46 protein-coding genes and 4 pseudogenes (1 of these 50 running past the window's edge) are annotated in these 57,671 nt (G+C 70.7%); 30 read left to right on the forward strand and 20 right to left on the reverse strand.

Annotation, left to right across the window (positions count from 1 at the left end):
- Positions 1-221 precede the first annotated feature (221 nt).
- Positions 222-716 carry a very short patch repair endonuclease gene (locus tag IE273_RS37560; protein ID WP_189819611.1) on the forward strand — a complete coding sequence of 165 codons (495 nt, stop codon included), beginning with the start codon at positions 222-224 and terminating at the stop codon, positions 714-716.
- Here IE273_RS37560 and dcm read toward each other — a convergent pair.
- Positions 631-2,613: a DNA (cytosine-5-)-methyltransferase gene (gene dcm, locus IE273_RS37565; RefSeq protein WP_189819612.1), complete on the reverse strand. Its 1,983-nt coding sequence runs from the start codon at positions 2,611-2,613 to the stop codon at positions 631-633. The two genes, IE273_RS37560 and dcm, sit on opposite strands and share 86 nt — an antisense overlap.
- Before the next feature lie 347 nt (positions 2,614-2,960).
- On the opposite strand from dcm, the gene IE273_RS37570 reads away from it, so the two are divergent.
- The 4 genes from IE273_RS37570 to IE273_RS37585 all read left to right on the forward strand — a co-directional run bounded on the left by IE273_RS37570 (position 2,961) and on the right by IE273_RS37585 (position 7,216).
- Complete coding sequence (locus tag IE273_RS37570) at positions 2,961-3,920, forward strand: transporter (protein ID WP_308437080.1); 960 nt, start codon at positions 2,961-2,963, stop codon at positions 3,918-3,920.
- 133 nt (positions 3,921-4,053) lie between these two features.
- The gene (locus tag IE273_RS37575; RefSeq protein ID WP_189819613.1) at positions 4,054-4,191 is read left to right on the forward strand and encodes a nucleotidyl transferase family protein; all 138 of its coding nucleotides are present in this window, start codon (positions 4,054-4,056) and stop codon (positions 4,189-4,191) included.
- Between the two features lie 161 nt (positions 4,192-4,352).
- Entirely contained in the window at positions 4,353-4,838 is a 486-nt protein-coding gene (locus IE273_RS37580; RefSeq protein ID WP_189819614.1) for a chromosome partitioning protein, read from the forward strand.
- A 50-nt stretch (positions 4,839-4,888) separates the two neighbouring features.
- The gene (locus IE273_RS37585) at positions 4,889-7,216 is read left to right on the forward strand and encodes an NB-ARC domain-containing protein (protein WP_189819615.1); all 2,328 of its coding nucleotides are present in this window, start codon (positions 4,889-4,891) and stop codon (positions 7,214-7,216) included.
- A 79-nt stretch (positions 7,217-7,295) separates the two neighbouring features.
- Here the strand turns inward: IE273_RS37585 and IE273_RS37590 are convergent, their stop codons facing one another.
- The 3 genes from IE273_RS37590 to IE273_RS37600 all read right to left on the reverse strand — a co-directional run bounded on the left by IE273_RS37590 (position 7,296) and on the right by IE273_RS37600 (position 9,145).
- A complete protein-coding gene (locus tag IE273_RS37590; RefSeq protein WP_189819616.1) occupies positions 7,296-7,934 on the reverse strand; it encodes a histidine phosphatase family protein in 639 nt (212 codons plus the stop codon).
- A gap of 62 nt (positions 7,935-7,996) precedes the next feature.
- A complete protein-coding gene (locus IE273_RS45360) occupies positions 7,997-8,233 on the reverse strand; it encodes a transposase (RefSeq protein ID WP_373309460.1) in 237 nt (78 codons plus the stop codon).
- A 162-nt stretch (positions 8,234-8,395) separates the two neighbouring features.
- The gene (locus tag IE273_RS37600) at positions 8,396-9,145 is read right to left on the reverse strand and encodes a DNA-methyltransferase (protein ID WP_189819618.1); all 750 of its coding nucleotides are present in this window, start codon (positions 9,143-9,145) and stop codon (positions 8,396-8,398) included.
- Between the two features lie 628 nt (positions 9,146-9,773).
- Between IE273_RS37600 and IE273_RS37605 the strand changes: the two genes are divergently transcribed.
- The 5 genes and pseudogenes from IE273_RS37605 to IE273_RS37625 all read left to right on the forward strand — a co-directional run bounded on the left by IE273_RS37605 (position 9,774) and on the right by IE273_RS37625 (position 14,121).
- Positions 9,774-10,901: a C40 family peptidase gene (locus IE273_RS37605; protein ID WP_189819619.1), complete on the forward strand. Its 1,128-nt coding sequence runs from the start codon at positions 9,774-9,776 to the stop codon at positions 10,899-10,901.
- Positions 10,902-10,973: 72 nt separating this feature from the next.
- Positions 10,974-11,282 carry a DUF6112 family protein gene (locus IE273_RS37610; protein WP_189819620.1) on the forward strand — a complete coding sequence of 103 codons (309 nt, stop codon included), beginning with the start codon at positions 10,974-10,976 and terminating at the stop codon, positions 11,280-11,282.
- Positions 11,282-11,968: a hypothetical protein gene (locus tag IE273_RS37615; RefSeq protein ID WP_189819621.1), complete on the forward strand. Its 687-nt coding sequence runs from the start codon at positions 11,282-11,284 to the stop codon at positions 11,966-11,968. The genes IE273_RS37610 and IE273_RS37615 overlap by 1 nt, the downstream gene beginning before the upstream one ends.
- Before the next feature lie 31 nt (positions 11,969-11,999).
- Positions 12,000-12,962, forward strand: a pseudogene (locus tag IE273_RS37620) (SCO6881 family protein); the annotation flags it as partial.
- Positions 12,963-13,299: 337 nt separating this feature from the next.
- Positions 13,300-14,121 carry a DUF6907 domain-containing protein gene (locus IE273_RS37625; protein ID WP_373309463.1) on the forward strand — a complete coding sequence of 274 codons (822 nt, stop codon included), beginning with the start codon at positions 13,300-13,302 and terminating at the stop codon, positions 14,119-14,121.
- A 114-nt stretch (positions 14,122-14,235) separates the two neighbouring features.
- Here the strand turns inward: IE273_RS37625 and IE273_RS37630 are convergent, their stop codons facing one another.
- Positions 14,236-15,018: an AbiTii domain-containing protein gene (locus IE273_RS37630; protein ID WP_189819623.1), complete on the reverse strand. Its 783-nt coding sequence runs from the start codon at positions 15,016-15,018 to the stop codon at positions 14,236-14,238.
- 97 nt (positions 15,019-15,115) lie between these two features.
- Entirely contained in the window at positions 15,116-15,853 is a 738-nt protein-coding gene (locus IE273_RS37635) for an AbiTii domain-containing protein (RefSeq protein ID WP_189819624.1), read from the reverse strand.
- A gap of 409 nt (positions 15,854-16,262) precedes the next feature.
- Here IE273_RS37635 and IE273_RS37640 point away from each other — a divergent pair, with 409 nt between their 5' ends.
- Both IE273_RS37640 and IE273_RS37645 read left to right on the forward strand, forming a co-directional pair.
- Positions 16,263-16,529 carry a helix-turn-helix transcriptional regulator gene (locus tag IE273_RS37640; protein ID WP_229887937.1) on the forward strand — a complete coding sequence of 89 codons (267 nt, stop codon included), beginning with the start codon at positions 16,263-16,265 and terminating at the stop codon, positions 16,527-16,529.
- Positions 16,530-16,643: 114 nt separating this feature from the next.
- Complete coding sequence (locus tag IE273_RS37645; RefSeq protein WP_189819625.1) at positions 16,644-18,080, forward strand: tyrosine-type recombinase/integrase; 1,437 nt, start codon at positions 16,644-16,646, stop codon at positions 18,078-18,080.
- A gap of 118 nt (positions 18,081-18,198) precedes the next feature.
- Here the strand turns inward: IE273_RS37645 and IE273_RS37650 are convergent.
- A pseudogene (locus tag IE273_RS37650) lies at positions 18,199-19,236 on the reverse strand (M28 family metallopeptidase); the annotation flags it as partial.
- Positions 19,237-19,403: 167 nt separating this feature from the next.
- On the opposite strand from IE273_RS37650, the gene IE273_RS37655 reads away from it, so the two are divergent.
- Together IE273_RS37655 and IE273_RS37660 are read left to right on the forward strand one after the other, a co-directional pair.
- Positions 19,404-20,426 (forward strand): phosphatidylinositol-specific phospholipase C domain-containing protein, encoded by a 1,023-nt coding sequence (locus IE273_RS37655; protein ID WP_229887938.1) that lies wholly within the window; start codon positions 19,404-19,406, stop codon positions 20,424-20,426.
- 36 nt (positions 20,427-20,462) lie between these two features.
- Positions 20,463-21,020 carry a glycoside hydrolase family 25 protein gene (locus IE273_RS37660; RefSeq protein ID WP_189819627.1) on the forward strand — a complete coding sequence of 186 codons (558 nt, stop codon included), beginning with the start codon at positions 20,463-20,465 and terminating at the stop codon, positions 21,018-21,020.
- A 31-nt stretch (positions 21,021-21,051) separates the two neighbouring features.
- On the opposite strand, the gene IE273_RS37665 is transcribed toward IE273_RS37660, so the two are convergent.
- Entirely contained in the window at positions 21,052-21,747 is a 696-nt protein-coding gene (locus IE273_RS37665; protein WP_189819628.1) for an NADPH-dependent F420 reductase, read from the reverse strand.
- A gap of 122 nt (positions 21,748-21,869) precedes the next feature.
- A complete protein-coding gene (locus tag IE273_RS37670; RefSeq protein WP_189819629.1) occupies positions 21,870-22,562 on the reverse strand; it encodes a FadR/GntR family transcriptional regulator in 693 nt (230 codons plus the stop codon).
- A gap of 206 nt (positions 22,563-22,768) precedes the next feature.
- On the opposite strand from IE273_RS37670, the gene IE273_RS37675 reads away from it, so the two are divergent.
- Positions 22,769-24,454, forward strand: coding sequence for a 2-isopropylmalate synthase (locus IE273_RS37675; protein WP_189819630.1), 1,686 nt, complete (start codon positions 22,769-22,771; stop codon positions 24,452-24,454).
- Positions 24,451-25,260 carry an ABC transporter ATP-binding protein gene (locus IE273_RS37680; protein WP_189819631.1) on the forward strand — a complete coding sequence of 270 codons (810 nt, stop codon included), beginning with the start codon at positions 24,451-24,453 and terminating at the stop codon, positions 25,258-25,260. The genes IE273_RS37675 and IE273_RS37680 overlap by 4 nt, the downstream gene beginning before the upstream one ends.
- Before the next feature lie 67 nt (positions 25,261-25,327).
- Here the strand turns inward: IE273_RS37680 and IE273_RS37685 are convergent, their stop codons facing one another.
- Together IE273_RS37685 and IE273_RS37690 are read right to left on the reverse strand one after the other, a co-directional pair.
- Positions 25,328-25,540: an EF-hand domain-containing protein gene (locus IE273_RS37685; RefSeq protein WP_189819657.1), complete on the reverse strand. Its 213-nt coding sequence runs from the start codon at positions 25,538-25,540 to the stop codon at positions 25,328-25,330.
- A 59-nt stretch (positions 25,541-25,599) separates the two neighbouring features.
- Complete coding sequence (locus IE273_RS37690; RefSeq protein WP_189819632.1) at positions 25,600-26,511, reverse strand: helix-turn-helix domain-containing protein; 912 nt, start codon at positions 26,509-26,511, stop codon at positions 25,600-25,602.
- Between the two features lie 48 nt (positions 26,512-26,559).
- Between IE273_RS37690 and IE273_RS37695 the strand changes: the two genes are divergently transcribed.
- Positions 26,560-27,213 carry a GNAT family N-acetyltransferase gene (locus IE273_RS37695; protein WP_189819633.1) on the forward strand — a complete coding sequence of 218 codons (654 nt, stop codon included), beginning with the start codon at positions 26,560-26,562 and terminating at the stop codon, positions 27,211-27,213.
- Here IE273_RS37695 and IE273_RS37700 read toward each other — a convergent pair.
- From IE273_RS37700 to IE273_RS37725, 6 genes are all read right to left on the reverse strand, one after another.
- The gene (locus tag IE273_RS37700; protein WP_189819634.1) at positions 27,180-28,367 is read right to left on the reverse strand and encodes a YncE family protein; all 1,188 of its coding nucleotides are present in this window, start codon (positions 28,365-28,367) and stop codon (positions 27,180-27,182) included. The genes IE273_RS37695 and IE273_RS37700 overlap by 34 nt on opposite strands.
- The gene (locus IE273_RS37705; protein ID WP_189819635.1) at positions 28,367-29,143 is read right to left on the reverse strand and encodes a polysaccharide deacetylase family protein; all 777 of its coding nucleotides are present in this window, start codon (positions 29,141-29,143) and stop codon (positions 28,367-28,369) included. The genes IE273_RS37700 and IE273_RS37705 overlap by 1 nt, the downstream gene beginning before the upstream one ends.
- 99 nt (positions 29,144-29,242) lie before the next feature.
- Positions 29,243-29,851 (reverse strand): ATP-binding protein, encoded by a 609-nt coding sequence (locus IE273_RS37710; RefSeq protein ID WP_189819658.1) that lies wholly within the window; start codon positions 29,849-29,851, stop codon positions 29,243-29,245.
- Between the two features lie 194 nt (positions 29,852-30,045).
- Positions 30,046-30,813, reverse strand: a complete 768-nt coding sequence (locus tag IE273_RS37715; protein WP_189819636.1) for an enoyl-CoA hydratase/isomerase family protein — start codon at positions 30,811-30,813, stop codon at positions 30,046-30,048.
- Between the two features lie 80 nt (positions 30,814-30,893).
- Positions 30,894-32,129 (reverse strand): L,D-transpeptidase, encoded by a 1,236-nt coding sequence (locus tag IE273_RS37720; protein WP_229887940.1) that lies wholly within the window; start codon positions 32,127-32,129, stop codon positions 30,894-30,896.
- Positions 32,130-32,286: 157 nt separating this feature from the next.
- Positions 32,287-33,510 carry a L,D-transpeptidase gene (locus tag IE273_RS37725; RefSeq protein ID WP_189819637.1) on the reverse strand — a complete coding sequence of 408 codons (1,224 nt, stop codon included), beginning with the start codon at positions 33,508-33,510 and terminating at the stop codon, positions 32,287-32,289.
- 228 nt (positions 33,511-33,738) lie between these two features.
- Between IE273_RS37725 and glgX the strand changes: the two genes are divergently transcribed.
- The 5 genes and pseudogenes from glgX (at position 33,739) to IE273_RS37750 (ending at position 39,339) form a co-directional block, all read left to right on the forward strand.
- Positions 33,739-35,991 carry a glycogen debranching protein GlgX gene (gene glgX, locus IE273_RS37730; RefSeq protein ID WP_189819638.1) on the forward strand — a complete coding sequence of 751 codons (2,253 nt, stop codon included), beginning with the start codon at positions 33,739-33,741 and terminating at the stop codon, positions 35,989-35,991.
- Between the two features lie 112 nt (positions 35,992-36,103).
- Positions 36,104-36,610 carry a SigE family RNA polymerase sigma factor gene (locus IE273_RS37735; RefSeq protein WP_189819639.1) on the forward strand — a complete coding sequence of 169 codons (507 nt, stop codon included), beginning with the start codon at positions 36,104-36,106 and terminating at the stop codon, positions 36,608-36,610.
- A gap of 10 nt (positions 36,611-36,620) precedes the next feature.
- Positions 36,621-37,208 (forward strand): hypothetical protein, encoded by a 588-nt coding sequence (locus IE273_RS37740; RefSeq protein WP_189819640.1) that lies wholly within the window; start codon positions 36,621-36,623, stop codon positions 37,206-37,208.
- A gap of 146 nt (positions 37,209-37,354) precedes the next feature.
- A pseudogene (locus tag IE273_RS37745) lies at positions 37,355-38,077 on the forward strand (dolichyl-phosphate beta-glucosyltransferase); the annotation flags it as partial.
- Between the two features lie 23 nt (positions 38,078-38,100).
- Positions 38,101-39,339, forward strand: a complete 1,239-nt coding sequence (locus IE273_RS37750; protein ID WP_189819642.1) for a putative hexosyltransferase — start codon at positions 38,101-38,103, stop codon at positions 39,337-39,339.
- A 51-nt stretch (positions 39,340-39,390) separates the two neighbouring features.
- Here IE273_RS37750 and IE273_RS37755 read toward each other — a convergent pair.
- The 3 genes and pseudogenes from IE273_RS37755 to IE273_RS37765 all read right to left on the reverse strand — a co-directional run.
- Positions 39,391-40,204 (reverse strand): annotated as a pseudogene (locus tag IE273_RS37755) (alpha/beta fold hydrolase); the annotation flags it as partial.
- 67 nt (positions 40,205-40,271) lie between these two features.
- Entirely contained in the window at positions 40,272-42,155 is a 1,884-nt protein-coding gene (locus IE273_RS37760) for an ABC transporter ATP-binding protein (protein ID WP_189819643.1), read from the reverse strand.
- Positions 42,152-43,957, reverse strand: coding sequence for an ABC transporter ATP-binding protein (locus IE273_RS37765; protein ID WP_189819644.1), 1,806 nt, complete (start codon positions 43,955-43,957; stop codon positions 42,152-42,154). The genes IE273_RS37760 and IE273_RS37765 overlap by 4 nt, the downstream gene beginning before the upstream one ends.
- A gap of 152 nt (positions 43,958-44,109) precedes the next feature.
- Between IE273_RS37765 and IE273_RS37770 the strand changes: the two genes are divergently transcribed.
- The 8 genes from IE273_RS37770 to IE273_RS37805 all read left to right on the forward strand — a co-directional run.
- On the forward strand, positions 44,110-45,894 hold the full coding sequence (locus tag IE273_RS37770; RefSeq protein ID WP_189819645.1) for an ABC transporter transmembrane domain-containing protein: 1,785 nt from the start codon (positions 44,110-44,112) through the stop codon (positions 45,892-45,894).
- Positions 45,881-47,644, forward strand: a complete 1,764-nt coding sequence (locus IE273_RS37775; RefSeq protein ID WP_189819646.1) for an ABC transporter ATP-binding protein — start codon at positions 45,881-45,883, stop codon at positions 47,642-47,644. Before IE273_RS37770 ends, IE273_RS37775 begins: the two co-directional genes overlap by 14 nt.
- Positions 47,645-47,980: 336 nt before the next feature.
- Positions 47,981-50,026, forward strand: coding sequence for a M4 family metallopeptidase (locus IE273_RS37780; protein WP_189819647.1), 2,046 nt, complete (start codon positions 47,981-47,983; stop codon positions 50,024-50,026).
- Between the two features lie 251 nt (positions 50,027-50,277).
- On the forward strand, positions 50,278-51,918 hold the full coding sequence (locus tag IE273_RS37785) for a M4 family metallopeptidase (protein WP_189819648.1): 1,641 nt from the start codon (positions 50,278-50,280) through the stop codon (positions 51,916-51,918).
- A gap of 71 nt (positions 51,919-51,989) precedes the next feature.
- The gene (locus IE273_RS37790; RefSeq protein ID WP_189819649.1) at positions 51,990-52,511 is read left to right on the forward strand and encodes a DUF1990 domain-containing protein; all 522 of its coding nucleotides are present in this window, start codon (positions 51,990-51,992) and stop codon (positions 52,509-52,511) included.
- A gap of 129 nt (positions 52,512-52,640) precedes the next feature.
- Positions 52,641-53,150, forward strand: coding sequence for a hypothetical protein (locus IE273_RS37795; protein WP_373309464.1), 510 nt, complete (start codon positions 52,641-52,643; stop codon positions 53,148-53,150).
- A complete protein-coding gene (locus IE273_RS37800) occupies positions 53,147-53,809 on the forward strand; it encodes a hypothetical protein (protein WP_189819650.1) in 663 nt (220 codons plus the stop codon). The genes IE273_RS37795 and IE273_RS37800 overlap by 4 nt, the downstream gene beginning before the upstream one ends.
- Positions 53,809-57,671: the 5' portion of a putative T7SS-secreted protein gene (locus tag IE273_RS37805; RefSeq protein WP_189819651.1), read on the forward strand. 829 nt of this gene lie beyond the right edge of the window; only the first 3,863 of its 4,692 coding nucleotides appear in the window; it begins with the start codon at positions 53,809-53,811; its stop codon lies beyond the right edge, outside the window. Before IE273_RS37800 ends, IE273_RS37805 begins: the two co-directional genes overlap by 1 nt.

A 57,671-nucleotide genomic window follows, 5' to 3' on the forward strand; every position in this document is an offset into this window, starting at 1 on the left:
AGCATCGCCTGCACCCTCATCTGCTACCGCAGACTCACCAAATGAGATGACCTCTTAAGGCCAGGAGGTCCGCTCCGGGTGCAATGCCCGCCTCCGCGAGCAGGCCGATGGGGAGCTCGACCCGGCCATGGTCGTCGACACGGAGTTCTGCAGGTTCACGAAGCATGGGACGAGTGTGGCACCCTCGCACTCGTAGGCCGACGACGGGCTGGGGCTGAGGTATGGCAGCACGTGAGGACACCACGAGCGCGGAGTGGGTCAGCACCGAGCTGAGCGGCCATCTGCGCGGTCGGCGCGCCCGCGACACGAAACCGGAGGTGGCCCTCCGCCGTGCCGTTCACCGGCTCGGCCTCCGGTTCCGTCTACAGCGCAAGGTGGCTGCCCGTTGCACGGCGGACTTCGTCCTGCCCAGGTACGACGTGGCGGTGTTCGTCGACGGGTGTTTCTGGCACGGTTGTCCTGTGCACGGCCCGAAGGCGTTCCGCGGCCCGAACGCTCCCCTGTGGGAAGCGAAGATCGAGACCAACAAGGAGCGCGACCGCCGGAACACTGCAGCGGCCGAGGCCGCCGGCTGGACCGTCGTCCGTGTCTGGGAGTGCGAGATCCGGGCGGACGTCGAGCGCGCTGCGCTCAGCGTCGCCCAGCGGTGCGACCAGGCTCGCGAGCCTGGGTCGGCACCGTCTCCCGTCCGTGGGTACCGGTCAACGCGTCCGTGAACAGGTCGCCCGAGACGTTCTCCCTGGCGACGCAGTACTTGCTCAGGGGGCACAACTCGCAGAGCGGCTCCTTGGCCCGGCAGAAGCTGCTTCCAATGAGCCGAAGCGCCGCCATACGCAGAGGCGCGTCCTCGCCGGCTCCGACGAGCTTCACCAAGTCCACTCGACCGTCGCTGAGCCTGTTCGTGCGATCCGAATCGCTGCCGTGCAGACGCGCTGCGACGCGCAGCGCCCCCTGCCCGACCCACAGGAGATCCTCGCCGACCAGCAGCCGGTAGACCGTCGCCTCAGCCGGCTTCAGCTTCAGCTGCTCGCGTACCTTCTCCTCGTCGCCCCAGACGCCCGACTGATCGATCACCGCAGTGAGCCGGGCGACCCGGGCCTTCACTGCCTCGGAGGGTGCCGCCGCAGTAAGTGTCTCGAGCGCGGCTTTGCTCAGGGACGTCTGCCCCCGCACGACCTCGACCATCTCCGCAAGCTGCGCGGGCTGGATCCGGGTCCCGGACAGTATGGCCACGACTGCGGCCTGCAACCCGGACATCTGATCGCCCGGAAGCTGGTACCAGTCCTCCGACTCACGCCGCTCTTCGGCCCAGGCGGTCAGATCCCTTCGCACCGTGCGCCAGTGCGGCTGGAGTCCACCCTCGCTCGGCTGCTCGTCACCCACGGGCAGCAGGGCCTCCGCCGCAGCCTCACCTAGGAGGGGCGGCACCGCGTTACCGATCTGACGGAAGGCGTCACTGCGCGTGCCGGCGAAGCGGAACCTGTCCGGAAAGGTCTGCACCCGCGCGGCCTCCCGCACGGTGAGGGTGCGCGGCTGGTTCTGGTCCGGGTGGATGTACCAGTAGCCGTCCTTAGCGATGTGGGCGGTGATCGACCTGCTGAGGTCCGCCCAGTCGAGCTTCTTGTACTTGTCCGTGAAGTGGTCGGCCTTGTAGCGCTGCAGTTCCGGGGAGATCTGCGAGTACAGGGTCCTGGAGTCCATGCTGGAGAAGATCTCCGCGTCGTCCTTCCGGACCCGTCGGGTCATGTGATCCCACACCCGGTCCTTGCGCGCCCACTTACGCATGTCCTGAGCGAACTTGGAAAGCTCGGACGGCTCGTCGTACGGCAGTTCGCGCTGCCCGACACGCTCGGTGGGCACGACGGGCAACACCGGCAGGTCACCGATGGCATCACGCAGCGTGGTCCGCTGATCGTGCTCCAGCTCCTGACGCCACGCGAAGCGCTCCACGTCGTTCCTCGCCAGCAGGATCAGTCGTTTCCTGTGCTGCGGAACGCCGTACTTCCACGCATCGACGAGACGGACCTGCGTCGCGTAGCCGAGGTCCTCCAACTGCTCCTCGATGGTGCGTACCACGAAGAAGTCGTCACCGAGACCCATGTCCGGAACGTTCTCCATGAGGACCGCACGCGGCCGGAGGCGCTTCACGACATCGAGGTAGGCGCTCCACAGTTCCTTGCGGCGATCATGGGGATCGCGGCCGTGATGCTCCACGAGGCTGCGGATCTTGCTCCGACCGGCCCTGCTGAACGGCTGGCAAGGAGGGCCGCCGGCCACCAGATCGATCTTGGCCGGAGCCAGCATCTCGACGAGCCTGTCACGCTCGTCAGGATTGCCCAGGTCCATGTGGAGGCTCATGCCCGGGAAGTTCGCGGCGTGCGTCTGGAGCGCCCGCTCGTCGAAGTCGACCGCGGCTGCGACCGTCCACCCGGCTCGCTCCAGTCCGAGGCTCAGTCCACCCGCTCCAGAGAAGAGGTCGACGGCTAGACGCTTGTCAGCACCGAAGCCACCGAGCCACTTGCCGAAGTTCTCGGGCTTGCAGCTGTTCCTGTGACGCCTGAGCTCCAGGCAGTCACTCCGCTCCAGAGGCACCCCATAGTGCTGCCTGCGCACTGCGCCAACCTCCATCGGACGAGAAGAACGAGCACCAGGAGATCACACAACCTCTGGCAAGATCAAGAATCCGGCATCTACCTCGGATGACTGGATCGATCGGGGCGCCCCAGGCGCCCCGAGAATACTACGCGGCACCCAGCACTGTGACCGAAAGCAGCCACTGGCGACTCCAGAGAACGCCAATCATACGGACAAGCACTGACAAGATCTCCAGCCTTCTATGATTCCCGCACACCCGCCTGCCGGATGAGCTACCGCCCCACCCCTGGCGGAGTGGGTGCTTCCTGCACCGACCTGCAATGCAGCGCCCGGCCGACTCCCGAGGCCTGCGGAATAAGTACTCCTTGGCCTCGATTGCTGCCCATGTCAGTCGAGGGGGCAGGAAGTTCATGAGCAACCTGAAGGTCTTCATGGTGAAAGCCGGGCAGGCGACGGAGGTGCCGGGGGCGGCTGTGGGGATGGAGGTCGAGCTGCAGCGGCTGATCGAAGCCAACATGGAGGCGATGCTTGGCATCCGCTTCCTGGCGACCGAGTACCGCACCGGCCATCACGGCGGCCGGATCGACTCGCTCGGGCTGGATGAGAACGGCACGCCGGTCATCGTCGAGTACAAGCGCAGCCGCGACCAGAACGTCATCAACCAGGGGCTCTCGTACCTGTGGTGGCTGCACGACCACCACCACGAGTTCGAGAGCCTGACCCTGGAGAAGCTCGGAGACCGGGCTGCCGGCGAGATCGACTGGAGCTCGCCTCGGATCGTCTGCGTCGCTGGTGCCTTCACGCGCCACGACACGGTGGCGGTTGGGATGATCGGTCACCGGATCGACCTCGTGACGTACAGGGCCTTCGAGGACGTGCTCACGCTGCAGCTCATCGCGTCCGCTGGCGGCACCCGCAACTCGCCGCGGGGCGGAGCGGCGGGATCGGTCCGCACCGGATCTGCCGCGCCGAAGTCGGTCCAGCAGTACCTCGACGAGTCACCCGGGGAGCTGAGGGAGCTGTACGCGGACCTCGACGAGCTGCTGCTGTCACACCGGGACGTACGCAAGGAGCCGCAGCTCCACTACATCGCGTACCGGCGGATCAACAACGTCGCGACCGTGCGCCTGCAGCCGCGCAACCGGCTGCTCGTGGTCAACCTGAAGTTGGACCCGGACACCGTGGAGCTGCGCGACGGCTTCTCCCGGGACCTGCGCGGAGTGGGAGTCCTCGGAATCCGCGGCGGCGTCGAGGTGCGGATCGGCTCGCGTGGGGACCTCGTACGTGCTACCGATCTCATTCAGCGGAGCATCGACACCGGGTGAGTCCCCAAGAGCTCGTAAGAGGATCTCTAGTGAGCCTTCCCTCGCCGCTTCGGCGTCGACCGGCGGACGGTTGACGGAGCCGGGCGGTTAGCCCAGTCTTGGTCGGCTTGGCACCAGCGAGAGAGCAACAGGCATGGCTGAGCAGGGGAACGTCTACGTCGACATGGTCGAGGACCTGTTCCACCCGGGACACGTCGCGCTGCTCAGGGCCGCGCGAGCTTTCGGGGAGCGGCTCCGCTGCTCCCACCCTGGCCGGAACGGTCCACGCTGACATCCGTAGCTTGGACAGGAATCACTCGGGCCTGAACCCGGACCCCAGAAACGAGAGTTGTCTCACTGCACTGCGCCCGGTGAATACGGCGGAGCGGCTGGCTCGGGGCTATGGTGGGCGGAGTTGCCTGATGCGAGGTCAGCGGTGAGGTGGGGTGGGCGATGACGGGGGCCGAGATTGCGGTCGGGTATGTGTTCGCGTGGTTGGTCCGCAAGGCCAAGCGGGTCGGCGAGCGTGCGGACACGGAGGTTGACCGCTCACTGGACGCTGGTATGAGTCGCCTGCACGATCTGGTCAGCAGCAGACTCGGTGACGACCCTGCACTGACGCGCGCATCCGAAGAAGCCGAGCAGGAGCTGCTCGAACCCACTGAGAGGACCCGGCGGCGGCTTACCGATTCCCTGGAGGACGCCGCAGAACGCGACCCCGGCTTCGCTCAGGAACTGGAGAAGCTGGTGGAGGAGCTGCAGGCCGCCACGGCCGCAGCTCCTGGTGTCGGCGGGGTGGTGGCAGCCGTTGGCGGCACCGCAGTCGGCGGGAATGTCGGCATCCGGGCAGAGGGTGGCTCGGCGGCAGCAGTGACCATGGGAGACGTGACGATCGGGTCTTCGCCTCGCCCTCGTCAGCCGGGTCCGGCGCAGGGCTGACCGCACCCGGCAGCACCGCGAGCCCACCCGTCGGCACGTCAGCCGCCAGCGTGGTCGCCACCGCAGCAGACCACAGCGTCGCCGCCGGGCGCATCGACCATGTCCACCAGCACTATCACGCCGCACCGCGCACGCCTGTTACTTGGCCGCATCAGGTCGGGGTGATCCCGGCGCGGGCGGCGTGGTTCCAGGACAGGGCCGAGACCAGCCGGCTGGCCCGGGTGCCGGTCGGTGCCGGAACTGCGGTCGTCGAATCTGCGGACCACGCTCCGGCGAGCAGTGTGCTGACGGGGATGGGCGGGGTCGGTAAGACCCAGCTGGCCGCCCACTATGCGCGCACTGCCTGGCAGGCCGGTGCGCTGGATGTGCTGGTGTGGATCACTGCGAGCAGCCGCAGCGCTGTCGTGACCGGCTATGCCCAGGCTGCGGTGGAGATCTTGGGCGCCGACCCAGGTGGCCCTGAGGCGGCGAGGGCGTTTCTGGCCTGGCTGGAGCCCAAGTCGCAGCCGAGCCCGTGCCGCTGGCTCGTGGTTTTGGACGACATCGCAGACCCCGTCGACTTGAGTGGGTGGTGGCCGCCGGTCAGCCCACACGGCCACACTCTGGCCACCACCCGCTGCAGGCATGCCGCCTTGATCGGGGGCGGTAGACGCCTGATTGAGATCGGCCTGTTCACTGAAGCCCAGGCCCTGGCCTACCTCACGAGTGCTCTGGCCGCCCGCGGTCGCTTCGAGCCCGAAGATCAGCTCACAGCTCTCGCCGACGACCTGGGTGAGCTGCCGCTTGCGCTGTCTCAGGCTGCCGCCTACCTCATAGACGCTGGCGTCAGCTGCCAGGCCTACCGGGGCCTGTTGGCCGACCGCGCGCGTTCCCTGGCCGATGCTGCCCCCGATGTCCTACCCGACGACCAGACCCACGCTGTGGCCGCTGCATGGAGCCTGTCCCTCGACCGCGCCGATACCTTGCGCCCTGCTGGTCTGGCCCGGCCTGTGCTCCAGCTTGCCTCAGCCATGGACCCGAGCGGTTTCCCTGAACAGGTTCTCACCAGCCACCACGCCCTGACCTACCTCACCGCATGCAGAGCCTCCTCGGAGGGCGATCAGGCGGAGCGCAGCGTCTCTGGTGACGAAGCACGTGCAGCCCTGCGAGTCCTGCACCGTCTCAGTTTGATCGAGCATTCTCCGGACGAGCCGCACCCACGCGTTCGAGTCCATCAACTGATCCAGCGCGCCACACGCGAGTCGCTCTCACCCACCGATCGCGCTGATGTGACCCGTTCAGCCGCTGACTCGCTTTTGGCTACCGTCGGCGAGTACTGGGAGGGCAGGGTCGAAAGGGGGGACTTTCTCGCCAATGCGCAAGCGGTGATTCAGAACGCGCAAAGCGATCTGTGGGAGCCTGAGCCGCATCCGTTGCTTCCTCGGTTTGGCGCCGTTCTTGCGGCCGATTGCCAGTTCGATGCCGCTCTGGACCATTTTCGCCAACTGGTAGAGGGGGCCAACCACCGACTAGGTACGGACAGCCGGCACACCCTCGCGATGCGACACAACCTCGCCTTTTGGCAGTATCGCGTGGGAGACCTGGCCAGTGCTTCCAGCGCGCTCGAAGATCTGTTGGGCGACGCGCAACGCGTGGTCGGGCCGACCGACCACCTCACGTTGGCCACTCGTCGAGTCCTGGCCAACGTCAGGGGAGAAGCCGGAGAGGTAAGCACTGCCATAAGAGAACTCGCGGAAGTGCTTAGGGATGTCGTGAAGGACCGTGGGGCAACCGACCCCTTTGCCCTGGACGTTCGCCATAATCTTTCCTACTGGCAAGGCCTTGATGGCGACTTCGCGCTGGCTGCGGACGGCATCAAGGAAGTGCTCTCCATCCGCAACCAGGAAATCGATCCCGAACGCATGACGGAGGCGGAGTTTGACGCCATTCTGAACGGGCTCACTAGCCTCATCGAACAGCGCGGGAGAGCTGGAGATGCAGCGGGAGCAGTCGATCAATACGTCGAACTTGTTGAGGGTCTCAGCCAGTACCTAGGCGTGAACCACGGAACCGTCCGTTCCCTGCGTACAAGCCTTGCCTGGTGGAAGGGGTGCTCGGGCGACATCTCCGGAGCAATCACGGACTACACCGCTCTCCTGGATGAGGAGGAGCCAGGCCTTGATCCGCATCATCCGAAAATCCGAGCGCTCCTTCATAATCTTGCTTACTGGAAGGGCAAGTCCGGTGACGTCGCGGGGGGTATAGCGATCCTCTCGAACCTCCTTGAGGAAGGGCTCAAGGAATTGGGCCCAAATCATCTGGATGTGCGGCTCACCCGCCTGCTTCTCACTCGGTTCCACTGGGCCGCTGGAACCATTCTGAAACTGCCACCTCGTTAACCTGCAGCAGCCCGTGACCTACGAGCTCGTAACAGGATCTTGCTGAACGGTCCCGGTCGGACGTGGCCGATGTGCGGATTCAGCGTTGCGTGGCGTCGAGATGGCGAGTGTCACCAAGGCTGACGACTTGGCGGTTATGGAAGAAGTCGTCCTCGCGCAACGTGGTGATGCTGCCGGAGGGACCCCGGAAGCTGGCGTAGTCGGCCGACTCGATCGGCATCTTGATCCAGGACGCCAGGACGAAGGTCAGCGAGCCGCCGTGCGTCACGATGATCTGGTGTTCGCAGGGACGCTGCAGGATCTCGTCCATGGCCGCATAGATGCGATGTACCCACTGCGCTTTCGTCTCGGCGCCCTCCACGCCCTCGTCATGGTCCATCCGCTCCCCGACAGCCGGCGGTGGGATGAAGCGCCGGTCCAGCCACTCCTGCGGCCTCCCGCCTGCTTCACCGTAGGACTTCTCCCGCAGCCGGTGATCGAGGGTCGGCTTCACGTCGAATAGTGCGCCTACCGCCTCGGCGGTCTGACGTGTGCGCTGCAGGTCCGAGGAGAACAGCTCCACCTCGGCGCCGTCCGGGATCTGAGCCCGAAGCGCCTGGGCGATGGAGGCCGCCGCACGAACCCCGGAAGGCGTCAGGTGCGAGTCGTGCCATCCGCCGACGACTCCCTCGACGTGGTGCGTTGCCTCTGGGTGGGTGACGACGTAGAGAGTGCGCACAAGAGCCTGCCCTTCGGTTAACGGCGTCCCTGAACACTGCCCGCTACCTTTGCCGGATGCGATCACGACCGTGCCTTCTCGAGCCGCCTCCAGCAGATCAGACTGCAGGCCAGCGAGATGAAGGTGTCGTGGAGTTCGAGGCGTCGTTCCCACCCTTGGTGCAGGACGTACAGGATGCCTTGCAGGCACAGCCGATCTGGCACTGGCTTCGGCCCCGGTGACCGCTCGGGCCAGGACGGGAGCAGCGGCTCGATCTGTGCCCACAAGCCGTCGTCCACGATCCACGGCCGAGTCGTCACACCGACGCGAACCGCCGGATCATCACGTCAGTCACGCCCGACCAGGGAACTTCAGCAAGATCCTGTTACGAGCTCCAAGCATGGGAAAGCAGTTGTTCCACTTGAATGGTGGAACAACCGCCCTTCTCTGCGGTCTGTGCTCGCTGGCTGGTCCTTTTGCTCTCACTCCTCGGGCCCGGCGAGGGCGAAGTCGTCCTGGGCCAGCGCGCCTCGCAGTCGCTTTTCGGCGATGTCCGCGTAGTGCTCAGAGAGCTCGACGCCGACGAACCCGCGGCCCTCGCGCAGGGCGGCGACGCCTGTCGTGCCGGAGCCGGTGAAGGGGTCGAGGACGGTTCCGCCCGGCGGGCAGATCCGCACCAGTTCCCGCATCACCTCCACGGGCTTCTGCGTGATGTGCACGCGGTCCTTCCGGGGCTGGCTCGCGGTATAGAGGCCGGGGAGGTAGACGGGGCTCCGGTCGGGGTCGACCGGGCCCTTGGTGCCCCAGACGATGTACTCGCAGGACTGCTTGAGCCGGCCCTTCTGCGGTCGGGAGACCGGCTTGTGCCACGAGGCGATGCCACGCCAGGTCCAGCCGGCGGCTTGGAGCGCGTCGGTGGTGGTGGGCAGTTGCCTCCAGTCGGTGAAGACGAGTGCGGCGCCGGACTCGACGGTGGCCCGGTAGGACTCGGTAAGCAGGAGGGTGAGCCAGAAGCCGTACGAGCGCTGGTCGCGATTCTCGCCGGGGAAGTTGGCGAGGTCGTGCTCGGCGTCGCCCGAGGTGTACTTCGCGCGGGCGCTTCGGCCGGTTCGTTCGCCGCTTGTTCGGCCGCCGCTGTTGTAGGGCGGGTCGGTGATGACGGCGTCGACGCTGTTGTCGGGAATGCCAGCGAGGGCGGTCAGCGCGTCACCTCGGTGCAGGGTGTACGGCATTGCGCAGTTCTCTCTTTCCGAAGGGTGCAGGCGTGCGCGTGATTCCGCGTTCCGGAATGCTGGGCGCGTCGGAGTGCTTCGCTCCCGGAAAGCCGTAGGAACGGCTGTCGGAGGAGAGCGATGGGCTGGAGAGTATGCGTGATTTCCAGCCGCACCTAATGATGCCCTGTCAGCGCATGGACGGTGCCAGCTGCTGAGCGAGACGTCGTTTGGTGCGGCCGGAATTCGTCTCTACAGTCTGGCCATGTTCGGTGGACGAGGCCGGACTTCATACCCGTTGAACTGTGCTGCCACATGCAGTCGGTGGCGGGGTCACAATCACGAAATGGCATGCGATTCCGAGGGGAGGGGTTCTCCGTGTGGCCCGTGAGATTACGAGGGCGGCTGGCTGCCGCTACGCATAAGAGGGGGTCCGGAGGTCGGGAGTTAGCCGCTCCCGCCCCTGGATCCCCAGGCCCCTGATCTCAGGGATGTGAATCCATGACCGGTGCGGCGCCGGTGACCTTTTCGACGAGAACGCTGGTACCGCACTGCCTACGAGTAAGGAGCTGCTGATGCAGCATGCCCAGGCACGCCCATCTCCGGAGCACAGCTCCCACACCCGCCCCTTGGCGGAGGGCTCGCGACCGTGAAGGCGGGCGCGGCGATAGTCGGGGCCGTCGCGCTCGGTCCGCTGCTGCTGATCGCACCGCTCGCCGTGGCTCTAGCCGGTGCCAGCAGTGCCCAGGCCGCCTGCGCGGGCAGCAATATACAGGCTGTGGATTCTGCTGCGGTCGCCAAGCAGGTGGAGTCGATTCTCAAGGGCAGCGGCAAGGCCACGGCATCGGTCCCAGGGCTTGACGATCCCGCGGAGCAGATCCCGAACGCCAAGACGATCCAGGTCACCGGCGTCGCCATGAAGGTGTCGACACATGGACAGATCGTTGCCCTGGCCACAGCCCTGCAAGAGTCGGGGCTGCGGAATCTGGACTACGGCGACCGGGATTCACTCGGCCTCTTCCAGCAGCGTCCCAGCCAGGGCTGGGGAACGGCCCAGCAGGTCCGCGATCCGGTGCACGCCTCGACGAAGTTCTACGAGGCGCTGCTGAAGGTCTCGGGCTGGCAGTCCATGACCGTCGCGCAGGCCGCGCAGGCGGTCCAGAAGAGCGGCTTCCCCGACGCTTACGCCGAGTGGGAGCCGCTGGCCACGGCTCTACAGAAGGCCATCGCCAAGTCGCTGTCGACGGAGTCGAGTGCCAGCAAGGGCGATGAGAACGAGCGAACGGATGCGGTGCCTGGCGAGTGCGGTACCGGTGAGGACGGGGCCAAGTTCGGACCTATCCCCGCCGGCTCCGTCCCCAAGGGTTACAAGATCTCGGCTGATGCGCCCAAGTCGATCCGCACCGCCATCCGCTGGGGCCTCGGCCAGCTCGACACCCCGTATCAGTGGGGTGGGGCGTGCACCGATCCGCACGGCCAGGACCCGATGGGCCGCTGCGACTGCTCGTCCCTGATGCAGGCGTCGTACAAAGCCGGCGGCCTCTCGATTTCCCGGACCACGTACACGCAGGTCAAGGAGGGTAAGGCGGTCCGTGTCGATGCTCTCAAGCCGGGCGATCTCCTCTTCACCCGCGGCACAGCTCAAGCCCCCGAGCATGTCGGGATGTTCATCGGGTCCGGCCTGATCCTGCATGCGCCGCGCACCGGTGACGTGGTCAAGATCTCGACCCTCGCCGACTGGCGGCCGGACGTCCTCGCCGCCCGCCGGATCGTCTGAGCGGCCCTTCCTCTCCCCTCTCGCTCCTTCCCTTCCGGGCCTTCGCGAGCCCGAAATCGCACTGGAGTTCAAATGAAGCTCATTCAGCACGCCCAGACCCTGGCGTACAACCCCGGCGTCACGCCGAGCGAGGGCGGCCTGCCCGGCCTCGACGTCCTGAAGAAGGTCATGGGCAGCATCAACCTGTTCGGCATCATCGCCGTGGTCGGCGCTCTCGCCATCTCCGCCCTCGTCTGGGCCTGGGGCCACCACAGCGGCGGCCGCCAGGCCGAGGCCAACGGCAAGAAGGGCACGGTCGTCGCCGCCGGCTGCGCTCTGCTGCTCGGCGCGGCCAACGGCATCGTCGCGTTCTTCTCGGCGATGGGGACGCAGGTTCACTGATGTCGAAGGAACGTTTTCCCTCTGCCGGCCAGCCAAGGCACGGCGCCCCGTCCTCGGTTCTGCGCCGCGCCTCGATCGGCGGCATCGTCCTCGCTGTTCTGTTGGCCGTCGCCGGTCTGGTCGCGTACGTCACCCGTACGGAGAGCCCAGCCCCGCCGAAGGCTACCCCCACGTCGGCATCCTCCTCGGCGTCTCCCTCCCCGGCCGCCACCCCGCGCACCGGGGTGACGGTGGCCGCCCCGCCCAGGACGACCGATCCGATCGAGTTCGCCAAGGCCGCCACCAAAGCCCTGTGGACGTACGACACCCGCTCCTTCTCGCAGGCCGAGCACATGGCCGGCCTCAAGCGGTGGATGACCGACGAGAAGAAGTACGCCGACTGGAAGTCGGTCTCGGACCAGGTGCCCAGCCCGGTGCTGTGGTCGCGGATGCACGACAACGGGCAGCACGCCGGCGCCACGGTCGGCGAGGGCCACTTCCCACAGGCGTTCAAGACCGCCCTGGCCCAGGACCCCGGCGCGATCGCCGAGGCGTACGTCTACGCCGTCACGGTCACCGGCAAGCAGTCCATCGCCTGGAAGGGCTCCGGTACCGGAGCCGAGTCCCGCTCGACGACCCTCGCCGTCCAGTGCCGACCGCACAAGGACTGCGCCCTCGTCGGGGTCCTGCCGAACGTCGCGCCGTGATCGCCCTCAACCCGCGAAAGGAGGTGCCCTCATGGAGGCTTGTGACCTTCCTCTGATGAGCACCGTCTGCAACACCGTCGGCGGTGTCGTCGGTTCGACCGGCGAGGCAATCACGGACGGCATCGGCGCCTGGATCGCCAAGTCGATGGGCGAAATGGCCCAGGCCGCAGCGGACCTGGCTTCGAAGGCCGTCGACAGGACCACAGCCATCGACCTCAACGCCGAGTGGTTCAGGAGCAACTACGAGCTGATCCTGCCCATCGGCCTCATCCTCACCGTCGGCACGTTCTGCCTGCAGCTCACCCGCGCCGCCTGGCGCAGGGACGAACGCGCCCTCGTCCAAGCGGTCTACGGAACAGTGGCCGGAGTTCTGTTCGCCTTCGCCGCCATCGCCTGCACCACCGTCGCGATCACTGTGGTCGACGCGCTCAGCGCCGGCCTCTTCAAGGCGGCCAACACCTCCGTGGACGACGCCGTCCGCCGCATCATCGCGGTCAACAACCTGGGGCCCATGTACGCCCTGGGCTGGACTCTCCCAGCCATCGCCGCGCTCGGTTGCGCGGTGGGGGCCTTCCTGTACTGGGCGGTGATGGTCGCCCGCAAGGTCGGCATCCTGGTGCTGGTCACCCTGGCCGTGTTCGCCGGGGCCGGCGGTGGTTGGGAGGTCGCGCGGCGCTGGCGGCGCGGCTGGATCGAGGCGACCAGCACGCTGATCGTCTCCAAGCTCCTGATGACCATCGTGTTCCTGTTGGGCGTCTCGGCCATGGGCAAGACCGACGCGAACGACGGACTCAGCGCCCTGTCGGACGCGATCGCGGGCATCGTCGTGATGGTCCTGGTACTGCTCTGCCCCTACGCCACGTACAAGTTCGTCCACTGGGCGGCCGACGGCGGCGGCCACGACGATCTGCACCGCACCGGTGTCGCGGGTATGGCTGTCGCCGCGGGTGCGGCGAAGACCGCGGGGCAGCTCGCGGTCCAGGCCGGCACCGGGCGACGGCAACAGTGACTCCGCCGCTTCGACCTCCCATCTTACCGACGCCTCAGCAGCGACCCCGGCCGATGCCGGCCGCGACCTCGGCGACCGGCAGCTGTGCACCATCCACCCAGACTGGTGCACCCAGACCGGCGATCACGACGATCACTTCGGGGTCCTGCACGCTGTTACGGGCAACGACGGCCGGGAACTGTTGAACGCATGGCTGATTGACCTCTCCGGTTCCCAGCCGGTCATCGGCTTGGGCGAGACAGACACCGATGCGGCCGAGGCCCGCGTCAAGGCGACGGAATTACGCAGGTTCGCCGACAAGCTCGAAATTCTCGCGGACAAGATGGACGGCTCCATCAGCCACGAGCAGCCGCGCGACGCAGACAGCACCACCTGCCCCGACGGCGTCTCCTTCTGCACTGGGGACCCCATCGATCATGAGGACCAGCGCGAACACATTCACCACGGTCCGCTCATCGCCATGGGCGCTCACCGCCCGTACGCCGGTCGGCACAGGAACGGGATCATGGCCTTCCACCTGTCCCAGGTCAACGACGAAACGCCCGGACTCGAGTTCGGAGCCGGTGGCGGCTGGCCGACGCTCGACCTCGAGGAGGTCGACGACCTGATCAGCGACATGAGCGCGCACCTGGCGAAGCTGCAGGCGGCACGTACGCAGATCGCCGGTCTGCTATCCAGGCGGACCAGCGAAGCGGCCTCAACACCCGGTCGGGTCTGGACGTACAACGACATGTATGGCACCCGGCACACAGTCACCTGCCCGTCCTGGTGCACGACGGCCCACACCCTCGACACGGACGGCAAGCGCCACCCGGCCGACGTGTACCACCAGCTGTACGGCGCTGTCGCTTACGCCGAGTACACCGAGGGATACGAGGACTACAGGTCCTGGCAGCTGCTCTCCGCGCACCTCGCCGTGAGCCCGGACTCGCCAGTCAGTCCGGCCTACCGGGTCCCGCACGTTCTGGTCGAAGTGGCCGCCGACATGTACACCCGCCCGATGGATCCGGACCAGCTGGCCGAGTTCATCGAGACGGTGGCCGGGCAGCTGGAAGAGCTTCGCGCGATGCACCCCCGGCTCACCACAGCCCGCGCCGAATGGGCCGCGCGGACCGACACGACCACCAACGCCGAGGTCGCGTGATCCCGCGGTCCCGGCCACCCCAGGGGCTGCTAATCCGGGGAGCCTTGTCCATCACCGAAGTTTGCCTGATCGATTCAGAAGCATCACATGGCCGTTCCTGGGCTTCGTGCAGAGTCAGAGCCACATGACCCAGGCGGTCAGCGCGGCGGCCGCCGCGAGGGCGGCCGACACAGTCCACACGACCGACATCCGTGGGAAGCGCTGTGCCGTTCCGCCGGTCTCGGCACGTGCTGATCCGCGTCGGTCCGCAACTGCAACAGGCGCGGTGACGGTCACGGAGGAGTTGTCGCCTGTGACGATGTTGATGTTCTGGAGTGCTTGAGCGACCTGGTCCGAGGTCGGATCCTGCTGGCCGTGGGGCATGGCAGCCCGCAGCTCCCCGACCAGCTGGACCAGCCGGGTACGAACCTGGTCCAGGACCCCCTCCATGGCCGACGGGTGCACAGCCCAGTACAGCCTGAGCACCTGCCGGGAAGAGTTCTGGCTCATGAATACGGCTACTTCGGCAGCCATATGTGGAGCGAGCTGCACCGTCTGACCTGGCTGCCGGGCGATGAGCGACTCGATCTGGCCGACACCCTGCCCGAGTCGGAGCACGTCGCCGAGACTCTCCCGGGCAAAGTCCGGTAGGTCGAACATGCTGACCGGCTGTTCGCGGAACTGGAACCTCCCCGTGATGCCGTCCATCACCAAGGGTGCCGAGATCCTGCGGTAGTCGGGGATCGGCACATCCGTGCCCTCGTAGCCCTGGAGCTCCCGCAGCGCCCAGGTGCGTAGCGCTTCGGAGTGAGCATGCCCGCCCAGAGCGATCACCTGCCGCAGGATCGGGGCGAGCGGGCGGCTCTCGTTGAGGACGTCGTCCTCCAGTCGATCCAGGCGGCTTCGGCGGAGTCTCACTTCGCCACGATCACGGTGGCGATGACGCCGGCGATCGTCGCCACTGCCGCGATGGCGGTCCAGATGACCGAGGTTCGGTGCCACCAGGGCTGAGGAGTCACGGGCGCTGGTTCGTTGACGTTGGCGCTCGCGGTACCGCCCCGCCCCGCTCCGCCTTCGCGTGCGGTGCGGAGATGTTGAAGATGGAGTTGTCCCCTCCGCTGATGTTGAGGGCCTGCTGCGCGGCCGAGTCGATCTGGTTGGGGTCGGGGTTCTGCTGGCCGGCGGGCATGGTGGCTCTCACTTCCGCGACGAATTGGGTCAGACGGGTTCTGATGTGATCGAGGACGCCTTCGATGCTCGGTTTGGCAATAGCCCAGTTCAGAGCGGTGATCTCGGTGGACTCATTGCCGCCTTGCTGCTGCTCGCGGGTCATCTCCAGGACGTACTCGGCTGATCCGGGTGGGCTGAGACGGATCAGCCTGTCGTTGAGGGCGATCAGAGCTTCGAGTTCTCGGACCCCTTGCCGGATCGGTGCACTCTCCCTGATGCCGCGCTCACGAGCGCTCTGAGGTAGTTGGACCACGCTGATCCGCCGGGTTCTGCCCTCGATGATCTGGCCCGGGAGGTAGAGAGTGAGTTCCACTTCGAGCGCTGCCGGCACCTTCCGGTACGAGGGCAGTTCATCGGCCGCCGGGTACCCCTCCAGTTCCTTTAGCGCCCAGGCGCGCAGTTCCTCATGGTGGGCGTATCCAGCCAGCATGAGGCACTGCCGGAGGGCAGCGGCGAGTGAGGCAGTGTCGTCTAGGACGGCGCGCTCAAGCTGCTCCAGGCCCCGAACGTCGGAGGTCGTCACGGCATCCAGTCTGCCCTGTCCCACTGACAACCCTGGTCGCCTTCGTCGTGCTGGGCCCCAGGGATGGCTGACCTCCCTGGGGCCCGGGGTGTCCGAGGCGGGTCAGTTCTGTCCGGCCGCTGTGGCGGTGAGCCAGTCGGCGGCTTCGGCGTCGGTCATGAGCAGGGCCTGTGTCGGGTGGGCGTGGCTACCTGCAGCCACCGCCGCGCGAGTCGACTACCCGATGCCGCTTCAGCCTGACGGCCTGTGAGAACCGAGAAGCTGGGCACGGACCCGGCCACGCCGCGAACTCGGCTCAGGCTTCACCGCCCATGCACGTCGCCAGTAACAGAAAGTCCCGGCCCGGCCAAGTTGCCCTTTCTCTGGATTCTTGTCCTGTCGTCGTAGTCATCACGGCAGGAGAACAGTCGTGCCACAAACCGGCCGAGCACCCGAAACCGCTTTCCTGAACCTTCCGAGGGCCGCCGAGTATCTCGGTATCTCGCCCAATACCCTTTACGTCTGGCGCCATCGCCGACAAGGCCCTCCGAGCTTCCGGATGGGGCGCCGGGTGATGTACCGCATCACCGCTCTCGACGCGTGGGTGCAAGCCCAGGAGCAGGCCGACTCCAGGTCCAACCTCACGCTCAACCCTCTTGCGCAGAAGCCGCAGCGTCGCACCAAGTTCCCCAAGTAGCGCCCTTTCGAAAAGACCAGGAAAAGAGCGTCCGCAGCCGGGATAAGCACCGGCCGCGAAGTTCGTTGCCACCAACCAGCACGTGACGCAGGTAAAGCACGGAGGACCAACTGAATGGCCGGTTACATAGAAGACCGTTGGCTCAAGAAGCGGCCGAACAAGCAGACCGGCAAACGCGAGCGCACCTCCCTGTACGGCAAAGGTAAGCGGTACCGGGTCAAGGGAATCCCGGGAGTCCAGGACCGTTCCTTCGACACGAGCGAGGACGCCAAGCAGTGGCTCGCCACCGCCAGGACCGACTCCAGTCGCGGCGACTTCGTCGACCCACGCAGGGGCGAGATCTCGCTCGCGGACTACATCATGGGCCACTGGTGGTCGGCCCGAGCCGACGAGCCCTCGACCGCAGGCCCCATGGCCAGCCGCATCTGGAACCACATCATCCCGCTGGTGGGAGACCTCTCGCTGCGTGAGATCGACGCAGCGGCCTTGCGCTCCTTCAAGGCCGCCTTGCTCTCCCGGGTCGAGGAGACGACGGCAGAGGTGATCTGGGGACATCTGTCGTCCATCCTCGGCAGCGCGGTGGACGACCAGAGACTGCTGCGAAACCCCGTAAAGGCCAGGAACAGCGTCAAGCCTCCGCGCCCGACCGAGAAGAAGGCCAAGGCGTGGGCTCGTGAGGTCGTCGACGCCGTTCGGGCAGGCCTCCAGGAGCGCTACCGGCTCGCTGTCGATCTAGGTATCGGGCTCGGGCTGCGCCAGGGTGAGGCCTTCGGCCTCGCAGAAGAGGACTTCGACTTCGAAGCAGGTGTCGTCCACGTGCGACGCCAGCTCAAGTGGGACATCAAGGGACGCCCCTACTTCTCGCTCCCCAAGGGACGTAAGACCCGCGAGGCGCCCCTCCCGCCCAATCTCGCCATCCGGGCACGCGCTCACTTCCGCCGGTTCCCGTCGACGCCCTGCACGCTGCCCTGGCGCAACCCCGAGCCACCGACCACCGCCCTGGAGGAACGCCAGCGGAAGCCGATCACGGTGAACCTGGTGCTGACCACGTCACACGGCAACCGGATCTACTACCGCACCTGGAACGACCGCAGCTGGAAGCCCGCCCTCGCTGCCGCCGGCATCATCAAGCCCGTCGGGGAGAAGGTGCGGCGTGACGGAGGCCGTGTGCGCCGCGTCCCCCTCTACGCCGCCCCGCGGGAGGACATGTTCCACGTCCTCCGGCACACCTACGCGAGCGTGCAGCTGGAGGCTGGCGAGTCGATCGTCAGCCTGTCGAAGTGGCTCGGGCACTCGACGCCGAAGGTCACTCTCGACCACTATGCTCACTTCATGCCCGGCGCAGGTCAGCGCGGTCTCGCCGCCATGGACGCGTGGCTGGAGGACCGCCACCAGCCGAAAGTCCCTGAGAAGTCCCTGCTGGTTGGTTGGATCAAGGAATTCTCCTCAAAACCGCAGGTCAATGAGGTGGTCGCGCCCGGCGCCGACATGTCCGTGAAGTACAAGGAGACGGCCCGGGGCGGGCTGGCGGTGAACATCATCGAGTGCTAGGCCCTGCCGAAGGCCCGCGGGGAGGGGAGGCGGATCACGAGGATCCGCCTCCCCTTCCCCGTCCCGTGGGCGGGTCGGCCGGCCCTCAGCGTGGCGGCCGGTTCAGGGCGGTGGCCGAGACCGCCTGCTGCCACAGCGTGTAGGCGACACCGTCGGCGCTGCGGTTCAGGCCGGTGGCGTTGATGTTGGCGGTGGTGTCGCAGGAGGAGTGGTAGCAGCGGTCGTACGCGGCACCCGCCGTGCCGCCCCACTTGGCCGCCTGCGTCGAGGTCTTGCGGGCGCTCGCGCCCATGGCGTAGCCGGAGGTCGGGATGCCGTAGGCCTCGAAGGAGTAGTCGTCGGAGCGGCCCGCGCCCTCGGTGTTCTCCTCGGGCCGGAGGTTCAGCGAGTCCCAGTACGCCTTCATCGGCGCGGCGGCGGTGGAGTTGACGTGGTTGATGAAGTAACCGCCGTTGGGCGAGGCGACCATGTCGAAGTTGTAGTACGCCTTGATCGCCGAGCGCTGGGCGGAGGTCAGGGAACGGACGTAGAAGTCCGAGCCGTTGAGCCCCTGCTCCTCGTCCGTCCACCAGCCGAAGCGAACGCGGGCCGCCATCGAGGGGCGGGTCTCGGCGAGTTTCAGCGCGACCTCCAGGAGGGTCGCGCTGCCGGAGCCGTTGTCGTTGATGCCGGGTCCGGCGGAGACGCCGTCGAGGTGTGCGCCGAACATGTACACCTTCGACGCGTCGCCGTAGGGCCACTCGGCGATCAGGTTGGGTCCGGCGCCACGGGTGCAGCCTGACGTGCACGCCTGTTCGGTGACGGTGTAGCCGGCCGCCTGGAGCTTGCCCTTCACATAGGCGACCGAGTCGCGGTAGCCCTGGCCGGTCGATCTGCGGTTGCCGCCGTTGCGGCTCGCTATGGCGTTGAGTTCGGTGAGGTGTGCCTGGACCCTGGCCACGTCGATGTCGGGCGCGGCCGTGGTGAGGGTGGGGGCAGGGGAGGCCGCTTCGGCGTCCGGGGGCAGCGCGGCGAGGCCGGCGGCGGCCGTGACGAGCGCGAGGCCGGTCAGGGTCGTTCTTCGTGCTGCTCGCACCGTGTCTCCTTGTGGGGGGTGAGGAAACGGAAGGTGAGGGTCGGGCCTGGGGAGCCGTGCCACCTCACCCCAGATAGTCATGGACACGCCAAGAGCAGGTCAAGCCCCGGCTCGCGACATCGGCCGGATCAGGAGCCTGCACCCGCCTTCCCGGCCGTTGTTCCCCATGGGGCTACCACGCGATAACCGCACACCCGTACGCTGCCGCCAACTCAACGGCAGTGAGGGGAAGTTCGGTGATACGCGGGATGAAACGGCCGGCGGCGCTCGTGGGGGCCGCCGCCCTGTTGGTGGTGGTGCCGGGCAACGCCCGCGCGGCGTCGCCGAAGTTCTCCGAGACGACGGCCATCGGCACGCACAACGCTTACGACAAGGCCAAGTACACCTACTTCGCACAGGCGTTGGACTCCGGCGCCTCGCTGCTGGAGCTGGACGTCTACGTCGACAGCATCAGTCACCGCTGGCGGGTCAGCCACAGCAACCCGCTGGGCAACGACAACAACTGCGAGGCGGCGAAGACCCCGGGCGAGCTGTACAGCAAGAGCCGCAACCAGGACCTCGGCAGCTGCCTGGACAACATGGCCGCCTGGAACCAGCTCCACCCCGACCACCCGCCGATCGTCGTCAAGGTCGAGATGAAGGTCGGCTTCAACGACAACGCGGGCCTCGGACCGGACGAGTTCGACACGCTCGTCGCGCAGAAGCTGGGCAGCAGCGTCTACAAGCCGGCCGACCTGCTCGGCGGGACGTACGGCACGCTGGACGCGGCGGCGAAGGCCAACGCCTGGCCCGCCCGGGACTCCCTCAAGGGCAAGTTCGTCTTCGACCTGATCCCGGGCACGGTGGAGCAGTCCAACCCGTTCGACAGCTACTGGACGGACGAGGAGTACGGCGACCACCTGCGCGACCTGAAGGCGGCCGGCAACATCTCGGCGGCCCAGGCCTTCCCGGTCGTCCTCGGCGCCGCGAACGGCGACCCTCGCACCAGCCGCTACGACGCCTCGATCCGCCCCTGGTTCGTGTTCTTCGACGGTGACGCGGCCACGTACGTCAACAGCGGCTACGACACCTCGTTCTACTCCGCGAACCACTACATCCTGATCACCACGGACGCCCACAACGTCTCACCGGCGATCTCCTCCACCAGCCCGACGGACGCCGAAGTCACCGCGCGTCTGGCCCTGTTGGCCAAGAACCACGCGAGCCTGATCACCTCGGACTGGTCGGCGAAGTCCGCCGCGGTCCTCAGTTCGGTGACCACCCGAAGCTGAGGTTCCGGACCGGCGCTCACGGGGGACAACCTTCACATGCTGCATGGCATCGACGTGAGCGCCTACCAGTCCTCCTCCTACGCGACGAACGGTCTCTCCTTCGTCTTCATCAAGGCGACGGAAGGCCGTTCGTACGTCAATCCCAGACTCGCCGCCCAGACCAAGCACGCCCGGGACGCGGGCCTGGTCGTCGGCTTCTACCACTTCCTGTGGCCCGGCAACCTCACCGCCCAGGCCGAGTACTTCCTCAGCCACACCCCGGAGCGCCGCGGCGACCTCCTCGCCGTCGACTGGGAGACCACCGGCGACGGCACCCACGCGAGCAACGCCGAGAAGGACCGCTTCATCCGCAAACTGAAGGAACTACGGCCGGACAACCGGGTGGTGCTCTACTGCAACCGCCAGTTCTGGCTGAACATCGACAGCACCTCCTACGCCGGGGACGGGCTGTGGATCGCCGACTACGTCACCGCGGGCAAGCCCCGGATCAAGGCCACGTGGCGGTTCCACCAGTACACCAGCGAACCGCACGACAAGGACGTGACGAACTTCGCGAGCAAGGCGGCGCTGAAGGAGTGGGCCACGAGCGCGTGACGCGCTCATGGCCCCCACCGCCCCGCCGGGGTCAGCCCCGGAAGTCCGCCGGGCGTTCCGGGGAGGCTTCCGCGAGGGCCTTGCGTACCGCGTCCGCGCCGGCGCGCAGGCCGTAGACCGGGGTGCCGGGCTGCTGGCGCCAGGAGTCGGCGATGGTGCCGGCGTCGACCGTGTCGAAGCCGAGTTCGTCGATCAGGTCGCGGACGATCCGCTTGGCCCCCTCGTCGTCGCCGGCGACCGGGAGGGCCATGCGCTCGGGGTCGCCCGCGGGGCGGGGCCGGTCCAGGATGTCCTGGGCGTAGGTGCCGTTGAACGCCTTGATCACCGGGTGGCCGAGGTGCTGCTCGGTCCAGCGGCTCTCGGTGAGGCCCTCGTCCTCGATGGCCGCGATCCGGCCGTCCCGCTGCTGCGGGTAGTAGTTGCCGGTGTCGATCACCGCGACGCCCTCGGCCGCGCCGTCCAGCAGGCCGGCGGGCAGGTCCGGGACCGCCTTCAGCGGCACGGTGACGACCACGACCCGGGCGCCCTCGGCCGCCTCCTCGGCCCGGACGGGGGTGGCGCCGGTCTCCTCCGCGAGGTCACGGAGCGTCTCCGGGCCCCGGGAGTTGGCGACGGAGACGTCGTGGCCGAGGGCGGTGAGCCGCCGGGTGAGGTTGCCGCCGATGTTCCCCGCGCCGATGATGCCGATCTTCATGGCTGACCCTCCGGATGGTCTATGCGCGTGCATGCGATGTTCCCGGGTGAACCTCGCCGGACCCGGGCCTATTCCTCATCGCGCGCCGAACGGGTGACAGCCGGTGCCGCGGCGAGGTGCCCTGAACCACCTGGGCCGCCGCTCCCGCGTACCCCTCATTCCCGCTCGCGCAGCAGCTCCAGCGTCCGGTCCAGCTCCGTCATCAGGACGGCCGCCGCCCGGTCCGCGTCCGCCCCGGCGATGGCGTGGACCAGGGCGGCGTGGGTGTCGTCGCCGGTGCCCGGGTCCTCCTCGCGCAGCCGGGTGAGGTCCAGCAGGGTCACCAGGCCCTCCCGCAGGACGGGGAGGAACTCGGTGAACAGGCCGGTGAGCACGGGGTTGTGAGCGGCGGCGACCACGGCCGCGTGCAGAGCGATGTCGGCGTCCACGAAGCCCGCGTCGTCCCCGGCGGCGGCCGTACGGCGGTCCTCCAGCGCGGCCCGCAGCGCCGTGACGTCCTCGGGGGTGCGGCGCCGCGCGGCGAGCCGGGCCGCCTGCACCTCCACGCCCATGCGGACCTCGTAGACATCGGTGACCGCGGCCCGGCGCAGCCGGGCGGGCCAGTCCTCGGCGGGCTCGGTGGCGATGACGAAGACGCCGGCGCCGTGCCGGGGCCGGACCAGTCCGGCCCCGGCGAGGGCACGCAGGGCCTCGCGGACCGTGGAGCGGCCGACGCCGAGTTCCCGGGCGAGGGTGGTCTCGCCGGGCAGCTTGGTGCCGACGGGCCAGTGCCCGGCGGTGATCTGGTCCCGCAGGCGCTGCGCGGCCTGTTCGACCAGCGGGCTGGGGCGGAGGGCGCCGAGCGGCATGGAGGTCACCACCTTGCTGGGGAGACGAGGGTGTGCGGACGGATACTCACTTGTCTGAGGAGCTGAGGTGTCGCTAGCGTACCCGGCATGACACTTCGCGGTCTGCTTCTTCTCGGCTGCCGCGGCGGGGTTTGACGCGACCGGCCCCCCGCCGCGGGGCCCCGCGCTGCCGGTCACCGTCCGACCGAGCCGAGAGGCAGCCGACGATGACCACCACCCCCGTCTGGAACCCCCAGCGGCCCAGCCCGATGCCGTACCACCGCTACCGCCCCTTCCAGGACCGGGTGAGCGTGCCCGTGGCCGACCGGGCCTGGCCCGCCGCCCGGATCGAGCGCGCCCCGCTCTGGGTGCCCGTGGATCTGCGCGACGGCAACCAGGCGCTGGCCGAGCCCATGGACACGCCCCGCAAGCGCCGCTTCTTCGACCTGCTGGTGGCGGTGGGCTTCAAGGAGATCGAGGTCGGCTATCCCTCCGCGAGCCGTACCGACTTCGACTTCGTCCGGCACCTGGCGGACGGCGGGGTGGTACCGGACGACGTGACGCCCGTCGTCTTCACGCCCGCCCGCGCCGACCTGATCGACCGGACCTTCGACGCGATCGAGGGGCTGCCGCGGGCCGTGGTCCACCTGTACATCGCCACCTCGCCGGTCTGGCGGGAGGTGGTGCTCGGCCGCAGCCGGGCCGAGGTGTGGCGGACCGTGCGCGGGGCGGCGGAGCACATGGCCCGGCGGGCCGGGGACGCGCCCGGCGTCCGCTTCCAGTTCTCGCCGGAGACGTTCAATCTCACCGAGCCGGACTTCGTCCTCGAACTGTGCGACGGGCTCACGGAGCTGTGGGACGCGAGCCCGGACCGCCCGGTCACCCACAACCTGCCGGCGACCGTGGAGATCGCCACGCCGAACGTCTACGCCGACCAGATCGAGTACGCGCACCGCAACCTCGCCCGCCGGGACTCCGTGATCCTCTCGGTGCATCCGCACAACGACCGCGGCACGGGGGTCGCCTGCGCCGAACTCGCCGTGCTGGCCGGCGCCCAGAGGGTGGAGGGCTGCCTGTTCGGCAACGGCGAGCGCACCGGTAACGTCGACCTGGTGACCCTCGCACTCAACCTCTACGCCCAGGGGGTCGACCCCATGGTCGACCTCGGCGACATCGACGCCGTACGGGAGACGGTGGAGCACTGCAACCGGCTGCCGGTGCACCCGCGGCACCCCTATGCCGGGGACCTGGTCCACACGGCGTTCTCCGGCACCCACCAGGACGCGATCGGCAAGGGACTGGCCGAGCACGCGCGCCGCGCCCGGGAGTCGGGGGTGCCGAAGGCCCAGGCGCCGTGGTCGGTGCCGTATCTGCCGATCGACCCGGCGGACGTGGGGCGGTCGTACGAGGCGGTGATCCGCGTCAACTCCCAGTCGGGCAAGGGCGGGGTGGCGTATCTGCTGCGCACGCACCACGGCATCGACCTGCCGGCGCGGATGCGGGCCGACTTCGCGCGGGTCGTGCAGGAGGCGACGGACGACAGCGGGCGGGAGGCGACGCCGAAGGAGCTGTACGAGCTCTTCCGGGCGACCTACCTGACGGACGGGGCGGCGGTACGGCTGCATGACTGGTCCGCGTGGGAACAGGCCCCCGGCGTGCACCGCTTCGTCTGCACCCTGGAGGCCGGCGACCGCGTCGGCGACCACGAGGGCACGGGCGCCGGTCCGCTGACCGCCTTCGTCGACGCGCTGGCCGGTGCGGGCGTCGCGGTCGAGGTCCTGGACTTCACCGAGGACGGGACGGCGGCCTTCGCCGAGTGCCGGGTCGGCGGCGTCACGGCCTGGGGCGCGGGAACGGGACCGTCGGCCGCCGTGCACGCGGTGCTGTCCGCGGTGAACCGGGCGGTGCGATGACGGAGCCGACGACGGAGGTGCCGGAGGTGCTGCGCGCCGAGGACGTGCACGTCGTCCGGGACGGGCGGCCCATCCTCCAGGAGGTCTCCCTGACCGTCCGGGCCGGTGAGCACTGGGCGCTGCTCGGCGCCAACGGCGCGGGCAAGTCCACTCTGCTGGGGCTGCTCGGCGCGCTGGTCCATCCGACCCGGGGCACGGTGGAGGTGCTCGGACACCGGCTGGGCCGGGTGGATCTGCGCGAGCTGCGGGCCCTGGTCGGGCACGTCGACCCGCGCCATCCGCTGACCTCGCCGCTGCGGGTACGGGACGTGGTGCTCACCGGGGTGACGAACTCGGTCGAGCCGGTCCCCCGGTGGCGGCCCACCCCGGAGCAGACGGAGCGGGCCGAGGCACTGCTGGCCACGCTGGGGCTGGGGGCGCTGCGGGACGCCCGGTGGCCGACCCTCTCACAGGGACAGCGCGGCCGGACGCTGATCGCGCGGGCGTTGATGCCCCGGCCGCGGCTGCTGCTCCTGGACGAGCCGGCGACCGGCCTGGACCTGCCCGGCCGCGAGCAGCTGATCGATGCGCTGGAGGAGCTGCGGGCGGCTCACCCGGCGCTGGCGACGGTGCTGGTCACCCACCATCTGGAGGAGCTGCCGGCGGGTACCACGCACGCCGTGCTGCTGCGCGACGGACGGGTGCTGGCCTCGGGGCCGGTCGCGTCGGTGCTCACCGGCGACCAGGTCGGCAAGTGCTTCGACCTGCCGTTGACGCTGGCGCGGCACGAGGGGCGCTGGAGCGTGCGGATCCGGCGCGGGGCGTGACGGCACGACGGCACGACGAAGGGGGTGCCCAGGCCGCTCGGGGCGGGCACCCCCTGTCGCCGGCGGGTCACTTGCTCAGGTAGGCCCAGAACTCGTCGAACGACAGCACCTTGTCGCCGTTGAGGTCGCGGGTCTTGATGACGGCCTCCGCGACCGCCTCGGTGACGTTCCAGTCACCCTGCTGCGCGAGGGCGGACTTGAACTCCGCTGCGGTGATGAATCCGTCACCGTCCGCGTCGATCCGCTGGAACTGCTTGCGTGCTTCCTCGATGTCCGCCACCGATCCGCCCCTTTTGGTCGTGTTTCTCATGCCGTGCTGGCGTACTGACGCAGGTCAGATTAACGGCCCGCACGCGAGCGGAGTGCGGCGACCACCCAGGCGAAGTCCTCGGCGTGCGGTGGCGCGGGCTGCCGGTTCACCACGGCGACCAGTTCCCGGTAGCGGGCCACGCGCTCGTCGAAGCCGGCCGTCATGCGGTCCAGTACGTCGCCCCGGTCGGCGTCGCCGAACAGTTCGTCCAGCACCTCCTCGGCCCCGGGTCCGGTGGGGTCCACGCCACGCTCGCGGGCCGGTGCCACCAGCTCCACCAGCCGCTTGGCGAACCACAGCGACCGCCCGCCCGGCTCGCCGGGCCGCCGGTCGGCCGCGTTGAACTCGACAGCCCGGCGCATCTGCGCCCGGAACGCCGGGTCCTGGAGCATCTCGGCCAGCTCCACCCAGGCGTCCACCTCCTCGGGCGTGGGGTCCTCCGCCAGGTGGACGGCGGTGCGCCGCATCCGCTCCCGGATGTCGGGGTCCACGGTGTCGAGCCCGTGCAGCGTCTCCGCCACGAACTCCTCCATGATCCGCTGCCGTTCGGCGGCGGACAGTCGCGCCAGCTTGTTCACGAGTGTCGTCTCCTCTGCGGTCGAACCACGTCGCGCCACGGTGGACAGCACCGCACGGGTCACCTTCAGCGACCGGATCTGCGCGTCCAGCGCCGCCACATGCGTGGCCGCGACCTGGGCCACGGTCCGCTCGCCGGCCAGCACCCCGCGCACGTCCGCCAGGCCGAGACCCAGTTCGCGCAGGGTGCGGATCAGCTCCAGGCGGGCGACGCCACCGGCGTCGTAGAGCCGGTAGCCGCCGGCCGACCGGGTCACCGGGGTGAGCACGCCAGCGTCGGACCAGTAGCGGATGGTGCGCACGCTCAGTCCGGTGGCGCGGGCCAGCTCGCCGATGGTGAGAAGTCCGGTGCCGTCCTCGATCATGTCTGCGAGTCTGGGCCTTCCAGTGGGTGGAGACTCAAGGAGCGGGTTTTGGAGACCTTGCGGGACATTCTCGACGCGGTGGCGGCCGGTGCCTTCCCGCCGGCGGACGGCGGTACGACGATCGTGGCGCAGCCCTCGGAGCGGGACGCCGGGGTGCTGTCCTTCACCGCGCACTCGGTGGTCTTCACCGACGAGGACCCGGAGTGGGTGCGCGCGACGCTGCGCGGCGTGGACTGCGATCCCCTGGCGGCCACGATGCACCCGCGCTTCCTGACCGCCCTCCTGGACCGGACCGGACGCCGGGCCGAGACCGTCGACGCGGTGCTGGTGGGCGACCCGCTGCCGGGTGAGCCCCCGCTCGCGCTGACGGAGATCGAGGACGCCGGCCACCCCCGGATCCGGTACGCCCGGGGGCGCCGGGACGAGGTGCGGGCCTGGGTGGCCGACGGCGGGGTGCTGGTCATGGGGCGTGGGGTCGCCGGGCGGCTGGAGGTGTCGGTGGAGGTGGCCGAGGACGCCCGGCACCGGGGGCTCGGGCGGCTGCTGGTGACCGCCGCCCGGCAGCTCGCCACGGAGCCGCTGTGGGCGCAGGTCACCCCGGGGAACGCCCGCAGCCTACGGGCGTTCCAGGCCGCCGGGTACCGTCCGGTGGGCGCGGAACTGCTGCTTCAGCGGAAGATGCCGGTGTGCCCCAGTGAGTAGCGGCCCGGCTGGGGGTAGACGGCGAGGCCGTGCGGGCCGCTGCCGACCTTGACGCGGGCCAGTTCGGCGCCGGTGCGGGTGTCGATGGCGTACACCTCGGAGTTGTAGCGGCCGGACAGCCACAGCACCTTGCCGTCGGTGGATACCCCGCCCATGTCGGGGCTGCCGCCGCCGGGCAGGCGCCACTTCTTGGTGAGCCGGTTCCGGGTGAAGTCGAAGATCGAGATGGTGCCCTCGCCCCGGTTGGAGATGTACATCTCGCGGGAGTCGCGGCTGACGTAGAGGCCGTGGGCGCCCTTGCCGGTGGCGAGGAACCGGGGCGGGGTGAACTTGTCGCCGTCGAGGATCCACAAGCCGTTGGCCATCATGTCGGCGATGTAGAACAGCTTCCCGTCCGGTGAGATCTTGACGTCCTGCGGCATGGCGCCGTGGAACGGCAGCTTCTCCTGGGCGACCACCTTCATCCGCGCCGTGTCGACCTTGAGGATCTCGCCGCTGAACTCGCAGGAGACGATGAAGTAGCGGCCGTCGATGGAGAAGTCGGCGTGGTTGACGCCGTAGCAGCTGACCGGGAGGGCCTTGACGACCTTCATGGTGTGCGCGTCGCGGAAGACCAGCTGGCGGTCCATGGAGGCCATGACGACGGCGTACTTGCCGTCGGGCGTGAAGTACAGGTTGTACGGGTCGTGCACGGCGACCGGCTTGCCGGCCCGGCCGGTCCGCGGGTCGATCGGGGTGAGGCTGTTGCCGAGGTCGTTGTTGACCCAGAGGGTCTTCAGGTCCCAGGACGGCACGACGTGCTGGGGCTGGCGGCCGACCGGGATGGTCTCGACGATCCGGTAGGTGGCGGGGTCGATGACGGTGACGGTGTCGGAGTTGGTGTTGGGCACGTACACCCGGGAGGGGAAGTCCTTGACCACGGGCGAGAGCCGGTTCGGCCGGTCGGCGGCGTAGAGGTCGGCCGGGTCGTCCACCGGCGGCATCCCCGGCAACACGTCGACCAGCGGCTTCCTCACCTTCGGCTGGACCGGCGCCTTGCTGCCGACGGCCTCGTCCGGGTGGTCGCGGGACCCGCCGCCGCACGCGGAGAGCAGTGTCAGGACGGTGACGGCGGCACCGGCGGCCAGCAGGCGGGCGGCTTTCGAGGTTCGCATCAGCTCAGCAGCTCCGTGGTGGTGACCGCGCGCAGTCCGCGGCGGCCGAGTTCGGTCAGGACGTCGGGGAGGGCGGCGACCGTGTCGGGGTATCCGAAGTGCAGGCTCACCACCGATCCGTTGCGTACGCCGGCGAGGACCTCACGGGTGACGGCGGCGGCGCCGGGGCGGGTGTAGTCGAGCGAGTCGACGTCGTACGACAGCACGTGCGGGTAGCCGGCGGCGCGGGCCAGCCGGGCGACGAGCGGGGAGGCGGCCGGGGCGCGGGAGGGGCGGAACCAGGTGCCGATGGAGCCGGTGAGCCGCTTGAGCCGCGCGGCGCAGTCGGTGATCTCCCGGCGGGCCTCCGCCTCGGGCAGGGTGTTGACGCCGATGTGCCGCTGGGTGTGGTTGCCGAGGTCGTGGCCGCCGTCGAGGATGCGGCGGGCGAGGTCCGGGTGCTGGTCCAGCCAGGTGCCGACGGCGAGCACGGTCAGCCGCGCACCGCGCTGTTCGGCGGTGTCGAGCAGCGCGCGGGCGAGGGCCGGATCCCCCTGGCCGTGGAAGGTGAGGGCCACCTGGGGGCGGGTGCGGGGGCCGTGGGTGATCTGGGCGGGCTGGCCCGGGTAGGCGCGGGGGCCCGCCGGGGGGTGCGCCGAGGACTGCGTGGGGGCGGCCGAGACGGGGGGCCGGGCGGCGTGTCCGGTGCCGCATCCGGCGGCGAGCGCACCGCCGGCGGCGATTTTGGCGCCGGTGCGCAGCACGGCACGGCGGTGGATGGGGGTCACCCGCACCATTTAAGGGGTGATGAGTAAGAAATCGGGCGATTGGTGCCGTGCGTCGAGCGCGGGTCGTCGTGGCTGGTCACCCGGTTCCCGCGCCCCTTCGGGGCGCTTCTAGCGGTCGGCGACCCGCATCTCGAACCATGTCGTCTTGCCCCGCGGCAGCAGGTCGACGCCCCAGCGGTCGGCGAGCTTGTCGACGAGGAACAGTCCGCGTCCGCTGACGTCCAGTTCCTGGACCGGCATCAGACAGGGCAGCCCGCGCGAGGGGTCGCGGACCTCGACCCGGAGCCAGCCGGTGCGGCGGCGCATGCGCAGGCAGAAGACGCGGGCGCCGGTGTGCCGTACGGCGTTGCCGACGAGTTCCGACACGAGCAGGACGGCGTCCTCGGCCAGTTTGGGGGTGAGCCGCCAGGTGCGCAGCACGACGACCTGGGCGAGCCGGCGGGCGGTGGCCGCGGACTCCGGGCGGGACGGCAGCGGGACCTCCGCCTCCGTCGGGTTCCCGAACAGTTCGAGCGCCTTGAGTCCCTGTTCGTCCTCGACCGCGGGTGACCAGCGTGCAACGGCCGCACGGCTGTCTCCCCGCGGCTGTTCGATGCCCTCCAGCCCCGCCATGCCCCCATGATGGCCGTCCGGAGCCGTCTTGGGGGCCGTTCCGGGGGAATACGCCCCTCGCACGCCCCTGTCCCGCGCCCGTCGATCGGCATATGCCGTCGACATGTCGATGTCCGGTACAGCCTGGCTGACCTGCGGCGACGGCTCACTTCCTGGCAATCGTCGGGCTCCCTCGACAAGGCAGGCTTAAGGTTGGGTTAAGGCTCCCATAAACCGCCCCATCGAGGGACCCGAATCAGACGACGCGTCAATTGCAAGGCGACCCGCGGAAGTCGGCGGGGCGTTCACGCCGTTGACGGTCAGACGAACTTGGCCTTGCCCGGCCCCTCCTCCACGAAGCTGCGCATGCCGCGCTCGCGGTCCTCGGTGGCGAACAGACCCGCGAACCAGTTCCGTTCGACGGCGAGCCCGGTGTCGATGTCGGCCTCCAGACCGGTGTCGACGGACTCCTTGGCCGCGCGCAGCGCGATGGCCGGGCCCTGGGCGAGCCGCGCGGCCCAGGCGTGCGCCTGCTCGTACACCTCGGCGGCCGGTACGACGCGGTCCACCAGGCCGATGGCGAGGGCCTCGTCGGCCTTGACCTGACGGCCCGTGAAGATCAGGTCCTTGGCCTTGGAGGGGCCGATCAGCCGGGGCAGCCGCTGGGTGCCGCCGGCGCCCGGGATCAGGCCGAGCAGGATCTCGGGCTGGCCGAGCTTGGCGTTGTCGGCGGCGATGCGGTAGTCGGCGCACAGGGCGAGCTCGCAGCCGCCGCCGAGGGCGTAGCCGGTGATGGCCGCGACGACGGGCTTGGGGATGCGGGCGACGGCGGTGAAGGAGTCCTGGAGGGCGCGGGAGCGGCGGACCATCGCCGCGTGGTCCATGGCCTGCATCTCCTTGATGTCCGCGCCCGCCGCGAACACCCGCTCGCCGCCGTAGATCACCACGGCGCGTACGTCGTCGCGGTCCGCGGCCTCCTCGGCCAGCTCCTTCAGCCGGTCCTGGGTGGCGATGTCCAGCGCGTTCATCGGCGGCCGGTCGAGCCGCAGGGTGCCGACGCCTTCGGCGACTTCGAGAGTGACGGTCATGGAGGTCAGGTTAACGGCCACTAACGACAATGGGCCCGGTGCCGTAGGTCACAGCACCGGGCCCTTACGTCAGACGGGGCTCACTTCTTCCAGTCGGCCCACGACATGTTCCAGCCGTTGAGGCCGTTGTCGGGGGCGACCGTGGCGTCGTGGGAGTTCTTGACGACGACCACGTCACCGATCATCGAGTGGTTGAAGAACCAGGCGCCCGGGACGGAGCTGTCGTAGCCGCCGCGCACGTCGCGCAGGCCGACGCAGCCGTGGCTGGCGTTGTAGTGGCCGGGGGCGTCCGGCGCCCAGTAGTTGCCGTGGATGAAGGTGCCGGAGTTGGTGAGGCGGATGGCGTGCGGGACGTCCTTGATGTCGTACTCGCCGCCGTAGCCGACGGTCTCGCCGTTCATGCGGGTGACGGTGAGCTTCTCGCTCATGACCATCTGGCCGTTCCAGGTGTCGTAGCCGGGCTTGCCGGTGGTGACCGGGACGGTCCTGACGACCTTGCCGTCCTGGGTGACCTTCATCGTGTGCTTCTTGGCGTCCACGACGGAGACCTGGTTGCGGCCGATGGTGAACTTCACGGTCTTGCGCTGCTTGCCGTAGACGCCGTCACGGCCCTCGACGCCGTCCAGGTCGAGGTCGACGGTGACCTTGGTGCCTTCCTTCCAGTACTTCTCGGGGCGGAAGTCGAGGCGGTCGTTGCCGAACCAGTGGCCCTCGACGTCGACGGCCGGCTCGGTCTTGACGCGGATGGCCTTCTCGACCGCGTCCGGGCTGGTGATGCCCCGGGTGAACCGTATGGAGAACGGCATCCCGACGCCGACCGTGGAGCCGTCCTCGGGGGTGAAGTAGCCGACGAAGGTGTTCTTCGGGGTCAGCGTGGTGAAGGTGGAGTCCTCGGCGGCCTCGCGGCCCTCGGAGTCCTTGGCGACCGCGTGCACCGTGTACTTGGTGCCGGCGGCCAGATGGGTCGACGGCGTCCAGGAGGCGCCGCCGCCGGATATCGCGCCCTCGACCTTCGCGCCCTTGGCGTCCTTGACGGTGACCTCGGTCAGCTTGCCCCGGGCGACGCCGACCTTGAGCGCCCCGCTGGTGTCGACGCCGGTGGCACCGGACTTGGGCGCGATGCTGACCGCGGCCGCGGACTGCTCGCCCTTCTGGCTGCCGGCGCCCTTGCCCTTCCCGTCCCCGGAACCGGAGCCCGAGTCGTCGCCCCCGCCGCACGCGGCGAGCGACAGCACCAGGGCACCGGCTATGAGTGCCAGTCCCCCACGGCCTCGCCGCCCCCGAGCCGACGCCCCCGCCACAGGCCGCGTGTTCACGTTGTTCTCCCCTCCAGCGGACCTGGTCAGGCCCGCTCCCCACCACATTGTGCGCGCATATTAACTGCCAGGATTTGAGCGGGGTGTCAGGCGAATGTCACCGTTCCGTCGCAACTTCCGCCCGGCACCCGCGCGCGCGTCCCGCCCCCTCACCTGGTTACTTCACCGCGCTGCCCGCTTTCCATGCCTTCCAGCCCATGTTCCAGCCGCCGAGGCCGTTGTCGGGAGCGACGGTCTTGTCCTTGCTGTTGACCACTTCGATGACGTCCCCGACGAGGCTGCGGTCGAAGAACCAGCCCGCCGGGGTGTCCGAGCTGCCGCCCTTGACGTCCATGAGGCCCACGCAGCCGTGGCTGACGTTGACCTGGCCGGGGGCGTCCGGCGCCCAGTAGTTGCCGTGCAGGAAGGTGCCGGAGTCGGTGAGCTTCATGGCGTGCGGGACGTCGGGGATGTCGTACTCGGCGCCGAGGCCGACCGTCTGGCTGTTCATGCGGGTGACCTCCAGCATGTCCATCACCACCATCTTCCCGTTGTACGTCGGGTGCTTGGGGGCGCCCGCGGTGATGGGGACGGTGGCGAGGAGGTGTCCGTCGCGCCGGACGTCCATGGTGTGCTGGGCCACGTCGACCAGGGAGGTCTGGCTGCGGCCGACGGTGAAGGAGAACGTCTTGTCCTGGAGGCCGTAGATCCCGCGGGCGCCCTGGACGTCCCGCAGGTCCAGGTCGACGGTCACCTCGGTGCCGGGCTTCCAGTAGCGCTCCGGGCGGAAGTCCAGGCGGCCCTTGCCGAACCAGTGCGGGCGGATCTCGACCGGGGGCCGCGCGCTGACCCGGACGGCGCGCTGGACGGCGGCGCGGTCGGTGATCTCCTGGCTGAAGGAGAGCGAGACGATCATGCCGGTGCCGACGGTGGCGCGGTTCTCGGGGCTGACGTAGGCGATGAACCGCTGGTCGGGGACGTAGGTGGTGAAGGTGGTGTGCCGGGCCGAGCGGCGGCCGTGGGAGTCCAGCGCGACCGCGTCGACGGTGTACTTGGCGGCCAGCGCCAACTGGTCCTCGTCGGGGCGCCAGGTCAGCCCGTCCTCGCTGATGCGCCCCGGGACCGGCGTCTCCTGCGCGTCCTGCGACTTGACGACGGTCACCTTCTCCAGGCGCCCGCCGGGCACCCGTACCCGTAGCCGGTCACCCGGACGGACGGCCTTGCCGCCGTCGTCGGGGGTCACCCGGATGACGTCCTCGGGGGCCGGGGGCTTGCCCAGCGTCCCGCCCATGCCCAGGGGGCCCGGGCCGTCCATGGAGCAGCCCGCGAGCAGCCCCGCCCATGTCAGTACAGCGGCCAGCGCGGCCCCCGCGCGCCGTGCGCGTCCAGTTACGTGCCTCACGCGAGACCCAACGACCGGCCCGCTCCGGGGAAACGTGAGTGCGAGCCACGCGCTGGGCAGAACAGAGGGAAGGACGACACGTCGGGGGTCTCCCCGCAGGGGACCCCCGGCCCGCGTCGGAGCCGTCGGGGCGCGGCCGGACCGGGTGGCCGGGGTGCCGAGAGCGCCCCGGCCACCCGGCGCGGCCGGTCGCGCCCCTCGGGCGAGCCACTGGGAAGAGGGGCGACAGTGACGAGCGCAGCCGAGCAGCGGGCACCGGCCGGGGTGCCGGCCGCGGGAAGCGGGCAACCGGCGGCGGTGAACGGCGCCCGGCGGGCCGTACCGCCCGTCCCGGCGGTGTGGCCGGGTGCGCCGACCCCGCTGGGGGCCCGGTTCCGGACCGGCCCCGACGGGGTCGCGGGCACCAACTTCGCGCTGTGGGCGGCCGGTGCGGAGGCGGTCCGGGTCTGTCTCTTCGACGAGGGCGGCCGGGAGACGCAGCTCCCGCTGACCGAACTGACGCACGAGATCTGGCACGGCTTCGTGCCCGGTGTGATGCCGGGTCAGCGCTACGGCTACCGGGTGGACGGCCGCTGGGACCCATGGACCGGCGCCCGCTGGAACCCGGCGAAGCTGCTGCTCGACCCGTACGCGCGCGCGGTGGACGGGGAGTTCGCCTCGTCCGGGCTGTCACCGCAGGTGTACGGGCACGTGCGGGACTGGCCGGACCAGTCGGTCGCCGACACCGTGCGCGACGAGCGGGACTCGGCGCCGTACGTCCCGAAGGGGGTCGTCGTCCACGATGACGACGACTGGTCCGACGACCGGCGCCCCAAGACGCCGTGGGCCGACTCGGTGATCTACGAGCTGCACGTGCGGGGCTTCACCCGGCTGCACCCCGGCGTCCCCGAGGAACTGCGCGGCACCTACGCGGGCCTGGCGCACCCGGCCGCGATCGACCACCTCGTCAGGCTGGGCGTCACGGCCGTCGAGCTGCTGCCGGTGCACCAGTTCGCGCACGAGGACCACCTGCTGCGCCGGGGCCTGCGGAACTACTGGGGCTACAACTCCATCGGCTACTTCGCCCCGCACGCGGCCTACGCGGCCTCCGGCACCACCGGACAGCAGGTCGGCGAGTTCAAGCGGATGGTGCGCGCGCTGCACGCGGCCGGCATCGAGGTCATCCTGGACGTGGTCTACAACCACACCGCGGAGGCGGGTGAGCTGGGCCCCACGCTGTCCCTGAAGGGCATCGACAACCGCGGCTACTACCGGCTCCAGGACGACGCCCGCCGGTACGCCGACTACACCGGCTGCGGCAACACCCTGCACGTCGTACGGCCCCAGGTGCTGCGCCTGATCACCGACTCGCTGCGCTACTGGGTGACCGAGATGGGCGTGGACGGCTTCCGCTTCGACCTCGCGGCGGCGCTGGCCCGCTCGATGCACGACGTCGACATGCTCTCCCCGTTCCTGGCGGTCATCGCCCAGGACCCGGTGCTGCGCCGGGTGAAGCTGATCGCCGAGCCGTGGGACATCGGCTCCGGTGGCTACCAGGTGGGCGCGTTCCCGCCCCTGTGGACCGAGTGGAACGACCGCTACCGCAACGCGGTCCGGGACTTCTGGCGGCACGCCCTGCCCGACGTGCGCGAGATGGGCTACCGCCTCTCCGGCTCCAGCGACCTGTACGCCTGGGGCGGCCGGCGCCCCTACGCCTCCGTCAACTTCGTCACCGCGCACGACGGCTTCACCCTGCGCGACCTGGTGTCGTACGGGACCAAGCACAACGAGGCCAACGGCGAGGACAACCAGGACGGCACGAACGACAACCGCTCCTGGAACTGCGGCGCCGAGGGCGAGACCGACGACGAGGGCGTACGGGCCCTGCGCCGCAGGCAGCTGCGGAACCTGCTGACGACCCTGCTGCTGTCCACCGGTGTGCCCATGCTGGTCGCGGGCGACGAACTGGGCCGCACCCAGCGCGGCAACAACAACGCCTACTGCCAGGACAACGAGATCGGCTGGCTCGACTGGTCGCTGCTGGAGCAGCCCGGCTGGCGGGCGCTGTTCGACCTGACCTCGCGGCTGATCGCGCTGCGCCACCGGCATCCGGTCCTGCGCCGGCGGGCCTTCTTCTCCGGCCGCGCCCAGACCGCGGACGGGCTGCGCGACCTGGCCTGGTTCACCGCGCGGGGCGCCGAGATGACCGAGGGCGACTGGTACGCGCCCGCCGCCACGCTCGGCATGTACCTGTCCGGCCGGGACATCCCGGGCCGCGACGAGCGGGGCGCGCCGGTGGTGGACGACAGCTTCCTCGCCGTGCTGCACGCGGGCGAGAGGCCGACCGGTTTCGTGCTGCCCGGCCCGCCGTGGGCGCAGCGGTACGAGGTGGTCGTGGACACCTCGCTGGAGGAGCAGGAGCGGGCGCCGGGCACGGTCCACCGGGCGGGGGCGGAGATCACGGTCCCGGCGCGGGCGGTGCTGCTGCTGAGGGTGGCCTGAACCCGCGGGGAGCCGTGCGTGACGCGGATCACGCTCGCCGAGTGCAGCGCCGGCGGGGGTCCAGTGCCTTACCCCTGGTGGAGGAAGAGCCGGCGAGGACGGGGACCGTGGGATGGAGCAGACCAGGGCCGGTGAGTACGACGCGTTCGTGGCGGCCCGCTGGTCGGTGTTGTTCCATCTCGCCCGTCTGCTCACCGGCGGGGACCGGCACCGCGCCGAGGACCTGTTGCAGGAGTCCTTGGTCAAGCTGTGGTTCGTCTGGCCGAAGGTCGCCGACGAGGCGCCGGAGGCGTATGTGCGCAAGGTGCTGGCGCGGGCCGCGGCCCGGTCGGCGCGGCGGCGCTGGTGGGGCGAACGGCCGGTGGAGGAACTGCCCGAGGTGGCGGCGGCCGGCGACATGTCGGCGACCGTGGCCGAGCGGTCCCGCCTGGAGGCGGCGCTCGGCCAGCTGACGCCGCGGCAGCGGGCCGCCGTGGTGCTGCGCTACTACCAGGACCTGCCCGACCGGCAGGTCGCGGAGGTTCTGGGCTGCCCGGTGGGCACGGCCCGGTCCCATGCCGCGCGCGGGGTGGCCCGGCTCCGCGGGCTGCTGGCCGACGTCATCGAGCCGGTGGGGTGAGGGAGAACCCATGGAGCGCAGGGACCGCACGGACCACAGGGAAGACCGCACGGCTCAGCCGGACGGCGCGGATCGCTTCGAGCGGGAGCTCACGCGGCTCATGCGGCGGGCCGAGCAGCCGGTGCCGTTCGAGGTGCGGCACCGGGAGGCGCTGCGCGCGGGCGTGCGCGCCCGGCGCCGGGTGCGCACGGCGCGCCGGGCCGCCGGGTCCGTCCTGGCGGTGGCCGGGCTCGGCCTGGGCCTGTTCCTGTGGCCGCACGGCCACACCGCCGACCGGCCCACCGCCCCGCGCCCCCGGCCCGCGCTGAGCCCGGCGCCCACGCCGAGCACCTCGCCGTCGCAGCCGCCGTCCGGGACGCCGGGTCCGCCGCCGTCCACGACGACGTCGACGCCGACGGACCTGCCGTCACCGGGCTACGCCACGACCACCTCCGCCCCGCCCGCCGCCCCGGAGGGTTCGACGACCGCCACGTACCCGCCCCCGACGGCCACGGCCATCTCCGGGGAGGACAGCACCACGCCGCCGGCCACCGCGACGGCGAGCGGACCGGCCGGACCGTCGGACGACCCCTCGCCGTCGGTCGGCCCGAGCGACTAGCCGCGCCCCTTCCCCCCTCCCGCCCGCGCACGCCCTTCCGCGCGCCCTACCCACCGGAACAAACAGGTACTTACGTGACATACATCCGACCGAGCCGACCCGCCCGCCCGAGTGGGTCACCGGCCGCGGCACCCTGGCGCACCCCCGTGCCGGTGCCCCAGGAGGACCCCGTCCTGGACGTGACCGTGCCGGTGTTCAACGAGGAGAAGGACCTGGAGCCCAACGTCCGGCGGCTGCACACGCATCTGCGGGACGGCTTCCCCTACCCGTTCCGGATCACCGTCGCCGACAACGCGAGCACCGACCGGACCCCGGTCATCGCCGCCCGGCTCGCCGGCGAACTCCCGGAGGTGGTCTCGCTGCGGCTGCCCGAGAAGGGCCGCGGCCGGGCGCTGCGGGCCGCCTGGTCCGGTTCCCGGGCCCCCGTGCTGGCGTATGTCGACGTGGACCTGTCCACCGGGCTCACCGCGCTGCTGCCGCTGGTGGCCCCGCTGATCTCCGGCCACTCCGACCTGGCCATCGGCACCCGGCTGGCGCCCGGCGCCCGGGTGGTGCGCGGGACCAAGCGCGAGGTCATATCCCGCTGCTACAACGCCCTGCTGCGCTGCACGCTCGCCGTCAGCTTCTCCGACGCGCAGTGCGGGTTCAAGGCGGTCCGGCGGGAGACCGCCGAGCGGCTGCTGCCACTGGTGCGGGACGGGGAGTGGTTCTTCGACACCGAGTTGCTGGTGCTCGCCGAGCGGGCCGGCCTCAGGATCCACGAGGTGCCGGTGGACTGGGTGGACGACCCGGACAGCAGCGTCGACATCCTCGCCACCGCCCTGGCCGACCTGCGCGGGATCGTGCGGATGCGGCGCACGCTGAGCCGCCGCCGGCCGAGGCCGGTGGTCCGGTGACCACGACCCTGTCCGGCATCCGCACCCCGGCCCCCGGGCCCGCGCCCGTCTCCCGGCCGCGGGCCGCCGTCCGCCGCCTCGGGCCGGTCCTCGCCCTGTTCGGCACGCTGAAGCTGGCCGGTTTCTGCTCGTTCATGTACCTGCTGTCCTCCGCCGGGGACTACCGCACCAAGCACCCGCGGTTCGGCGGCGGCGCACACGCCTGGGACGTGCTGGCCACCTGGGACGGCTGGTGGTACCAGCAGATCGCCCTGCACGGCTACGACCCGAAGCTCGTCCCGGTCCCGGGCGCCACCGGCCTGATCACGCTGGAGGGCAACTCGGCGGCGTTCTTCCCGCTCTACCCGGCCCTGATGCGGATGACCTCGGCCGTCACCGGCCTCGGCTCCTACGGCGCCGGGCTGCTGGTCTCCATCGTCGCCTCCTTCGCCGCCGCCCTGGGCATCCACGCCGTCGCCGAGCGGTTCGGCGGCCGGCGGGCCGGGCTCGCGGCGGCCGGGCTGTGGGCGGTGTGGCCGGGCTCGGGCGTGGAGTGGGCGGTCTACTCCGACTCCCTCTACGTGGCCCTGGCCGCCTGGGCCTGCCACGCCGTCCTCACCCGCCGCTGGCTCACCGCCGGCGTCCTCGCCTTCGCGGCCGGCCTCAACCGGCCCACGGCCGCCGCGCTGATCGCCGCGCTCGGCGTGGCCGCGCTGCTGTCCCTGCGCCGCCGGGAGGACGGCGCCCTGCGCCCGCTGCTGGCCACGGCCCTCGCCCCGCTGGGACTGCTCGGCTATCTGCTCTGGGTCGGCGACCGCATGGGCGACCTGGGCGGCTACTTCGCGCTCCAGTCGGGCGCCTGGGCGCACAGCTTCGACTACGGCGAACAGACCCTGGACGTCCTGACGTCCGTACCCGTGGGCAAGTTCGACTACCTCTTCGCCTACCCCTTCGCGGACGTCATCTCCGTCGGGGTCATCCTGCTCGCCTGCGCGCTGCTGCCGTTGCTGCTGCGGCTGCGCCCGCCGGCGGTGCTGGTCGTGTACACCGTCCTCACCCTGGTCCTGGTGCTCGGCAGCCAGCAGATCGTCGCCAACATCTCCCGCTACCTGCTGCCCTGCTTCCCGCTGTTCCTGCCGCTCGCGGTGGCGATGCGCCGGCTGAGCCTGCCCGTGCAGTGCACGCTGCTGGGCATCGCGGCCCTGGCGTCCGGCTCGTACGCCGGCTACGCGCTCTTCGAGCTGGGAGTGCCGTGATCCCGTCCGCCGGCCGGCGACGGCCGGGGCTGTGACGACGAGCCGGTCGGTCCCAGGAAACGCCACGACGGCCGCCACGAACCGGTCGGCGTCGTCGCGCCACGGGTAGTGCCCGGCGCCGGGCCGGACGACGAACTCGGCGGCCGGGAAGAGGCCCGCGAACTCGGCCGTGGTGCGGGGAGGGCTCCCGGGTCGAACTCGCCGGACAGGAGGAGGACGGGCCGTGCGAACCGGGCCGGCGCGGCGCGGGTGGCCGCCGGGGCGAAGGCGGCGACGATCTCCGGGTTCATCCGCTCGTCCTCGATGGCCTGACGGGCCTCGGCCGCCGCGTCCCAGCGGCCGTGGGAGAACGGTGCGACGGCCTTCCAGCGGTCGGGGGTGGCCTCGCCCGCCACGATCGTCTCCAGGGCCGCGAACGCCTCCGGGAACCACGGCTCCTCCCGGCGCAGCCGCGCGGTGCGCAGCCGGAGGTCACCGGTGATCGTGAGGCCGACGGCCCGGACGCTCGGGGTGACCAGCACGAGCCTGCCGACGCCGTCCGGGCGGCGGCTCGCGCAGAGCACGGCCGGATTCGCGGCGGCGCAGTGCGCGAGCAGGTCCATCCGGTCCACGCCCAGGTGTGCACCCAGGGCCTCGACGTCGTCGACCAGCCGGCCGCAACGGCAGGAGGCGGTGTCCCGCGGTGTCGCGGACCGGCCGGTGCCCCGCAGGTCCAGCCTGATCACCCGCCGGTGCGCGGTCAGCCCGCCGAGGCCGGCGAGGTAGGCGGAATCCGTCGGCCTCCGGGCAGACACACCGGCGGGGGGCCGTCCCCGGCCGCGTGGTGGGCGAGCCGGGTCCCGTCGTACGCCGCGGAGGCAGGCATGGCCGGGAGCCTGTCAGCGGCGTACCGGCGAAACCGGGTTCCGGCAGGCGCCCGGACGCCGCGCGGGTCAGGCCAGGCTGTCCCGCCATGCCTGGTGGAGGTCGGCGAACCGGCCCGTGCCGCCGATGAGTTCGTCGGGGTGGCCGTCCTCGACGATCCGGCCGTGTTCCATCACCAGCACCCGGTCGGCGATCTCCACCGTGGAGAGCCGGTGCGCGATCACCACGGCGGTACGGCCCCGCAGGACCGTCGCCATCGCCCGCTGCACCGCCCGCTCCCCCGGGATGTCCAGCGAACTGGTCGCCTCGTCCAGGATCAGCACGGCCGGGTCGGCGAGCAACGCGCGGGCGAAGGCGACCAGTTGGCGCTGCCCGGCGGAGATCCGGCCGCCGCGCTTGCGGACGTCGGTGTCGTAGCCGTCGGGCAGGGCGCTGATGAACTCGTGCGCGCCGATCGCCTTCGCGGCCCGCTCGATCTCCTCCCGGGTGGCCTCGGGCCGGCCGAGGGCGATGTTGTCGGCGACCGTGCCGGAGAACAGGAACGCCTCCTGCGTCACCATGACCACCCCGCGCCGCAGTTCGGGCATCGGCAGCTCGCGCAGGTCCACGCCGTCCAGCAGCACGCGCCCGGCGGAGGGGTCGTAGAACCGGGCGAGCAGCTTGGCCAGGGTGGACTTGCCCGCGCCGGTGGAGCCGACGACCGCGACCGTCTGCCCGGCGGGCAGGGTGAGGTCGAAGCGGGGCAGCACCTCGCCGCCGGTGCGGTAGCCGAACCGGACGCCGTCGAAGACGACCTCGCGTCCCGGGAACTCGGTCTTCCGCGGCGGCAGTTCGCGCGGGCGCTCCGGCTCCGGCACGGACGGCGTCTGCGCCAGCAGTCCGGCGATCTTCTCCAGGGAGGCGGCGGCCGACTGGTAGGAGTTCAGGAACATGCCGAGCCGGTCGATGGGGTCGTACAGCCGGCGCAGGTACAGCACGGCCGCCGCCAGCACACCCAGCTCCAGCGAGCCGGCCGCCACCCGGTGGGCACCCCAGAGCACGATCCCGGCGACCGCGGTGTTGGCCACCAGCCGGGAGCCGACCACATAGCGGGCCATCTCCAGCAGGGAGTCGCCGTTCGTGCGTTCGTGCCGCGTGTTCAGCACGGCGAACTCGGCGTCGTTCGCGGCCTCGCGGCGGAAGGCGCGCACCGGCCGGATGCCGTTCATCGTCTCCACGAACTTCACGATCACCGCCGCGATGGCCGTGGACCGCGCCCCGTACACCCGTGCCGCCCGCCCGCGGTAGAGCCGGACGAGCAGGTACAGCGGCAGGAAGGACGCCACCGCCACCGCGCCGAGGCCGGGGTCGAGCCAGAGCAGCGTCGCCGAGATGTAGACGAAGGACAGGATGACGGTCACCAGCTCCTGGAGCCCCTCGTCGAGGAGTTCGCGCAGCGACTCGACGTCCGTGGTGGAGCGGGAGATGAGCCGGCCCGAGGTGTACCGCTCGTGGAAGTCGACGCTCAGCGCCTGCGCGTGCCGGAAGATCCGCCCGCGCAGGTCCAGCAGCACGTCCTGGCTGACCCGGGCGGAGGTCTCGATGAACGCGAACTGGAGCGCACCGGAGGCGAGCGCGCACAGCAGATAGCCGGCGGCGACCGCGAACAGCGGTCCGTTCCGGTCGTCCCGGAACGCGGGTACGGCGGTGTCGATGGCGTACGCCACCAGCAGCGGGCCCGCCTGCACCGCCGCCTGCTGGAGCAGCAGCAGGAGCGTGGTGAGCGCGACCCGGGCCTTCATGGGCGCGAGCAGCGAGCGCAGCAGGGCGGCGGTGGCGCCGGGCGGGCTGGGCAGGACGTCCCGGTCGAACTGGTCACCCGGGCCGCCCGGGTCGCCCGCGTCCCGGGAGCGGGCCGGGCCGTCGCTGTCGTCGTCGCTGACGGCGGGGGTGGAGGGGGTCGTGGTGGTCAACGGGAGTCCTCCTGTTCCCCGGACATCAGATGGGCGTACTCGGCGTTCTCGCGCAGCAGTTGCTGGTGGGTGCCGACGGCGGCGATCCGGCCGCCCGAGAGCAGGGCGACGCGGTCGGCGAGCAGCACGGTGGACGGGCGGTGGGCCACGATCAGCGCGGTGGTGTCGGCGAGCACCCGGCGCAGCGCGGCCTCCACGGCGGCCTCCGTGTGCACGTCCAGGGCGGACAGCGGGTCGTCCAGCACCAGGAACTCGGGCCGGCCGACCACCGCGCGGGCCAGCGCGAGGCGCTGCCGCTGGCCGCCGGACAGGCTGAGGCCCTGCTCGCCGACGCGGGTGTCGGTGCCCTGCGGCAGCGCGTGCGCGAAGTCGGCCTGGGCGATGGCGAGGGCCCGGTCGAGTTCCGGCTTCCCCGCGGCGTCCCGGGCGCCCATGAGCACGTTCTCACCGACGCTGGCGGAGAACAGCGTGGGTTCCTCGAAGGCCACGGCGACTCTGCCGCGCAGTTCCTCGCGGGACATGGTGGTGATGTCGACGCCGTTGAGCGTGATCCGCCCGGAGGTCACCTCGTGCAGCCGTGGGACGAGCGCGGTGAGGGTGGTCTTCCCGCTGCCGGTGGCCCCGACGAGGGCCATGGACTCGCCGGGGCGGATGTGCAGGTCGACGGCGGTGAGCAGGGGCGGGGAGCCGGGGGGCGCGTCGGGGTAGCGGAACGTCACGTTCTCGAACCGGAGTCCCTGCGCGGCGGCGCGGTGCGCGGCGTCCCGCGCCTGCGGGCGAGGGTCCACGCCCCCGTCCCCGTCCAGTTGGTCCTCCGGCAGCTCGTCCATCACCTCGAAGTACCGCTCCGTGGCGGTCGCCGCCTCCTGACTCATCGCCAGCAGGAACCCGATCGAGTCCACGGGCCAGCGCAGGGCGAGCGCCGTGCTCAGGAAGGCCACCAAGGTCCCGGCGGACAGCTCCCCGTCGGCCACCCGCAGCACCCCCAGCACCAGCGCCGCCCCGATCGCCACCTCCGGCAGCGTCACGATGACGGCCCAGATCGTGGCCAGCAGCCGCGCCTTGCGCAGCTCCGTCCCCCGGAGCCGGCCGGAGAGTTCACGGAAGGCGCGCGCCTGGCTGCGGTGGCGGCCGAAGCCCTTGATGACGCGGATGCCGAGCACACTCTCCTCGACCACCGTCGTCAGGTCGCCGATCTGGTCCTGGGCGCGCCGCGCCACCCGCGCGTACCGCCGTTCGAAGACCACGCACGTCCACATCACGGGGACGGCGGGGCCGAGGATGACCAGTCCCAGCACCCAGTCCTGGAGCAGCATGATGACCAGGCCGACGAGGATGGTGACGCCGTTGACGAGGAGGAACGTCAGCGGGAAGGCGAGGAACATGCGCAGCAGCATCAGGTCGGTGGTGGCGCGCGAGAGCAGCTGACCGGACGCCCAGCGGTCGTGGAAGGCCACCGGCAGCCGTTGCAGACGCCGGTACAGGCCGGCGCGCATCTCCGCCTCGACGTGCGACAGCGGCCGGGCCACGAGCCAGCGCCGTATGCCGAACAGGACCGCCTCGGCGATGCCGAGCAGGAGCAGGTACAGCGCGCCGAGCCATACGCCCGCCGGGTCGCGGTCGGCGACGGGCCCGTCGACCATCCACTTCAGGACGAGCGGGATCACCAGCCCCGTGCAGGAGGCGACGACCGCGACGAACGCGGCGGTGAGCAGCCGGGCGCGCACGGGACGGACGTACGGCCACAGCCTGAGCAGGGTGCGTACGGCGGAACGGTCGGTGGTTTCACGTGTCGTGGGCATCAACCGCGAGCGTACGGACCACCACTGACAACGCCCACCGAGTTTCGGCCCGACCCCGGCCGGGCTTCGTTCCGGGTTCCGCCGGACGGGGCGCCTCGGGGAAGATGGCCGGGCGCGCGCCGAGGGGGCGGGGCGGGCGGATCGGGGGATGGATGATCGACGCGTACGAGGATCCGGGCACGCCCGACACCCGCGGCGGCTGGCGGTTCCTGTGGTGGCTGGTGCGGTGTCAGCCGGGGCGTTCGGTGGCCGGGGCGCTGCTGGGCAGTACCTGGATGGTGCTGCTGGCCGCACAGCCGTACCTGATGGCGCGGGCCGTGGACGACGGGCTGCTGCCGGGGCGGCTCGGAGTGCTCGCCGGGTGGACCGGGGCGATGTTCGTCGTCGGGGCGCTGAACGCCTGGGTGAGCATCCTGCGGCACCGGGTGATGACGCGGGTCCGGATGGACGCCAACTTCCGCACGGTCAAGGTGGTCGTGGGGCATGTGGTGCGGCTGGGGGCCGCGCTGCCGCGCCGGGCCGGGGCCGGTGAGGTCGTCACCATCGGGGTCGGGGACGTGCAGACCCTGGCGTCGGCGCTGACCGTGGTGGGACCGGGGGTCGGCTCGCTCGTGGTCTACGGGGTGGTGGCCGGGCTGCTGCTGGCGATCTCCGCGCCGCTGGCCGCGGTGGTGCTGCTCGGGGTGCCGGTGATCGCGCTGCTCACCGGGCCGCCGGCGCTGCGGCTCCAGCGGGCGGAGAGCGGATACCGCGAGCTCCAGGGGGTGCTCACCGCGCGCATCGGCGACCTCGCGGGCGGGTTGCGCGTCCTCAACGGGCTGGGCGGCAAGGGGCTGGTCGCGGACGCGTTCCGGAACGACTCGCGGCGGTTGCGGGCGCAGGGGTACCGGGTGGGCGCCGTGGCCAGCTGGGTGCAGGCGCTCGGGGTGGGGCTGCCGACCCTGTTCCTCGCCGTGGTGACCTGGCTGGCGGCCCGGCTCACCGCGCAGGGCTCCATGTCGGTGGGCGAGTTGGTCTCGGTCTACGGCTATGTGGCGGTGCTCGTCGGACCGGTCGCCTTCTTCATCCAGATGGCGTACGACCTCAACCGGGGCGTGGTCGCCGCGCGCCGGGCGGTACGGCTGCTGCGGCTGGAACCGGAACCGGACACCGGCACCCTGCCGGCGCCCGCCGGACCGGCCGAGCTGCACGACCCGGCGTCCGGGGTGCGGGTGGTGCCGGGCCGGCTGACCGCACTGGCCGCCGCCCGGCCCGCCGAGGCCGCCGCCGTGGTCGACCGGCTCGGCCGGTACGGGCCCACCGACGCCACCTGGGGCGGGGTACGGCTCGACGCGGTCCCGCTGGCGGACGTACGGCGGCGCCTGCTGGTCGCGGACAACGAGGCGGACCTGTTCGCCGGGCCGCTGCGGGAGGTGCTGGCCGCCGCGCACCCGGCCGACGGGGCGGCGCTGCGCCGGGCGGTGTACGCGGCGGCGGCCGAGGACGTGGTCCGGGGCCTGCCGGGCGGCCTGGACTCGGCGGTGGCCGGGCAGGGGCGCAGCCTCTCCGGCGGACAGCGGCAACGCGTGCGCCTCGCCCGGGCGCTGCTGGCCGACCCCGAGGTGCTGCTCGCCGTGGAACCGACCTCGGCCCTGGACGCCCACACGGAGGCGGCGGTCGCCGACCGGCTCCGGGCGGCACGGGAGGGCCGCACCACGCTGGTGACGACGACGTCCCCGCTGGTCCTGGCCCGGGCGGACACGGTCGTGTTCCTGGCCGACGGCAAGGTCGCGGCGACCGGGTCGCACCCGTGCCTGCTGGCGCGGGAACCGGCGTACCGGGCGCTGGTCGCGCGGGACGGCGGGGAGACGGGGGACGCGACGGACCCGGCGGCCTCCGCGACCACGGCAGGCGCGACGACCCCACCCGCGCAGGAGCCCCCGCATGGCCTCCGGTGATGCCCTGCTGCCCGTCGCCGACCGGGCGGCCGTGCGGCGGGCCACGGTGCGGCTGGTGTCGGCCGACCGGTGGGCGTTCGCCGGGGCACTGGGGCTGAACGCGCTGGCCGCCGCGGCGGGGCTGGCGGGGCCCTGGCTGGTGGGCCGGATCGTCGACGAGGTGCGGGCCGGGCACGGGGTCGGCGCGGTGGACCGGCTGGCGTCCTGGATCGTGGTGTGCGCGCTGGCGCAGACCCTGCTGGCCCGCTGCGCGCGGTACGTCGGGCACCGGTTCGGGGAGCGCGCGCTGGCCCGGGTCCGCGAGGAGTACGTCGAGCGAGTGCTGGCGCTGCCCGCCTCCGTGGTCGAGCGGGCCGGCACCGGCGATCTGACCGCGCGGGGCACGGCGGACGTGGCGACCGTCGGCACGACCCTGCGGGACGTCGGCCCCGAGCTGCTGGTCAACGCCGTGCAGGCGGTCTTCGTGCTGGGCGCGGTGTTCGCGCTCGACCCCCTGCTGGGGGCGTTCGGCCTGCTCGGTCTCACCCCGATCCGGCTGGCGCTGCGCTGGTACCTGCGGCGCGCCCGGGACGGCTATCTCGCCGAGGGGGCGGCGACCTCGCGGGTCGCGGAGATCGTCGCGGCGACGGCGGCCGGCGCGCGGACCGTGGAGGCGCTCGGGCTGCGGGAACGGCGGATCGCGGCGAGCCGGGACGCGCTGGAGGCGTCCCGCCGTACCCGTCTGTACACCCTGCGCCTGCGGTCGGTGTTCTTCCCGGCGGTCGAGGTGACGTACACCGTCCCCGTGGTCGGTGTGCTGCTCCTCGGCGGCTGGCTGCACGCCCGGGGGGCGGTCGGGGTGGGCGCGGTGGTGGCGGCGGCGCTGTACCTGCGGCAGTTCACCGAACCGCTGGACCAGATTCTGATGCGGGTGGAGCAACTACAGAGCAGCGGGGCCTCGTTCGCACGCGTGGAGGGGCTGGCGCAGGCGCCCCGGGGCGGGGGCGAGGGCGCGTCCGCGGTGCCGGCGGACGACCGGATCGAGGTGCGCGGGGTGCGGTACGCGTACGAGCGCGGCGGCGAGGTGCTGGGCGGGGTGGACCTGACGGTACGGCCCGGGGAGCGGCTCGCCGTGGTGGGGCCGTCCGGCGCCGGGAAGACCACCCTGAGCCGGCTGCTCGCGGGCGTCGACCGGCCCGGTTCCGGCACGGTGACGGTGGGCGGGGTGCCGGTGGCCGGGCTGGCACCGGAGCTGCTGCGCCGGCAGGTGGTGCTGGTCACCCAGGAGCACCACGTCTTCCTGGGGACCGTGCGGGACAACCTCCTCATCGCCGAACCCGGCGCCGCCGACGACGCCTTGTGGTCGGCGCTCGCGGCCGTGGGTGCCGAGGACTGGGTGCGGGGCCTGCCGGACGGGCTCGACACCCGGCTGGGCGAGGGCGGCCGGCCGACGGACGGTTCGCAGGCCCAGCAACTGGCCCTCGCGCGCGTGGTCCTGGCCGACCCGCACACGCTGATCCTCGACGAGGCAACGGCCCTGCTGGATCCGGCCACCGCCCGGCACACCGAGCGCGCCCTCGCCGCGGTACTCGAGGGCCGTACGGTCATCGCCATCGCGCACCGCCTGCACACGGCGCACGACGCGGACCGGGTGGCGGTGATGGAGGGCGGCCGGGTGACCGAACTGGGCACGCACGAGGAGCTGGTGGCGGCGGGCGGTGCGTACGCGGCGCTGTGGCGGGCGTGGCACGGGCGGGCGCCCGGGGGGTGATCCGCCGGGGCGCCCCGAGCGGTGATCCGGCGCCCCGAGCGGTGGTCCGCTGCCCCGAACGGTGGACCGCCCGCCCAACAGTCCGCATACCGAACTTGAACATCCGGTCAACGAACCATTTCCGGCCAAGTTAGTGACGCGGTCCTGACAAGTGGTGAGATCACCTGCCACTCTTCCCTGGCCGACTCACAGCAACCCCACAGTTTCCGCACTTCTGTGTGAGCGGCTCCGCACCTGCACGTGGCTTTCGCGTAACGCCTTGTTCTGCCCGGATGCCCCAACCCACCGTCCGGTCTCCCCGGCCGCGCGACCCGCGGTCACGCAGAAGGAGTCAGTGTGAGAAGCAATTCCTCTCGCGGACACACCTCCCACACCTCGCACCGCCACACCGCGCACCGCCGCACCGCCACCGTCGCCCTCGCCGGTGTCGCCGCCCTGATCGCCGCCGCCGTCCAGTCCGGCGCGGCCACCGCCGCGCCGGCGGCACCGCGGGCCGGCCAGGCCCACGCGGCGGTCGGGCTCACACCCGCGCAGCGCGCCGAGCTGATACGCCACGCCGCCGCCGGCACGGCCGCCGCCGCCCGGCAGATCGGCCTCGGCGCCCAGGAGAAGCTGGTCGTCAAGGACGTCGTCAAGGACGCCGACGGCACGCTGCACACCCGTTACGAGCGCACGTACGGGGGTCTGCCGGTACTCGGCGGGGACCTGGTGGTGACCACCGCCAGGTCGGGCAAGACCATGGACGTGATCCGGGCCACCGGCGCCACGCTCAAGGTCGCCGGACTCACCCCGGCCGTGTCGAAGGCCGCCGCCGAGAAGCAGGCCGTCCAGCGGGCGAAGGCGCTCGGCGGGACCAGGTCGGCCGCGGACAGCGTCCGCAAGGTGATCTGGGCGGCGAGCGGCAAGCCCGTGCTGGCGTACGAGACGGTCGTCGGCGGCCTCCAGGACGACGGCACCCCGAACCAGCTGCACGTCGTCACGGACGCGGCCACCGGCAAGAAGCTCTTCGAGTACCAGGGCGTCAGGAACGGCATCGGCAACACCCAGTACAGCGGACAGGTCACGCTGACCACGACCCAGTCGGGCTCGGCGTACACGCTCACCGACGGGGCGCGCGGGGGCCACAAGACGTACAACCTGAACCGGGGCACCTCCGGCACCGGCACCCTGTTCTCGCAGACCAGCGACACCTGGGGCAACGGGACCACGTCGAACGCGGCCACCGCGGGCGCGGACGCCCACTACGGCGCCGCGGTCACCTGGGACTTCTACAAGAGCGCGTTCGGTCGCAGCGGCATCAGGAACGACGGCGTCGGCGCCTACTCCCGCGTGCACTACGGCAACGCCTACGTGAACGCGTTCTGGGACGACAGCTGCTTCTGCATGACCTACGGCGACGGCTCCGGCAACGCCAAGCCGCTGACCGCGATCGACGTCGCCGGCCACGAGATGAGCCACGGCGTCACCTCCAACACCGCGAACCTGAACTACAGCGGGGAGTCCGGCGGCCTGAACGAGGCGACCAGCGACATCATGGGCACCGGCGTGGAGTTCTACGCCAACAACTCCTCCGACGTCGGCGACTACCTCATCGGCGAGAAGATCGACATCAACGGTAACGGCACCCCGCTGCGCTACATGGACAAGCCCAGCAAGGACGGCGCGTCCAAGGACAGCTGGTACTCGGGCATCGGCGGCGTCGACGTGCACTACTCGTCCGGCCCCGCGAACCACTTCTTCTACCTGCTCAGCGAGGGCAGCGGCGCCAAGGTGGTCAACGGCGTCAGCTACAACTCGCCGACGTCGGACGGGCTTCCCGTCACCGGCATCGGCCGGGACAAGGCGCTCCAGATCTGGTACCGGGCGCTGACCACCAAGTGGACGTCCACGACCAACTACGCGGGCGCCCGCACCGGCACGCTCGCGGCGGCCGGCGAGCTGTACGGCACCACCAGCGCCGAGTACAAGGCGGTGCAGGACGCCTGGGCGGGCGTCGGGGTCGGCTCGCGCTCCGGTGGCGGGGGCGGCGGCGGTACGTCGTACGAGAGCACCACGCCGGTGCCGGTGCCGGACAACGGCGCCGCCGTCACGTCGGACATCAGTGTCTCCGGCCGCAGCGGGAACGCGCCGAGCAACCTCCAGGTGAGCGTCGACATCACCCACACCTGGCGCGGCGACCTGGTGATCGACCTCGTCGGCCCGTCGGGCACCGCCTACCGGCTGAAGAACTTCAGCTCCTCGGACTCGGCGGACGACGTGAACGAGACCTACACGGTCAACACCTCGGCGGAATCGGCCAACGGCACCTGGAAGTTGCGGGTGCAGGATCAGGCCACCTACGACACCGGAACACTCAACGGCTGGAAGCTGACCTTCCCGTAAACCGCACGCCACGGGCCCGGGACCACGGGGCTGTCCGGGGGCCGAGGCCCTCGGACAGCACCCGGTTCATCTGCCTGCAATGTTTCTCAGACAGTTGATTTTCAGCCAACATCACGTCAGGGGCCTGACATGTACGCGTCCTTGATGTCACTCTCTCTCCACCCGCCGCAGCAGCACAGCAACTTCACAACGCCACACATTCCGGCCAGTAACCCCACACTGCCCGGACTCCCCCACGAGAAGGAGCTTCTGTGAGCCCCCTCTACGCGCGTCACAAGCGCACCACTCTCGCCATCGCCACCGCCGTCGCCGCCGGAGCCCTGCTCGCCACCGGTGTCACCACCAGTGCCACCGCCCAGCCCGCGGCCAAGCCGCTCGCCTCCGCCCCGACCGCGCTGTCCGCCGCTGCGCGCACCACCCTGATCCAGCAGGCCCAGGCCGACGCGGCCGGCACCGCCCGGCAGATAGGCCTCGGCACCCAGGAGAAGCTGGTCGTCAAGGACGTCGTCAAGGACGTCGACGGCACCGTCCACACCCGCTACGAGCGCACCTACGCGGGCCTGCCGGTGCTCGGCGGCGACCTGATCGTCCACACGGCCAAGTCCGGCAAGACCCAGGGCGTCACCAAGGCGACCAAGTCGGCCATCAAGGTGGCCTCGCTCAAGCCGCAGATCACCGCCGCCAAGGCCGAGAAGCAGGCGGTGTCCGCCGCCAGGACGCTGGGCTCCGCCAAGGCCACCGCGGACGGCGCCCGCAAGGTGATCTGGGCCGGCTCCGGCAAGCCCGTCCTCGCCTACGAGACCGTCGTCGGCGGCCTCCAGGACGACGGCACCCCGAACCAGCTGCACGTCATCACCGACGCGGCCACCGGCAAGAAGCTCTACGAGTACCAGGGCGTCGAGACCGCGACCGGCAAGACGCTGTACTCCGGCACGGTCACGCTCAACTCCGTGCAGTCGGGCTCGACCTACCAGCTCACCGACAGCGCGCGGGGCAACCACAAGACCTACAACCTGGCCCGCAAGACGTCCGGCACGGGCACCCTGGTGGCCAGCTCCACCAACGTCTTCGGCACCGGTACCGCCTCCAGCTCCTCCTCCGACCAGACCGCGGCCGCCGACGCCGCCTACGGCGCGGCCGAGACCTGGGACTTCTACAAGAGCACCTTCGGCCGCAACGGCATCAAGAACAACGGTGTCGGCGCCTACTCCCGCGTGCACTACGGCAACGCCTACGTGAACGCGTTCTGGGACGACAGCTGCTTCTGCATGACCTACGGCGACGGCTCCGGCAACGTCGACCCGCTGACCTCGCTGGACGTGGCCGGCCACGAGATGAGCCACGGCGTCACCTCCAACACCGCCGGCCTGAACTACAGCGGTGAGTCCGGCGGCCTGAACGAGGCCACCTCCGACATCTTCGGCACGGGCGTGGAGTTCTACGCCAACAACTCCTCCGACGTCGGTGACTACCTCATCGGCGAGAAGATCGACATCAACGGCGACGGCACCCCGCTGCGCTACATGGACAAGCCCAGCAAGGACGGCGCCTCGGCCGACTACTGGTCCTCGTCCGTCGGCAGCAAGGACGTGCACTACTCGTCCGGCGTCGCGAACCACTTCTTCTACCTGCTGTCCGAGGGCAGCGGTTCGAAGACCATCAACGGCGTGACCTACAACTCGCCGACCTACAACGGCGCAGCGGTCACCGGCATCGGCCGCGCCAAGGCGCTCCAGATCTGGTACAAGGCGCTGACCACGTACATGACGTCGACGACCAACTACAAGGCCGCCCGCACGGCGACCCTGAACGCGGCGTCCGCGCTGTACGGCTCCGGCAGCGCCGAGTACAACGCGGTCGCGGCGGCCTGGACGGCGGTCAACGTCAGCTAGTCCGCGCCGGCTCCTAAAGGGGCGGCACCCGGGAAGCGGTTCTTCCGGGTGCCGCCCTACCCTTGTGACCCATGTCCTCGGCGCCCTTCACCTACGAGCCGGTCGGCGCGACCCGCGACGATCTCACCTTCTGCCCGCCCGGCTTCCACCCCATGCTGGTCCGCACCCGCCTCGGCGAGGGCCAGGAGGTGTTCCAGCGAGCCGCCGAGGCGGTCCTGACCTGGGAGATGCACCGCGCGCTGGGCGTCGGCATAGACGCCGGCGCCGACCGCGCCGCCCCCGGAACCGACGTCACCGTCACCCTGGCCGGCGTCATCAAGGCCCCCTGCCGCATCATATGGACGGCCGAGGAACACCGCCGGGCCGGCTGGGCCTACGGCACTCTCGAAGGCCACCCCGAGTGCGGCGAGGAGGCCTTCGTGGTCGACCGCACCGGCGACGGCACGGTCTGGCTGACGGTGGCGGCCTTCAGCAAGGCCGCCAAGTGGTACGCCCGCGCGGGCGGCCCGGCGACCCGCGGACTGCAACACGCGTACGCGCGACGCTGCGGGGCGGTACTGCGGAGGCTGAGCGGGGGGCTGCCCGAGGCATGACCGTTCACGAAGGTCGAGATCCGGTCGTCCTGCTGACCGGACCGCCGCTCCGCGTTGCGATCCAGAACGCGGCGGTGTGATGATCCGGCCGTGAACGATCACGGGGGCGACGCCGGATCGCCGGCGAAAATGCCGAGGTCACTGCTGTACGACTATATGAATCCGGTCGCCGCGGACCAGCGGCACACAACCGCACCGGAGGCGGCCGAAGGCGTCGGTTTGCCCGAGCGTGACGCAACGCGGACCGAGGCCGCTGAGCGCGGGCGGCACGAGTTCGCGGTCTTGCTGGGTGAGTTCCGGCGTACGGCCGTGCTGGTCCCCCTCGACCCGGAGACCGGCAGTCCTCTGACAGCCGATTTCAGCGGTGTGCGCTGGTTCTACGCCTTCTCGAACGAGGGGGCGTTGGCGCGTTTCGCCTTCGCGCGGGGTGAGGGTGACCGGGAGTGGCCGTATCAGCGGTGGCTGGGGGCGCGTCTGCTGGACGCGGCGGTTCCGGCGGCCGGGGTGCCGTGCGGGGTGGCGCTGGACTGCGCGGACGGGGAGGACGGCATGGTCTTTCCCCCGGTGCGCGGGATCGTGCCGGACGAGGTGGCGGTGGACGCCTGCGAGGTCGCGGTGAACGAGGGGGAGGGACGGTGACCGGGGGCGGCGGCAAGGATCTGGCGACGCAGGGGCTCGGCCTGATCGCCAAGGGCCTGACCGAGGCCCTGGGGGAGCTGAGGGAACTCGGCATGGTCGGCGAGGCCGGTGCCGGGCGTGGCTTCTCCGACATCGCCCTGTCCGGACTGGAGCTGGGCCACGAGGGCCTCACGGACGAGTTCACGTCGTTCTGCGAACGCTGGGAGTGGGGCGTGCGGTCGCTGATCGACGAGGGCAACGGCTTCGCCGCGAGGACGGGCCTGGCGGCGGGCACCTACTACGAGACCGACCAGTACGTGGAGGGCACCTTCAAGATCGTCACCAACGCGGCCGTCGGCAATCCGTACGCCTCCGAGGAGGACGTGGAGAAGACGGGCTGGGGTGACATCGCCTCCTCCGGCGCGTACGGCGGGGACGTGGACTACAGCAAGGAGTCCTTCGAGCAGGCATGGGACACCAGCAAGCAGGGCTGGAAGGACGCCACCCGCGATGTGCTGACCTCCCGCACCCTGGGACCGGTGCCCGGGGTGAACCCCGAGAACCTGCACAGCGCGCTGGGCATGTCCGACGAGCGGTACGACCGGCTGGTGGACGACGTCTCCGGGCCCTCGCCCGAGGCACGCGCCCAGGCCGCCGAGCAGCAGCACGGTGAGGGCTGATGGGGGTCTTCGGTGACATCGGCGACGGCCTGAACAGCGCCCTGGGCTACGGCGAACACCTCTACGACAAGGGCAAGGAGAAGCTCGGCGAGGCGGTCGACTACGGCACCGACAAGCTGGGCGGGGCACTGGACTACGTCGGCGCCCACGACTGGGCCGACACCGTGGAGGACTGGGGCGACGGGATCGCCTCCGACCTCGGGGCGACCCCGGGTGAGCAGCAGCTCGGCCAGAGCGAGGAGGCCAACGAACTCGTCCACGGAAACCCGGGCAAGATCCGTGGGAGCGCCAAGCACCTGCGGGACTTCCACGGCGCGTTCGACAAGGTCGGCCAGGGACTGAAGAAGGTCGACTCCTCCGGCTGGCAGGGCGAGGGCGGCGACGCCTTCCGGGAGAAGTTCGCCGTGCACCCCGCCAAGTGGGCCCAGGCGGCCGAGGCGTGCGGTACGGCGGCGACCGCGCTGGAGTCGTACGCCGACACCGTCAAGTGGGCACAAGAACAGGCCAAGGAGGCCGTCGAGCTCTACAAGAAGGGTGTGAAGGCGTCCAAGGACGCGGTGGAGGCGTACGACAAGAAGGCCGACGCCTACAACGCCAAGATCAAGGCCGAGGAGGACCCCGGCCCCGAACCGGAGCCCTTCCACGACCCGGGCAAGGCCGACATCCAGGCCGCACACGCCAAGCTCGCCGAAGCCCGCACACAGCGCAACACCGCCGCCTCGGAGGCCCAGGGCAAGGTCAAGGCCGCCCTGACCCACGCCCCCGCCGAACCCCCGCCCCTGAACCGCCTCAAGAACGACTTCACCGACCAAGCACTCTCCACCGGCATCGAACTCACCCACTTCGCCGGCGGCGTGGCCAAAGGCACCGCCGGCCTGGTCAACTTCGCGCGCGGCCTGAACCCCGCCGACCCCTACAACCTCACCCACCCCGCCGCCTACCTGCAGAACGTCAGCATGACGCTCTCCGGCCTGACCTCCACCGCCGCCCACCCCGAACGCACCGCGAAGACCATGTGGGACGAAGCCCGCAAGGACCCCTCCGAGTTCGGCGGACGCCTGCTGCCCGAGGTGATCGGCACGAAGGGCACGGGACTGGCCCGGGGAGGACTGCGGCTCGGGCTGAAGAAGGGCGCGGAGGAAGTCGCGGAGCAGGGAGTGCGCAAGGGTGCCCGGAACGCTGTCGAGGAGGGCGCGGAGGATGTCTCCCGACGCCCGGTCGACAAGGTCTGCGAGAAGGACCCCGTCGACGTCGCTACCGGCCGCATGCTGCTCCCGCAGATCGACGTCGCACTCCCCGGCACACTGTCCCTTGTCGTCAAGCGCCAGTTCGAATCGTCGTACCGGCTCGGTGGCTGGTTCGGTCCAACCTGGTCCTCCACGCTCGACCAGCGCCTGGAGATCGACCCACAGGGCGTCGTCTACGTCGGCGAGGACGGCCTGGCACTCGCCTACCCGCACCCGGCCCCGGGCCTGCCCACCCTGCCCACCCACGGCCCCCGCCTCCCCCTGGACCGCGTGGACGACGGCTACACCCTCACCGACCCCGAGACGGGTCAAGTACGGCACTTCGCCGACCGCTCCGAGAGCCTGGCCGTACTCGAACAGATCGACGACCGCAACGGCAACTGGATCACCTTCGAGTACGACATCACCGGAGCACCCAGCACGCTCACCCACAGCGGCGGTTATCGCCTGCTGGTATCGACCGCCAACGGTCGTGTCACCGCGCTGCGCCTGGCGGGCGCGGCAGCGGACGGCAACGGCCGGGAACTGATCCGTTACGACTACGCCGACGGCCACCTCACCGAGGTCGTCACACCCCCCGGCCACCCCACCCGCTTCGAGTACGACGAGCGGGGTCGCATCACCTCGTGGTCCGACACGAACGACAGTCACTTCACCTACGACTACGACGACGAGGACCGCTGCACCCATCAGTCCGGCGCCGCCGGACACCTGGCCTCGGCCTTCACCTACGCGCCAGCGGATCCCGGCACCGGTGAGCACACCACGACCGTCACCGATTCACACGGCCACACCACCCACTACCTGATCAATCGCCGGTGCCAGGTCATCGCCGAGACCAACGCTATGGGCGCCACCACCCGTTACACCCACGACCGTTACAACCGCCTGCTGTCCGCGACGGACCCACTGGGCCACACGACGACGTTCGAGTACGACGCCGCCGGCAACCTCACGCGGGTTGTCCGCCCGGACGGCCGCGAGGCACGGGCGGAGTACAACGACCTCGGCCTGCCGGTGAAGGTCGTGAACCCGGACGGCACGGTGATCCGCCAGACCTACGACGAGCGAGGCAACCGCACGTCGGTCACGGACCCGGCGGGCCAGACGACCCGGTTCACACACGACGAGGCCGGCCATCTGACGTCGGTGACGGATGCCCTGGGTCACACGACGACGGTCGTCTGCGACCGCTCCGGTCTACCGGTGGGCACAGCGGATCCGCTGGGGGCAGTGACCCGCTATGAACGAGACGCGCTCGGCCACCCGACCACCATCACGGACCCTGCCGGCGCCACGACACGGCTGGAATGGTCCACGAAAGGGCACCTGACCCGTCGCACGGCCCCGGACGGCACGACGGAGACGTGGACGTACGACGGCGAGGGAAACCGCACGAGCCACACGGACCCGCTCGGCGGGGTCAGCCGCTACGAGTACACCCACTTCGACCTGCTGACGGCCCGCACGGGCCCGGACGGCGTCCGCTACGAATTCGACCACGACACGGAACTACGCCTGACGAAGGTCACGAACCCGCAGGGCCTCACTTGGACGTACGAGTACGACGCGGCCGGCCGCCTGGTGGCGGAGACGGACTTCGACGACCGCACGCTGACGTACGAGTACGATCCGGCGGGCCGCCTGGTCGCGCGGCGCAACGCCCTCGGCCAGGAGGTGACCTTCGAGCGGAACGAACTCGGCCAAGTGCTGCGAAAGAACGTGGCAGGCCGGGTCACGACGTACGCCTACGATCTCACCGACCAACTCGCCCAGGCGGTGGGCCCGGACGGCACAACACTGATCTTGCTGCGAGACCGCCACGGCCGCCTGCACTCCGAGAGTGTCAACGGCCGCACGGTGGCCTATACCTACGACGCCTTGGGCCGCCGCACGGGCCGCACCACCCCGACCGGGGCCAGGACGACATGGTCGTACGACCCGGCAGGCCGTCGTACAAGCATGGTGGCGTCGGGCCGGCCGATCGACTTCACGTATGACGAGGCGGGCCGCGAGCTGACCCGCCACATAGGCGCCACGGTCACCCTGAATCACACTTTCGACGTCAGGGGCCGCCTCACGAGTCAGTCGGTAACCGGCGTCGGGGGCCACAGACTCCAGTACCGGACGTACGCCTACCGCGCCGACGGCAACCTGATCGGCATGGACGACCACCTGTCCGGCACCCGCCGCTTCGACCTCGACGCGGCCGGCCGGGTGACGGCAGTACACGCGGCCGGCTGGACGGAGCGGTACACGTACGACGAGGCGGGCAACCAGACCCAGGCGTCATGGCAGTCGGCCCACCCGGGCCAAGAGGCGACTGGGCCGCGCAGCTACATGGGCACCCGCATCACCCGAGCCGGCAACGTCCGTTACGAACACGACGCACTGGGCCGCATCACCCTCCGCCAGAGGACCCGCCTGTCCCGCAAACCCGACACCTGGCGCTACGAATGGGATGCCGAGGACCAACTGACAGCGGTGGTGACCCCGGACGGCACGCGCTGGCGCTACACCTACGACCCCCTGGGCCGCCGCACGGCGAAGCTCCGATTGGCCGAGGACGGCGAAACGGTGGTGGAGCGGGTGGACTTCACCTGGGACGGCACAAC

This window comes from Streptomyces olivaceoviridis (genome assembly GCF_014650115.1).
GTDB lineage: Bacteria > Actinomycetota > Actinomycetes > Streptomycetales > Streptomycetaceae > Streptomyces > Streptomyces olivaceoviridis.

Excerpts from the sequence above, each read along its gene's own strand:
- IE273_RS37580 (WP_189819614.1), top strand. The coding sequence starts at position 4,353 with ATGACGGGGGCCGAGATTGCGGTCGGGTATGTGTTCGCGTGGTTGGTC.
- IE273_RS37690 (WP_189819632.1), bottom strand. The coding sequence starts at position 26,511 with ATGATCGAGGACGGCACCGGACTTCTCACCATCGGCGAGCTGGCCCGC.
- IE273_RS37710 (WP_189819658.1), bottom strand. The coding sequence starts at position 29,851 with ATGTCGACGGCATATGCCGATCGACGGGCGCGGGACAGGGGCGTGCGA.
- IE273_RS37735 (WP_189819639.1), top strand. The coding sequence starts at position 36,104 with ATGGAGCAGACCAGGGCCGGTGAGTACGACGCGTTCGTGGCGGCCCGC.
- IE273_RS37715 (WP_189819636.1), bottom strand. The coding sequence starts at position 30,813 with ATGACCGTCACTCTCGAAGTCGCCGAAGGCGTCGGCACCCTGCGGCTC.
- IE273_RS37675 (WP_189819630.1), top strand. The coding sequence starts at position 22,769 with ATGACCACCACCCCCGTCTGGAACCCCCAGCGGCCCAGCCCGATGCCG.
- IE273_RS37560 (WP_189819611.1), top strand. The coding sequence starts at position 222 with ATGGCAGCACGTGAGGACACCACGAGCGCGGAGTGGGTCAGCACCGAG.
- IE273_RS37670 (WP_189819629.1), bottom strand. The coding sequence starts at position 22,562 with ATGCCGCTCGGCGCCCTCCGCCCCAGCCCGCTGGTCGAACAGGCCGCG.
- IE273_RS37775 (WP_189819646.1), top strand. The coding sequence starts at position 45,881 with ATGGCCTCCGGTGATGCCCTGCTGCCCGTCGCCGACCGGGCGGCCGTG.
- IE273_RS37705 (WP_189819635.1), bottom strand. The coding sequence starts at position 29,143 with ATGGTGCGGGTGACCCCCATCCACCGCCGTGCCGTGCTGCGCACCGGC.
- IE273_RS37740 (WP_189819640.1), top strand. The coding sequence starts at position 36,621 with ATGGAGCGCAGGGACCGCACGGACCACAGGGAAGACCGCACGGCTCAG.
- IE273_RS37600 (WP_189819618.1), bottom strand. The coding sequence starts at position 9,145 with ATGCCGTACACCCTGCACCGAGGTGACGCGCTGACCGCCCTCGCTGGC.
- IE273_RS37790 (WP_189819649.1), top strand. The coding sequence starts at position 51,990 with ATGTCCTCGGCGCCCTTCACCTACGAGCCGGTCGGCGCGACCCGCGAC.
- IE273_RS37610 (WP_189819620.1), top strand. The coding sequence starts at position 10,974 with ATGAAGCTCATTCAGCACGCCCAGACCCTGGCGTACAACCCCGGCGTC.
- IE273_RS37615 (WP_189819621.1), top strand. The coding sequence starts at position 11,282 with ATGTCGAAGGAACGTTTTCCCTCTGCCGGCCAGCCAAGGCACGGCGCC.
- IE273_RS37700 (WP_189819634.1), bottom strand. The coding sequence starts at position 28,367 with ATGCGAACCTCGAAAGCCGCCCGCCTGCTGGCCGCCGGTGCCGCCGTC.
- IE273_RS37645 (WP_189819625.1), top strand. The coding sequence starts at position 16,644 with ATGGCCGGTTACATAGAAGACCGTTGGCTCAAGAAGCGGCCGAACAAG.
- IE273_RS37770 (WP_189819645.1), top strand. The coding sequence starts at position 44,110 with ATGATCGACGCGTACGAGGATCCGGGCACGCCCGACACCCGCGGCGGC.
- IE273_RS37665 (WP_189819628.1), bottom strand. The coding sequence starts at position 21,747 with ATGCACGCGCATAGACCATCCGGAGGGTCAGCCATGAAGATCGGCATC.
- IE273_RS37795 (WP_373309464.1), top strand. The coding sequence starts at position 52,641 with ATGCCGAGGTCACTGCTGTACGACTATATGAATCCGGTCGCCGCGGAC.
- IE273_RS37655 (WP_229887938.1), top strand. The coding sequence starts at position 19,404 with ATGAAACGGCCGGCGGCGCTCGTGGGGGCCGCCGCCCTGTTGGTGGTG.
- IE273_RS37575 (WP_189819613.1), top strand. The coding sequence starts at position 4,054 with ATGGCTGAGCAGGGGAACGTCTACGTCGACATGGTCGAGGACCTGTTC.
- IE273_RS37765 (WP_189819644.1), bottom strand. The coding sequence starts at position 43,957 with ATGCCCACGACACGTGAAACCACCGACCGTTCCGCCGTACGCACCCTG.
- IE273_RS37680 (WP_189819631.1), top strand. The coding sequence starts at position 24,451 with ATGACGGAGCCGACGACGGAGGTGCCGGAGGTGCTGCGCGCCGAGGAC.
- IE273_RS37625 (WP_373309463.1), top strand. The coding sequence starts at position 13,300 with ATGGACGGCTCCATCAGCCACGAGCAGCCGCGCGACGCAGACAGCACC.
- IE273_RS37660 (WP_189819627.1), top strand. The coding sequence starts at position 20,463 with ATGCTGCATGGCATCGACGTGAGCGCCTACCAGTCCTCCTCCTACGCG.